Source organism: Halomonas sp. DP8Y7-3, from assembly GCF_019801675.1.
GTDB lineage: Bacteria > Pseudomonadota > Gammaproteobacteria > Pseudomonadales > Halomonadaceae > Halomonas > Halomonas litopenaei_A.
Genome location: NZ_JAHVIO010000014.1, coordinates 398,345 through 455,870, shown reverse-complemented (window position 1 = coordinate 455,870; position 57,526 = coordinate 398,345). Strand labels below are relative to the sequence as shown.

Annotated in this window: 47 protein-coding genes and 1 other RNA gene; 24 read left to right on the top strand and 24 right to left on the bottom strand. The window is 62.9% G+C overall.

The features are described from left to right. Positions 1-104: 104 nt before the first annotated feature. Entirely contained in the window at positions 105-1,043 is a 939-nt protein-coding gene (locus tag KUV86_RS16555) for an alpha/beta fold hydrolase (RefSeq protein WP_222485663.1), read from the bottom strand. A 441-nt stretch (positions 1,044-1,484) separates the two neighbouring features. Between KUV86_RS16555 and KUV86_RS16550 the strand changes: the two genes are divergently transcribed. Then, positions 1,485-2,354: an oxidoreductase gene (locus KUV86_RS16550; RefSeq protein ID WP_222485661.1), complete on the top strand. Its 870-nt coding sequence runs from the start codon at positions 1,485-1,487 to the stop codon at positions 2,352-2,354. A gap of 136 nt (positions 2,355-2,490) precedes the next feature. Here KUV86_RS16550 and KUV86_RS16545 read toward each other — a convergent pair whose 3' ends face one another. The 8 genes from KUV86_RS16545 to KUV86_RS16510 form a co-directional block, all read right to left on the bottom strand. Continuing rightward, positions 2,491-3,297, bottom strand: coding sequence for a transporter substrate-binding domain-containing protein (locus KUV86_RS16545; protein WP_222485659.1), 807 nt, complete (start codon positions 3,295-3,297; stop codon positions 2,491-2,493). A gap of 123 nt (positions 3,298-3,420) precedes the next feature. After that, positions 3,421-4,920, bottom strand: coding sequence for a tripartite tricarboxylate transporter permease (locus KUV86_RS16540; protein WP_222561535.1), 1,500 nt, complete (start codon positions 4,918-4,920; stop codon positions 3,421-3,423). 30 nt (positions 4,921-4,950) lie between these two features. After that, positions 4,951-5,514: a tripartite tricarboxylate transporter TctB family protein gene (locus tag KUV86_RS16535; RefSeq protein WP_222485657.1), complete on the bottom strand. Its 564-nt coding sequence runs from the start codon at positions 5,512-5,514 to the stop codon at positions 4,951-4,953. Beyond that, complete coding sequence (locus KUV86_RS16530) at positions 5,511-6,482, bottom strand: Bug family tripartite tricarboxylate transporter substrate binding protein (protein ID WP_206936886.1); 972 nt, start codon at positions 6,480-6,482, stop codon at positions 5,511-5,513. Before KUV86_RS16530 ends, KUV86_RS16535 begins: the two co-directional genes overlap by 4 nt. Before the next feature lie 103 nt (positions 6,483-6,585). After that, positions 6,586-7,116: a chromate transporter gene (locus KUV86_RS16525; protein WP_222485655.1), complete on the bottom strand. Its 531-nt coding sequence runs from the start codon at positions 7,114-7,116 to the stop codon at positions 6,586-6,588. Continuing rightward, a complete protein-coding gene (locus KUV86_RS16520) occupies positions 7,113-7,682 on the bottom strand; it encodes a chromate transporter (RefSeq protein ID WP_222485652.1) in 570 nt (189 codons plus the stop codon). Before KUV86_RS16520 ends, KUV86_RS16525 begins: the two co-directional genes overlap by 4 nt. A 3-nt stretch (positions 7,683-7,685) precedes the next feature. Further along, positions 7,686-9,248, bottom strand: coding sequence for a gamma-glutamyltransferase family protein (locus tag KUV86_RS16515; protein ID WP_261397692.1), 1,563 nt, complete (start codon positions 9,246-9,248; stop codon positions 7,686-7,688). 357 nt (positions 9,249-9,605) lie between these two features. Continuing rightward, positions 9,606-11,108 (bottom strand): Na+/H+ antiporter NhaC family protein, encoded by a 1,503-nt coding sequence (locus KUV86_RS16510; RefSeq protein WP_222485648.1) that lies wholly within the window; start codon positions 11,106-11,108, stop codon positions 9,606-9,608. A 377-nt stretch (positions 11,109-11,485) separates the two neighbouring features. On the opposite strand from KUV86_RS16510, the gene KUV86_RS16505 reads away from it, so the two are divergent. After that, entirely contained in the window at positions 11,486-12,163 is a 678-nt protein-coding gene (locus KUV86_RS16505; protein ID WP_206936895.1) for a GntR family transcriptional regulator, read from the top strand. 52 nt (positions 12,164-12,215) lie between these two features. Here the strand turns inward: KUV86_RS16505 and KUV86_RS16500 are convergent, their stop codons facing one another. After that, a complete protein-coding gene (locus KUV86_RS16500; RefSeq protein ID WP_206936897.1) occupies positions 12,216-12,908 on the bottom strand; it encodes a GntR family transcriptional regulator in 693 nt (230 codons plus the stop codon). A 104-nt stretch (positions 12,909-13,012) separates the two neighbouring features. Next, on the bottom strand, positions 13,013-14,788 hold the full coding sequence (locus KUV86_RS16495; RefSeq protein WP_222485646.1) for an IlvD/Edd family dehydratase: 1,776 nt from the start codon (positions 14,786-14,788) through the stop codon (positions 13,013-13,015). Positions 14,789-15,127: 339 nt separating this feature from the next. Between KUV86_RS16495 and KUV86_RS16490 the strand changes: the two genes are divergently transcribed. From KUV86_RS16490 to KUV86_RS16460, 7 genes are all read left to right on the top strand, one after another. After that, entirely contained in the window at positions 15,128-16,099 is a 972-nt protein-coding gene (locus KUV86_RS16490; protein WP_222485644.1) for a tripartite tricarboxylate transporter substrate binding protein, read from the top strand. Positions 16,100-16,160: 61 nt separating this feature from the next. Further along, complete coding sequence (locus tag KUV86_RS16485; protein WP_222485642.1) at positions 16,161-16,721, top strand: tripartite tricarboxylate transporter TctB family protein; 561 nt, start codon at positions 16,161-16,163, stop codon at positions 16,719-16,721. A gap of 77 nt (positions 16,722-16,798) precedes the next feature. Continuing rightward, a complete protein-coding gene (locus tag KUV86_RS16480) occupies positions 16,799-18,316 on the top strand; it encodes a tripartite tricarboxylate transporter permease (RefSeq protein WP_224852046.1) in 1,518 nt (505 codons plus the stop codon). A gap of 190 nt (positions 18,317-18,506) precedes the next feature. Then, entirely contained in the window at positions 18,507-19,628 is a 1,122-nt protein-coding gene (locus tag KUV86_RS16475) for a mandelate racemase/muconate lactonizing enzyme family protein (protein ID WP_206936904.1), read from the top strand. A gap of 115 nt (positions 19,629-19,743) precedes the next feature. Continuing rightward, a complete protein-coding gene (locus KUV86_RS16470; protein ID WP_222238081.1) occupies positions 19,744-20,682 on the top strand; it encodes a dihydrodipicolinate synthase family protein in 939 nt (312 codons plus the stop codon). Between the two features lie 26 nt (positions 20,683-20,708). Beyond that, the gene (locus KUV86_RS16465) at positions 20,709-21,740 is read left to right on the top strand and encodes a 2-hydroxyacid dehydrogenase (protein ID WP_261397676.1); all 1,032 of its coding nucleotides are present in this window, start codon (positions 20,709-20,711) and stop codon (positions 21,738-21,740) included. A gap of 23 nt (positions 21,741-21,763) precedes the next feature. After that, positions 21,764-22,924: an alpha-hydroxy acid oxidase gene (locus KUV86_RS16460; RefSeq protein WP_222485640.1), complete on the top strand. Its 1,161-nt coding sequence runs from the start codon at positions 21,764-21,766 to the stop codon at positions 22,922-22,924. A 291-nt stretch (positions 22,925-23,215) separates the two neighbouring features. On the opposite strand, the gene KUV86_RS16455 is transcribed toward KUV86_RS16460, so the two are convergent. Continuing rightward, complete coding sequence (locus KUV86_RS16455; protein WP_206936909.1) at positions 23,216-23,647, bottom strand: STAS/SEC14 domain-containing protein; 432 nt, start codon at positions 23,645-23,647, stop codon at positions 23,216-23,218. A gap of 232 nt (positions 23,648-23,879) precedes the next feature. Between KUV86_RS16455 and KUV86_RS16450 the strand changes: the two genes are divergently transcribed. From KUV86_RS16450 to KUV86_RS16430, 5 genes are all read left to right on the top strand, one after another. Further along, a complete protein-coding gene (locus tag KUV86_RS16450; protein ID WP_222485638.1) occupies positions 23,880-24,398 on the top strand; it encodes a hypothetical protein in 519 nt (172 codons plus the stop codon). Between the two features lie 201 nt (positions 24,399-24,599). Next, complete coding sequence (locus tag KUV86_RS16445) at positions 24,600-25,049, top strand: VOC family protein (protein WP_261397675.1); 450 nt, start codon at positions 24,600-24,602, stop codon at positions 25,047-25,049. 156 nt (positions 25,050-25,205) lie between these two features. Beyond that, positions 25,206-26,879: a carbon starvation protein A gene (locus KUV86_RS16440; protein ID WP_222485636.1), complete on the top strand. Its 1,674-nt coding sequence runs from the start codon at positions 25,206-25,208 to the stop codon at positions 26,877-26,879. Positions 26,880-26,914: 35 nt separating this feature from the next. Then, positions 26,915-27,163, top strand: coding sequence for a cory-CC-star protein (locus tag KUV86_RS16435; RefSeq protein WP_222485717.1), 249 nt, complete (start codon positions 26,915-26,917; stop codon positions 27,161-27,163). A gap of 42 nt (positions 27,164-27,205) precedes the next feature. Next, a complete protein-coding gene (locus KUV86_RS16430; RefSeq protein WP_222485634.1) occupies positions 27,206-28,207 on the top strand; it encodes an ArsA family ATPase in 1,002 nt (333 codons plus the stop codon). A gap of 9 nt (positions 28,208-28,216) precedes the next feature. On the opposite strand, the gene KUV86_RS16425 is transcribed toward KUV86_RS16430, so the two are convergent. Next, complete coding sequence (locus KUV86_RS16425; RefSeq protein WP_222485632.1) at positions 28,217-31,330, bottom strand: efflux RND transporter permease subunit; 3,114 nt, start codon at positions 31,328-31,330, stop codon at positions 28,217-28,219. Further along, entirely contained in the window at positions 31,330-32,496 is a 1,167-nt protein-coding gene (locus tag KUV86_RS16420; RefSeq protein ID WP_222162938.1) for an efflux RND transporter periplasmic adaptor subunit, read from the bottom strand. The genes KUV86_RS16425 and KUV86_RS16420 overlap by 1 nt, the downstream gene beginning before the upstream one ends. Positions 32,497-32,826: 330 nt before the next feature. On the opposite strand from KUV86_RS16420, the gene KUV86_RS16415 reads away from it, so the two are divergent. Together KUV86_RS16415 and KUV86_RS16410 are read left to right on the top strand one after the other, a co-directional pair. Then, positions 32,827-34,002: an NAD(P)/FAD-dependent oxidoreductase gene (locus KUV86_RS16415; protein WP_222162939.1), complete on the top strand. Its 1,176-nt coding sequence runs from the start codon at positions 32,827-32,829 to the stop codon at positions 34,000-34,002. A 108-nt stretch (positions 34,003-34,110) separates the two neighbouring features. Beyond that, a complete protein-coding gene (locus KUV86_RS16410; RefSeq protein ID WP_222485631.1) occupies positions 34,111-34,626 on the top strand; it encodes a GNAT family N-acetyltransferase in 516 nt (171 codons plus the stop codon). A gap of 36 nt (positions 34,627-34,662) precedes the next feature. On the opposite strand, the gene KUV86_RS16405 is transcribed toward KUV86_RS16410, so the two are convergent. Both KUV86_RS16405 and KUV86_RS16400 read right to left on the bottom strand, forming a co-directional pair. Then, positions 34,663-35,835 carry a PLP-dependent aminotransferase family protein gene (locus KUV86_RS16405; protein ID WP_222485629.1) on the bottom strand — a complete coding sequence of 391 codons (1,173 nt, stop codon included), beginning with the start codon at positions 35,833-35,835 and terminating at the stop codon, positions 34,663-34,665. Between the two features lie 238 nt (positions 35,836-36,073). After that, the gene (locus KUV86_RS16400) at positions 36,074-36,976 is read right to left on the bottom strand and encodes a LysR family transcriptional regulator (RefSeq protein WP_222238091.1); all 903 of its coding nucleotides are present in this window, start codon (positions 36,974-36,976) and stop codon (positions 36,074-36,076) included. Positions 36,977-37,101: 125 nt separating this feature from the next. Between KUV86_RS16400 and KUV86_RS16395 the strand changes: the two genes are divergently transcribed. The 6 genes from KUV86_RS16395 (at position 37,102) to KUV86_RS16370 (ending at position 45,516) form a co-directional block, all read left to right on the top strand. Beyond that, complete coding sequence (locus tag KUV86_RS16395) at positions 37,102-38,166, top strand: tartrate dehydrogenase (RefSeq protein ID WP_222485627.1); 1,065 nt, start codon at positions 37,102-37,104, stop codon at positions 38,164-38,166. Positions 38,167-38,331: 165 nt separating this feature from the next. Continuing rightward, positions 38,332-39,306 (top strand): TAXI family TRAP transporter solute-binding subunit, encoded by a 975-nt coding sequence (locus KUV86_RS16390; RefSeq protein WP_222485625.1) that lies wholly within the window; start codon positions 38,332-38,334, stop codon positions 39,304-39,306. Between the two features lie 95 nt (positions 39,307-39,401). Then, positions 39,402-41,600 (top strand): TRAP transporter permease, encoded by a 2,199-nt coding sequence (locus tag KUV86_RS16385; protein ID WP_222485623.1) that lies wholly within the window; start codon positions 39,402-39,404, stop codon positions 41,598-41,600. A 296-nt stretch (positions 41,601-41,896) separates the two neighbouring features. Continuing rightward, positions 41,897-42,460 (top strand): RNA polymerase sigma factor, encoded by a 564-nt coding sequence (locus tag KUV86_RS16380; protein WP_222485621.1) that lies wholly within the window; start codon positions 41,897-41,899, stop codon positions 42,458-42,460. A gap of 206 nt (positions 42,461-42,666) precedes the next feature. Next, a complete protein-coding gene (locus KUV86_RS16375) occupies positions 42,667-44,448 on the top strand; it encodes a vWA domain-containing protein (RefSeq protein ID WP_222485619.1) in 1,782 nt (593 codons plus the stop codon). A 51-nt stretch (positions 44,449-44,499) separates the two neighbouring features. Continuing rightward, positions 44,500-45,516 carry a CHAD domain-containing protein gene (locus KUV86_RS16370; RefSeq protein ID WP_222485617.1) on the top strand — a complete coding sequence of 339 codons (1,017 nt, stop codon included), beginning with the start codon at positions 44,500-44,502 and terminating at the stop codon, positions 45,514-45,516. Positions 45,517-45,529: 13 nt separating this feature from the next. Here KUV86_RS16370 and KUV86_RS16365 read toward each other — a convergent pair whose 3' ends face one another. From KUV86_RS16365 to KUV86_RS16345, 5 genes are all read right to left on the bottom strand, one after another. Then, on the bottom strand, positions 45,530-46,264 hold the full coding sequence (locus tag KUV86_RS16365; protein WP_222162945.1) for a ParA family protein: 735 nt from the start codon (positions 46,262-46,264) through the stop codon (positions 45,530-45,532). Positions 46,265-46,595: 331 nt separating this feature from the next. Next, complete coding sequence (locus KUV86_RS16360; protein ID WP_206936931.1) at positions 46,596-46,889, bottom strand: YqjK-like family protein; 294 nt, start codon at positions 46,887-46,889, stop codon at positions 46,596-46,598. Beyond that, positions 46,886-47,317, bottom strand: coding sequence for a phage holin family protein (locus tag KUV86_RS16355; protein WP_222485615.1), 432 nt, complete (start codon positions 47,315-47,317; stop codon positions 46,886-46,888). Before KUV86_RS16355 ends, KUV86_RS16360 begins: the two co-directional genes overlap by 4 nt. Next, positions 47,317-47,691 carry a YqjD family protein gene (locus KUV86_RS16350; protein ID WP_222485613.1) on the bottom strand — a complete coding sequence of 125 codons (375 nt, stop codon included), beginning with the start codon at positions 47,689-47,691 and terminating at the stop codon, positions 47,317-47,319. The genes KUV86_RS16355 and KUV86_RS16350 overlap by 1 nt, the downstream gene beginning before the upstream one ends. A 152-nt stretch (positions 47,692-47,843) precedes the next feature. Continuing rightward, positions 47,844-48,944 carry a phospholipase A gene (locus tag KUV86_RS16345; RefSeq protein ID WP_206936936.1) on the bottom strand — a complete coding sequence of 367 codons (1,101 nt, stop codon included), beginning with the start codon at positions 48,942-48,944 and terminating at the stop codon, positions 47,844-47,846. Positions 48,945-49,095: 151 nt separating this feature from the next. Here KUV86_RS16345 and mscK point away from each other — a divergent pair, with 151 nt between their 5' ends. After that, positions 49,096-52,518, top strand: a complete 3,423-nt coding sequence (mscK, locus tag KUV86_RS16340; protein WP_222485611.1) for a mechanosensitive channel MscK — start codon at positions 49,096-49,098, stop codon at positions 52,516-52,518. A gap of 35 nt (positions 52,519-52,553) precedes the next feature. Here the strand turns inward: mscK and KUV86_RS16335 are convergent, their stop codons facing one another. The 3 genes from KUV86_RS16335 to KUV86_RS16325 form a co-directional block, all read right to left on the bottom strand. After that, complete coding sequence (locus tag KUV86_RS16335; protein ID WP_222485609.1) at positions 52,554-53,312, bottom strand: TlyA family RNA methyltransferase; 759 nt, start codon at positions 53,310-53,312, stop codon at positions 52,554-52,556. Positions 53,313-53,491: 179 nt separating this feature from the next. Then, complete coding sequence (locus KUV86_RS16330) at positions 53,492-55,519, bottom strand: hypothetical protein (RefSeq protein ID WP_222485607.1); 2,028 nt, start codon at positions 55,517-55,519, stop codon at positions 53,492-53,494. Between the two features lie 173 nt (positions 55,520-55,692). Continuing rightward, entirely contained in the window at positions 55,693-56,916 is a 1,224-nt protein-coding gene (locus KUV86_RS16325; protein WP_206936942.1) for an acetyl-CoA carboxylase biotin carboxylase subunit family protein, read from the bottom strand. Positions 56,917-57,289: 373 nt separating this feature from the next. Here KUV86_RS16325 and ffs point away from each other — a divergent pair. Further along, positions 57,290-57,386: signal recognition particle sRNA small type (ffs, locus tag KUV86_RS16320), an RNA gene on the top strand. Positions 57,387-57,526 lie beyond the last annotated feature (140 nt).

Genomic DNA, 57,526 nt, shown 5'->3' with positions numbered 1-57,526 from the left:
CGAGGAAAAGAGCACGCCCGCGCAGGGCGGGCGTGAGGTCGGTGACGGGAGCCAAGTGCGTGCGCTAGGTGCGTGCGCTAAGTGCGTGCGTAAGACGCGTGCGCTCACTCACGGTCCCAGCGAACAAAGGCGTCGACTACCTCCTGGGGGCGTTCCAGCGGATAGAAATGGCTGGCGTCCAGGTACTCCCAGGTCGCGTGAGGCATGATCCGGGCCAGGGCAACGCCTGAGACGTAGGGGGGCTGGAAGGGATCATGGATCCCCCACAGCAGCATCGCAGGCTTGTTCCACATCACCATCTGGGGGGAGGCTTCAAGGGTCAGGCGATGGTCCATGGCCTTCAAATATTCAATGAAGTGACGCCGGGTGGAGGCGTTCTCTGCATAGTTGCCGTAAAGGTCGTTGAGTATCTCGTCTGTCAGGGTCTCGTCGGGATTCAACAGCCCCGCAGACGCGAAATTCCTGACGATGTCCCGCACATTTTCTTCGTTGAAGATATCTTCCGCCTCATCTGACTTGGCCTTGGCGATAGCCGCGTTGGCCTCAGGGACCGGCCACATGTCCAGCACGGCGGAGTTGCCGATGACGATCTTGCGCACCGCGTTGTGATCTTTCAGCTCAGGATCGGTCACCATGATTTGAGCGATACCACCGCCAAGGTCGTGGCCGAACAGAATATAGGGGCCTGGCATCACCTGATTGGCAAAGGCCGTCATGATCTCTGCCTGGCCCTTGAGGGAATGGTCGGCGTCCATGGGTCCGTCGGTGTAGCTGAGGCCGAGCTGGCCCGGCGCGAACACATGGTAGCCCTGATCTGCCAGCAGCGGACCGACCTTGGAAAACAGCACGCTGTTGAGGGGGATGCCATGGATGAGCATGACAGCAGGATCACCTTCCTGCCCCCACTCCCGATAGGCGACACGGTAGTCGCCCACATCTGCATATTGGCGGCCGGGAATTTCATCGGCCGCGGCGATCTGGGAACCTGCTGCCAGGGGCAGGCAGAGGGCAACAGCAAGAGCGATAGCAGGGATCGTGCGCATCAATTGGCGACTCCTTCAGGGGCTTGGTCTCTTGTGACGCGGGACGAGGTGACGTTGGTCTGCCAGTCCTGAGGGCGTGGGCGGCAGCGTTGGGGCCGCCACTGCCAGCAGTACAGGCGCCGTTCGATGGCACCCGGCTTAAGCAGTCTGGAGCCCTAGCAGAGAGCACCCAGCGAAGGGGTTGTCGGGCACAGTCCAGGTCAAGATCTATCCAAGACAGGTCCGATCCAAGACAGGTCCGATCCAAGACAGCCCCCATCCACGTCAAGAAAAGGCAGTTCATACTCTAGATCAGCGTATGTCGTTTGAGAGTGGGCCTTGCCTATCAGAAGCATGTTTGAGCATAACGTGATGGAAGCAGGCTGATTTCTGCCAAGTGTCCGTGACCACAACCGTGACAGGCATGGCGCACAGGCCATCACGAATCAAGGAATCTTGCATATGACCGAGCAATATCAAGCGTCGCCCGCAAAAGGCAGCGTACTGGTGACAGGGGCCTCATCCGGCATCGGCGATGCCATCAGTCGGGCGCTGCTCGAGGAGGGCTTCACCGTCTACGCCGTTGCCAGGCGTACCGAGCGCATGCAGGCATTGGCGCAGCAAGGCGCCCACGTCATGGCGCTCGATATCGCCGATGGAGACAGTATCGCCAGGCTGGTGAAGACGCTGAGTGATGACGGAGTGGTGCTCGAGGGGCTTGTCAATAATGCCGGCTATGGCAGCTATGGGGTGCTGGAAGAAGTCCCCATCGAGGAAGCTCGGCGTCAGTTCGAGGTCAATGTCTTCGGGCTGATGGCCTTGACCCAGGCGTTGCTGCCCAGCATGCGCCAGCGTGGCCGTGGTCGCATCGTCAATATCGGTTCCATGGCGGGACGACTATGGATGCCCGTGGGCGGCTGGTATCACGCCACCAAGTTTGCGCTCGAGGCCCTGAGCGATGCGTTGAGGGTCGAGCTGCGACCCTTCGGGATCAAGGTGAGCCTGGTCCAGCCCGGAATGATACGTAGCGAGTGGGCAGACATCGCACGTGCATCCCTGGAGGAGGATGCCGCTGGAACACCCTATGCTCGCATCAAGCGTGGCATGTCCAGGGTGCTGGCTGATCAGCGCCAGGCTGGCGAGCCTGAGCAGATAGCAAGGGTAGTGCTGCATGCGTTGACCGCGGCGCGACCGCGTCGGCGTTACCTGTTGCCGCTGCACGCCAAGATCCTGGTGGGACTGCACTGGTTGCTGCCCACCTGGCTTTACGAACGCTGTGTTCGCGCACTGTTGGCACGGCAGGGGGCTTCCACGCGAGATGGTCGATCTTAGGGACTCGATTGCCTAACGTCGCCGCGTACCGGCACGTGAGGGTGGCATACCCCTGAATGCGACACGCCCCCAGCCGCAAGGTGAGGGCGCGTTTCGTTACGGGCCGACGGTCATGTCAGGCGCCACTCTAAGCGGTTTACAGTCGGCTGGCGGGACGCAGATCGTAGTCGAAGTACTGCTCCATCAGGCGCTCAAAGGTGCCGTCGGCATAGACCTCGTCGAGGGCCTCATTGAAGGTTGCGGCCAGGGCCTCGTCCCGGGGGCGTACGGCGATGGCGTTGCCCCTGCCAAAGATCGACTCCGGTGAATTGATGCGCTCGCCGACTTGGGTGAAGTCGCCGTCTTCCTGCTGGATGGAGAGCGCCTCTATGGCCACCGGGTAGTTGATGAAGGCGAGATCCAGGCGCCCGCTTTCCATATCCAGGGCCACCTCATCGGCGGTGGCGTAGCGCCGGATGTCCAGCACCTCACGATAGCGACCGGTGATGTAGGTGTCCTGGGTGGTGCCGCGCTGCACGCCGACGGTCATGCCCTCGAGGCTTGCCAGGTCTTCGGGATCGACCACGGCGTCTCGGCGAGCCACCCAGACCTTGGGTGACATGGCGTAGGGCTCGCTGAAGCGTACCTGGCGCTCGCGGGCCTCGGTGATGCGCATGGATGACAGGATGGCGTCGTACTTGCGTGCCAGCAGCCCAGGAATGATGCCGTCCCAGCCTTGCACGATCCATTCGCAGTCGAGTTCAGCGCGGCGGCAAAGCTCGTTGCCCAGATCAATTTCGAAGCCGGCGAGTTCACCGTTGGCATCGCGATATTCAAACGGAGGGTAGGGCACATCCACGGCAATGCGCACCTGGCGGGACTCATCGGCGAAGGAGGGGGCTGCCGCCACCATCGCGCAGGTAAGGGCAAGGGGAGACAGTAAATACTTGGAGAATGAACGCATGGAAGACCTTGTGTTGTCGTCGGGGGAGTCTTGGTGACGTTGTCGTTATGTGGATCACGGGGGGCTGCTTGCGCCCCCCGTGGTCTGTTGGGTGTCGTCTGTCGGGTGTCGTCCGCGCCGGGGTCAGGCCGGCTGCAGGCGTCGGGAGCGACGGTGGTGGCGTATGGCCAGCACAATGGACAGTGCCGCCAGCAGCAGCAGTCCTAGTGAGATGGGGCGCGTGAAGAACAGCGTCCAGTTCTCATCGGACATCAGCGCCCGGCGCAGGTTGGTCTCGGCGATGGGGCCCAGAATCACACCCAGCACCAGCGGAGCCAGAGGATAGTCGAGCTTGCTCAGCAGGTAGCCGAAGATGCCGACGCCCAACAGCAGGTAGACGTCAGTGACGCGGTTGTTGAGGGCAAAGGCACCGATCACACAGCACACCAGCACAACCGGAACAATGATCGACTTGGGCACCTCGGTGACGCGCAGGAACCAGCGCATGCTGAACAGGCACACCACGAGCACCATCACGGCGGCCACCAGCATCGCCATGAACATGCCGTAGACCAGGTCGCCATGGTCCATGATCAGCCGGGGGCCAACGCCGATACCATGCACCATCAACGAGGCCATCAGTACGGCGTCCACGGCACTGCCGGGGATGCCGAGTGCAATCATCGGAATCAGGCCGCCGCCGGAGGTGGCGGAGTTGCCGGATTCCGAGGCGATGACCCCCTCGGGGGTGCCTGTCCCAAAGGCTTCCGGTGTCTTGGAGGCGCGCTTGGCCTGGTCGTAGGCGAGCAGGTTGGCGATGCTGCCTCCGGCACCGGGAACAGCACCAATGAAAACGCCGACCAGCGAAGAGCGCAGCAGGTTGATCGGATAGCTGATGGTTTCCTTCAACGCCTTGAGCGGGCTGAAGCTGACGCTCTCCGGCATCAACGCCTTACCGTGCTTGATGCCGTCTGCGTCCTCTACCTCGGACAGCAGCTGGCTGACCGCAAAGATGCCAATCAGCACCACCAGGAAGGGAAAGCCGTTGGCGAGCAGGTCAGAGTCAAAGGTGAAGCGAGCCACGCCCATCATCGGATCGGAGCCGACAGTCGCGATCAACAGCCCCAGTAGACCAGTCATCAGGCCCTTCAGCATGGACTTGCCGACCAGGCTGGCGACCACCGTCATGGCGAAGATGATCAGGGAGAAGTATTCCCAGGCACCGAGCTTGACGGCGATGATCGCCAGCGGCGGGGCGGCGATGATCAACACCACCACGCTGACCAGGGCTCCGAAGAAGGAGGCCCAGATACCCAGTGCCAAGGCACGACCCGGCTCGCCCTTGCGCGCCATGGGGAAGGCGTCGAAGGTGGTCGCAACCGATGACGGCGTGCCGGGAATGCCGAGCAATGCGGCCGAGATCAGACCGCCGCTGTAGCCGCCGACATACACCGCCAGCATGGTGGCCACGCCTTGCAGCGGCTCCATGGTGAAGGTGAGAGGCAGGGTCAGGACGATGGCCATGGTAATGGTGAAGCCGGGAATGGCCGACGCAATCACACCGGCGATGACACCCAGCAGCATGGCGATCATGGTTGAAACGGTAAAAAGCTGATCCATACCGGACAGCAGCGTATCCATCATGAGAAGTTTCCTCGAGACGTCGTTGCCGGTTTAGCCGAACAGGCCGCGGGGCAGGCTGATGACGAAGACGTCACGGAACAGAGTGTCCACGCCTAGCGAAAAGATCACCGCGATCACCACGGCGATGGCCACCGGCTTTGCGGTGCGGGCACCCAGCATCCATTGACCTGCCAGCAGGAAGCCGAAGGACGCGAGACTAAAGCCCAGCCAGGGCAGCGTGATGATGTAGACCGCAAAGAGTCCTAACACGGCAAAGGCCAGTCGATGCCGCCATATCCAGGTGCCGGCCTGGCCGCGAGCCGCAGCGGGCTGGGCCATGAAGCGGCGGCCTTCCTTGACGGTAATGGCCAGGTTGAGAACGACTAGCGCCGCCAGCACCAGACGCGGGAAACTGCCGGACCCCAGTGGCTCCCACATCGAGGAGGGCAGGTCACGGGCCTGCACATAGAGACCGGTGAACAGCGCCGCCAACCCCAGGTTCAGAAGCACGTGGGCCAGGTGGTCGCCACGTCCCTGGGCGTCCGCCCCCCCCTGTGGGGAGCCGGCTGATGGAGCGGTTGCAGGGGACAGGGTGTCGTCGTGGGAAGCACTCATCGCGCCAGCTTCCCTGATAGACGCTCGATGGTGGCATCGCTGGTCTCGAGGTATTCGGCGAAGGCGTCGGGGCCTTCAAAAACCACGCTGGCGCCAGCGTTGTGCACGGCCTGGGCGAAGGCTTCATCCTGGCTCATGGATTCGAAGGCGGCGGCCAGCACGTCGATACGTTCCTCGGGTGTGCCCTTGGGCGCCAGGATGCCGCGGATGATGTTGAGCTTCAGCTCCGGGTGTCCCAGTTCGGCGAAGGTGGGCACGTCCGGAGCTTCTGGCTGGCGCTCCTCGCTGCCGACGGCCAGGAAGCGCAAGTCACCGTTCTTGACGAATTCGCCGCTGGAAGAGATATCCCCGATGGCGGCATCAATATGACCGCCTACCAGCGCGCGAATGCGAGGGCCGGTGCCTTCGAAGCCGACATAGCGAAACTGCAGGTCCTCGGCTTCCTCCATCATCGCGGCGTGGATATGTGGCACGCCACCCAAGGTCACGCCGAAGCGCACCTCGCCGGGATGCTGCTTGGCGTAGTCGACGAACTCGTCAAAGGTGCTGTAGGGAGCATCGCCGGGCACGGTCAGGTACTGAGGGGACTGAGTGACGGCGGCTACCGCCTCGAAGTCATCGTAGTTCAGAGGAGTGAGGCCGGTGTGGCTGGCGACCATCAGGCCCTCGTGCACCTGCCCGATGGTGTAGCCGTCCGCATCGCGCCGTGAGAGTTCCTTGAGACCGGTAGTCCCGCTGACGCCGGGCATATTGATGACCGGCAGGGGTTGGCCAAGGTAGGTTTCCGCGTGGTTCGCCACCAGCCGCATCAGGGTGTCGCTGCCGCCGCCGGGGGACCAAGGCACGATGAACTCGACGGGGTCTTCTGGAAACGCCTCCTGGGCCATGGCCTGGGGAACGATGGCCATGGAAGCAGCTGCCACGGCAAGAGCGAGGGAGGTAGCGCAACGGCGATGTACAGTGGTCATGTTGATGTCCTGAGCAAGTGATCGTTGTTGATGATTGTTGTGAATGAAGCGTCGGTTGTTATGTGTCGTGGTGTTCACGTCTGTCGTCGGCGGTGTGAGCGGATCAGCCCAGCAGCAAGGCCCCGTAGGCTAGGCCGAAACACACCACAAGGGCCGGATGTACCTTGGTCCGAAGTAGCAGGAAGGCGGCCACTGCGGCGATGATGGCCGTGTGCAGCAGGCCTGATGTCGCCATTCCCTCGCGCAGGAAACTCACGGTCAGATAGGCCATGAGCACCATGACAACAGGTCGGACCCATTGGCTCATGGACTTGATCTTGATCGAATCTCGGTAGCGATACAGGGTGCCCAGGGCGGCCAGCATTAGCAGCAGCGAGGGGCCAACGGTGGCCAGCACCGCGACAATGGCACCGCCAGCGCCGGCCACGTCGTAGCCGATGTAGCCTGCCATCTTGGTCGCGATGGGGCTGGGCAGGGCATTGCCCAGAGCGAGAGTCTCGGCAAAGGCCTGATGGGTCATCCAGCCGTAGTGGCCGACGACCTCGTTCTCGATCAGCGGGATGATGGCCGGTCCGCCGCCATAGCCGACGATGTTGGGAATGAAGAAGGCCAGAAAGAGCTGCCAGTAGATCATGCAGAGGGCCCTCCCTGAGATGCCTTGCGGCCGGCCTCGGGCCGCAGCAGGGCGGCGACGAGAAGGGCGCCGATGACCAGACCTGGATGTACGCCGAGGCCGTAGATCAGCCCGCCGGCGACCCCGCCAAGCACCAGGGTGGCGATAACGCCGAGACCTGCACGAGACTTGTTGAAGAAGTCAAAGGTCAGCTGGGCCATCATCACCATGACCACCGGTACCACCCCGAGGCCCATGCCCTGGACCCAGCGTTGATCGCCGTAGCGACTGTAGAGCCCAAGCAGGGCGATCATCGCGAAGATCACCGGCACGATGACGGCAACCACCGCGTTGATGGCGCCCAGCACGCCACCGACACGGAAGCCGATATAGCCGGCCATCTTGGTGGCAATCGGGCCCGGTAGGGTATTGCCGATCGCCAGCACATCGGCGAAGGCGTCGTCGTCCATCCAGGCGTGGCGCTTGACCACCTCCTGGTGGACCAGTGGGATCATCGACGGTCCACCGCCGAAGCCGAAGATACCGATGCGAAAGAACGCGGCGAACAGTGAGGCGTGTTGTCCCATGGCTTAGAGCACCGCAATGCTGGAGTCGGTACGCGGCTCGGTACCGCCGCAATAGATGCCGGTGTTCGGGTCTCGCAGGATCATCTGTCCGCGGCCATAGCTGCGGCTGTCGGTGTCGACCTGCATCCGGTGGCCGCGCGCTGCCATGGCGCGAACCAGCGGCGCAGCATAGCTGTGTTCGATACCGATGGTGCGTTCGCCCAGCCACTGCCAGCGTGGGGCATCCAGTGCTGCCTGGGGATTGAGCCCGAAGTCGACCAGATTCATCACGACCTGCACGTGGCCCTGGGGCTGCATGAAGCCGCCCATGACGCCGAACGGCCCCAGCGCCTTGCCATGACGGGTGAGGAAGCCGGGAATAATGGTATGGAACGTCTTCTTGCCAGGCTTGAGGACGTTGTCATGATGCTCGTCCAGGCTGAAATCATGGCCGCGGTTCTGCAAGGAGATACCGGTACCCGGGACCACGACCCCCGAGCCGAAGCCGTGATAGTTGCTCTGAATGAACGACACCATGTTGCCATCGGCGTCGGCCGTGGCCAGGTAGACAGTGCCGCCGGCCTTGGGGTCACCAGGCTCGGGGTCGATGGCCGAGTCGCCAATCAGCGCGCGGCGTGCGTCGGTGTAGTGGTCGGACAGCAGCTCCTCGACCGAGTAGGTCATCGCCTCGGGCTCACTGATGTGCGTCTTGCCGTCGGTGTAGGCCAGTTTCATGGCCTCGAGCTGGCGATGTAGCAGTTCAGGATCGTCGCGATGGGACGGTGCAAAACCGTCGAGCAGGCGCAGCGCCATCAAGGCCACAAGACCCTGCCCATTGGGCGGTATCTCCCACACATCCACGTCACGATAGCGGGCAGAAATGGGGGTGACCCACTCGGGCTGATAGCTCGCCAGATCTTCCTTGCGCAGATAGCCACCGGTACGGCGTGAAAATGCGTCGATGGCCTCAGCCAGCTCACCGCGATAGAAGCTCTCCCCATGGGACGCAGCGATCGCCTCCAAGGTGTCGGCCTGACCGGGGTTGGTAAACCATTCACCCGCCTGCGGGGCACGCCCGTCGAAGGTGAAGGTATCGAACCAGCCCTGGGTGGCCTCACCTTCCAGGTGGCGCTTGAAGGTGGCCGTGTCGCGCTGCCACAGGCTGGCGATAACGGGCGAGACCGGAAACCCTTCCCGGGCCAGGCGAATGGCGGGTGCCAGCAGGCTTGCGAAGTCCAGCTTGCCGAAGCGGCGCGACAGTTCCGCCCAGGCGGACGGCGTTCCGGGGACCGTGACAGGGGTCCAGCCGTATAGCGGCACCTTGTCATGACCCGCCTCGACCAGCATCTCCCGCGTTAGCGCCTGGGGGGCAACACCGCTGGCGTTGAGTCCGTGCAGCTCGCCGTTGCCGTTGTCATCGCTGGCGATCCAGACCAGGGCAAAGGCGTCGCCGCCGATGCCGCAACCGGTCGGCTCGACGACCGTCAGTGCCGCTGCCGTGGCGATAGCGGCATCGACTGCATTGCCGCCGCGGGCCAGTACGTCGCGCCCCACCTGGGCTGCCTGGGGCTGCGAAGTGGCCACCATGCCGTGGCGAGAATACGTGGGGCTGCGTCGAGACGGGAAGGGCGTGGCATCGGGATAGGGCGTGGACAGGTGACCGCAAGCGGTTGCGGAAGCAGTGCCAGGGATATCGCGCTGGGAAGACATGGCGTCTCTCGTCGAAAGAAAAGGTGGTAATCGGTATTGTGTTTAAAAATCGATTTTGTGCTTTGACTATGCCGTGCGCTGCAGCGAGCGTCAATCCCTGGGCAGGCGACTGACGTCAGTGCCGTGCGGGCTCTCTCCAACCACCGCCCCTGGGCAAGACAGCAGGGGCGGTGGCAACCGGGCTGTGGCGTCAGGGCTATGGCAACAGGGCTATGGCGTCAGGGCTATCGCTTGTCAGCGCAGGGTAGCGGGTTGCTGTTGCGGGAGCTCTTCACTGTCGTGGCCCAGGGTCCAGCCGGTCAGGACATACAGCAGGGAAAAGGCGATAGCGCCGTAGCAGAGGATGGCGTAGACAAAGAAGTCCGCCGTGGCGACGCCCAGGGTGGCGGCGGTAAAGGCCCCGGTGACACCCCAGGGCACCAGCGGCGACAGCGTTGTACCGGTATCCTCGAGGATGCGTGACAGGTTCTTGGTAGGGCTGCCGCTGCTGGCGACCAAGGGTCGTAGCAGCGGGCCGAGCAGAGAGAATGTCACGTAGTAGCTTCCGGTCAGCAGAAAGGCCAGGCTGTGCAGTGCCATCGATCCTCCCAATACCTGGCGGCGCGCGGCGTGGCGGCGGGCCAACCAGGCAATGGCGGCGTCCAGGGTGCCGGCGCTCTTGAACGGTGCTCCCAGCACCGCCGCCGCAATCAGCACCGCCACGGTGGACATCATGCCCTGCAGTCCCCCACGGGAGAGCATCTTGTCCACCATCGCCACGCCAGTATCGGCAACAAAGCCTGCGTTCATGGCGCTACCGATCTCGGCGAGGCTGGCGCCTTGCAACACCACGGCGATCAGCGCAGCGCTGACGATACCCAGCATGAAGGCGGGCAGCACCGGCTTCTTGGCCAGGATGCAGCCGAACACGACCAGCGGCGGAAGCAGTGTGAGTAGATTGTCGCTGAAGGTAGCGGCCAGGGTGTCGATGATGGCTTGGGTCTGGTCCGACATGCCGTCCGTCGTCATCGCCGCACCGGCTTCGGCGACACCATTGCCGAGCCATGCATAGACGACCAGGGCGATCAGGTACGCCGGTAGGGTCGAATAGAGCATGTGGCGAATGTGACTGATGATGTGGACCTCGCACACCGCCGAGGCCATGACGGTGGTGTCCGACAGGGGCGACAGCTTGTCGCCGAAGAAGGTGCCGGTGACGATGGCTCCTGCGGCGTAGGCGGGCGGAATACCCAGTCCCAGCGCGACGCCCATCAAGGCCACACCGATGGTGCTGAGGGTGCCCCAGGAAGTACCGGCCATGACCGACATCAAGGAGCACGAGAGACACGCCACCACCAGGAACAAACCCGGCGTCAGTGACTCCAGGCCTAATGTCACCATGGCCGGGATGGTGCCGGATAGCATCCAGACCCCCACCATCATGCCGACACTCATCAGGATCAGGATAGGCACCAGCATCGCCTGGATCCCCTTGAGCAGGTCGGCTTCGAGGCGTGACCAGGCGATACCCCACACCAGACACAGGGTCATGGCGATGGCGCCGGCGACGATCAATGCCACCGCCGTGGGAATACCGAGGCCCATGATGCCGACCAGCAGGCTGCCGATGGCGGCTACCAGCAGCAGCGCGTGGCGACGGCCAGAAAGGGAGACCGCTGGTTCCTGGGCGTCTTCGGGGTGAGAGGGACCTCCCGTGGAGGGGGCACGTTCAGCCGCTGAAGAGGAGTGTTGGGACATAGGGCGCTCCAAGGCAAGTTGTTATGGTTGTGTTGTCGAGATCGACGTTTAGAGAGCTGTTCAGATAGCCCTTCAGATAGCCCTTAGGGCCGCTCTTTACGACAGCTCTCTTCACGCAGACCGCCTGGTGACCGTCCCTGCTGAAGGTTCGCGAAGGCTCCAGGTCTGGTTCGGCCTGGACGATGGCGACTGAAGCGTGGCCGAAGGCTGGCTGACGTGCGGTCGATCTCTGATGTTTCTTGGTTGATGTCGCAATTGATGTAAGAAATATCGTCATATGGTGGTAAAATCGATATTTCGGCAAAAACTATGCCCCGGCGCTTGGCGAACGTCAATTGCCGACGTACCCTGCATCTCTGTCCTTCACGAGTCCTGTCATGACCACGTCCCAACCGGCCGAGGCGGCCACCAGCGGCGAGACCGCCGCCAGCCAGGTATTCCATGCCCTCAAGGTGGATTTGATTCGCGGTCGCTTTGCCGCCGGGGAGAAACTCGCCATCAGCGCCCTGAAGGACCGCTATGAGGTGGGCTTGAGCCCCCTGCGGGAGGCGTTGAACCGGCTTGCCGCCTACGGTTTGTTGGAACAGCACAATCAGCGGGGTTTTCGCGTGCCGCCGCTGTCAGCGGATGAGCTTGAAGACATCGCCAGGCTGCGGGTGCAGCTGGAATGCATGGCACTGACCCAGGCGTTTCAAGAAGGGGATGCGGAGTGGGAGTCACAGCTGCTCGCCGCCAGTCACCGGCTGACGCGTGCCAACAAGGTTCAGGGCGAGGTGGAACAGTGGGAGCAGGCCCACCAGCGATTTCATCGCACCTTGCTGGCGCCCTGTGGCTCTCATTGGCTGCTCCGCTTCATCGAACAACTGCACGATCAGTTCGACCGCTATCGCCGTCTGGCCCCGGGCAATCCTGAGATTCGCGAGCGCCTGGACGCCCAGCACGGTGAATTGGTGACGCTGGCGCTGGAGCGCCGCATTCATGATGCCCGGCATCTGCTGGAGGACCACATCCGTCAGTCCTGGGAAGTGGCCAAGGGCGCCTGCGCTGCCCGCTGATATTGCCCAGGCAGCGCCCTAGTAGCGCCTAAATACGGCCAGTGGTCCAGTGTCAGCGGCGGGTTGGATGCAGCTGAAGGTAGCGATTTTTCGACGGGAGCAGGTGCTGGCGACACAGCTCGCGAAGGGCGTCGCGATCTTGATGTCGGATGGCGTCGATCATCGCTTGGTGCTCATGCCGCGCCCTGGAGAGACTGTCACTATCGGCGATCGCGATAAAGCGAATGCCGTGTGCTTTCTGGGCGAATTCATTGATCGTGTCAGCCAGGTAGGGATTGCCGGTCGCCGCAAACAGAGCCCGATGAAAGGCGATGTTGAGGTGAAAGACACGGCGCAGGTCCTGCGCGTCCACCGCAGCGCTGTAGCGCTGGTGCAGTTCGCTGAGCTCGTCAAGCCAAGAGCTCGGAGCCGGCAAGGGCAGGGCGTCGACGCCGGCCAGCTCAAGAATCTCGCGCATGGCGTAGAGGTGTTCCACTTCCTCCGGCGTATAGGCCTTGACGAAGGCGCCGCGATTGCGGATGCGCTCGACCAGTCCAATATCCTCGAGCTGGAACAGTGCCTGACGCACGACATGCCGCTTGCAGTCGAAGCGTTCGATCAGATCCTCTTCCACCAGACGTTCTTTCGGGTGCAGGCGCCCCAGCACAATGTCTTCTTCTACACTGCCGACTATCTCCTCAGCCACACTGGCGGCACTTGGCCGAGTCTCGAGGTCGTCAGCATCCTGCACACTAGATCGGCTCATCTCGCGTCCCCTGCGATGGTGGTGGCGGTCGAGCATCGGCGCGAGGACGATGCTCGTCTAGTCTACCAATAGCGGCGAGCGCCTTCACCGCTGGTCTGGCATTGTCACCGCTGGTCAGGCGTCTGGGCACTGCGGCGCGGCACGCGACAGTGGAGTTCAGGGCGACATACGGCAAAATCACAGCCCTGGTCAGCCTGCAGGATCTGCTCCATGAACAGCCGACGATAGCCGAGCAAAGCGCCCGTGTCCGCAGCGGCTGGACTGTGCTGCCGACGACGGCTTTCCAGGGTCTGCTCATCGACCTCGAGCGACAGCCGGTTGGCGGCCACGTCGAGGGTGATGATATCGCCATCGCGCACCAGCCCAAGGGGGCCTCCCTCGGCAGCCTCCGGCGACACATGCAGGACAATGGTGCCGGCGGCGGTGCCGCTCATGCGCCCGTCGGAGATCCGTACCATGTCCTTGACCCCTTGGGCGGCAAGCTTTTTCGGAATCGGTATATAGCCCGCCTCCGGCATTCCCGGCGCTCCCTTGGGGCCAATGTTGGCCAGCACCAGCACGTCGTCCGGATTGACGTCGAGCTCAGGGTCATCAATGCGTTGGGCCAGGTCTTCCAGCGAGTGAAACACTACCGCTCGTCCGCGATGCTGCATCAGGCTGGCAGACGCCGCAGACTGCTTGATGATGGCGCCGCTGGGCGCGAGGTTGCCGCGCAAGACGGCGATGCCGCCCTGGGCATAGATGGGGCGCGAGCGAGGGCGGACCACCGGCTGATCGATCAGGTGCACGGCCGCCTCGATGTTTTCGCCTAGCGTACGACCGTTGATGGTCGGTGCGTCCAGGTGCAGCAGCGGCCCCAGCTCACGCAGCAAGGTGGGCAAGCCACCCGCCCGGTGAAGGTCTTCCATGTAGCCCTCGCCAGAGGGCTTCAGGTCTACCAGCACAGGGGTCTGCGCGCTCATCTGATCGAAGGCCTCTAGATCGATGTCGATGCCCAGTCGTCCGGCAATGGCCGTCAGGTGAATCAGGGCATTGGTCGAACCACCCAGTGACAGCAGCACCCGCAGGGCATTCTCGAAGGCCTCGGGGGTGAGAATCTGCGATGGCGTGATGCCTTCCTTGGCGAGCCGCACGGCCTCGGCCCCCGACTGTTCCGCGATTCGCTGACGGTCAGCGTAGACCGCCGGAGCGGTCGCACTATTGGGCAGCATCATGCCCATGGTCTCGGCCAGACACGCCATGGTGCTGGCGGTCCCCATCACCGAGCAGGTCCCCACCGTCGGCACCAGCTTGTCGTTCACCTCGCTGATTTCCGCATCATCGATGTCCTGTCCACGGTAGGCCGCCCAGTAACGCCGGCAATCGGTGCAGGCGCCGACACGAGTGCCACGATGGGAGCCGGACAGCATCGGGCCTGTCACCAGCTGGACGGTGGGAATGTCGGCGCTGGCGGCGGCCATCAGCTGGGCCGGCACGGTCTTGTCACAACCACCGATCAGTACGACAGCGTCCATCGGTTGGGCGCGGATCATTTCCTCGGTATCCAGTGCCATCAGGTTGCGCAAGTACATGCTGGTGGGATGGGCAAAGGACTCGTGCAGGGTAATGGTGGGGAACTCCACGGGCAGTCCTCCGGCCAGCATGACCCCGCGCTTGACGCTCTCGACCAGCCCAGGGACGTTGCCGTGGCAGGCGTTGTAGCCGCTGTAGGTATTGGCGATGCCGATAACCGGCCGGGACAGCGCGTCGTCGGTGTAGCCCATGCCCTTGATGAAGGCCTTGCGCAGGAAGAGCGAGAAGTCGGCATCGCCATAATTGGTCAAGCGGTTGGACATGCCCAGGGTGGCACTCTTGTGGTTGTTGTCGGAGTCCTGGCTCATGGTGGGGTCCTCACAGTTCTGGGTGCTGACGGGTGAGCGATAGCGTGCGTTTACCTTGGCGTTGTTATCGCTCCCGAAGGGAGGTGACAGGGAAGGGTGTCACTGGTCCTTCCCGCCTCTCGTTGCAGCAAGATTAGGACGAGAAAAGATGGTTAACAAGATTATTGACAATTTTATTGGCAACCTACTACGTTGATGTTGGCAATCACGATGTGCTCGGTGCCGGACCCGATAACACCCAGCGCCCCAGGGCGTGACCAAAGCTCGACATCGAACCGCACGCAACAACAAGCGCAACAACAAGCGCAACACAATGACAACAGCACGTGAGGTGCAGCCATGAACAAGCGTGGAGCATACGCCGCCATTCTCCTCTCGACCCTGCTCTTGCCTGGCGCCGCCATGGCGGACTATTTCGCCGGCGACGAGATCAAGGTACTTCAGGGCTTCAAGGCGGGCGGGGGGAGCGATGCCCTGGCCCAGTTGACGCAGCCTTTCCTGCGCGAGCAGCTCGGGGTCGATTTCGTCAACGAGTATCTGCCTGGGGCGACCGGGGCCATCGCCTGGACGCGTCTGGCCAAGCAGACCGAGGCCGACGGCACGACCATCAGTATCACCAATACGCCGATGCTGATGACCAACTACATCATGAACGACAGCATCACCTATTCGATTGATGAGCTGACGCCCATCGCCAACGTCGTGACCGACCCCGGCATCATCGTGGTGCCGGCCGACAGCCCCTACCAGAGCGTCGAGGACTTTCTCGCCGCCGCTGAGCAGAGTCCCGGCGCCATCACGGTCGGCAATTCCGGCGTTGGTGGAGACGACTTTTTCTCGACCATCCTGATCGAGCAGGCCACCGGGCTGAGCTTCCAGAAGGTGCCCTTCCAGGGCGATGGCCCATCGGCCACGGCGGCCATGGGCGGGCAGATCGACGCCAGTTTCAACAATCTTGGCAACGTCTACGGGCATATCCAGTCTGGCAGCCTGCGCCCGCTGGCCGTGTTCTCTCGTGAACGTCTGTCGATGCTGCCGGATGTGCCCACCCTGAGCGAGAAGGGCATCGAGGTGGTGGCCGGGTCGTCGCGAGGCTACAGCGCGCCCGCCGGTATTCCTGACGAGGCACGCCAGCAGCTGATCGATGCCTTCGAGGCGCTCAAGACCAACGACGAGTTCAAGCAGGTCGCCGAGGAGCGCGCCATGAACCTGGATATCCAGACCGGTGACGACTACCAGCGGATGATCGAGGAGATGGAAGGTCAGTTCGAGCAGATCTGGGCCAGCGTCAAGGATGACGTCAACGGTTGATGGCAGGGGTGGGAGAGGTCGAGCGCCTCTCCCCCCCTCGACATCATCGGGAGAAGACAAGATGAAACTTAGCCGTCTGCTGTTTGGCCTGCTGGCGCTCGGTGTTGCCGCGCTGTTTGGCATCACCTCGCTGGGATATCCCAGCGCTGCGGCAAGAATGCCGCTGATCTATGCAGTGGTGGTGGCAGCCTTCGCTTTGGCGATGATCGCTCAGGAAGTGCTCGGAGCCAGGAGGGCAAGGACCGCCGAGGCCAGTCATCGACCGACGCGAGAAGGCAGTCAGTTGCGAGATGTGAAGGCCCATGACCCCGCCGCCGTACCAGGTGAAGCTGATACCGCCGACGCTATCGATTCCGCGGGCCTTGCTCAGACCCAGACACCGCCCGCCAAGCCGGTCAAGGCGCTGATGGTGTTCGCGCTGGCTGTCGTTTACGTCCAGGCCATCAACTATCTGGGCTACGTGATCGCGACGGCGGCCTTCATGGGCCTGGCGCTGGTCCTGGTCCGCCACGTATCGCTGCGCTTCAGTCTGATCGGTATCGCGGCGCTGATCACGGTGGTGTGCCTGGTGTTCATCGGCTTTCTGGGCCTGCCCGTGCCGCTGCTGCCGTCGCTGTCATGAGCCGGATAGTGTCCTGCCAATGTGATCCGCTTCGCCGGAGCCTTGAGCGCATCTGAGCGAACCTGGAGCCTGACCCTATGAACGAAAATCTCGTCATGGTGGGGTTGAGCAATGTGCTCACCCTGACCAATGTGTCACTGATCCTCGGCGGTACCTTGCTGGGGCTGTTTGTCGGCGCCATGCCTGGGCTGTCCGCCACCATGGCATTGGCCTTGCTGCTGCCACTGACCTTTACCATGGACCCGGCGACCGGGCTTAGCATGCTGGCCTCTTTGTACGTCGGCGCTTCCTACGGTGGCTCCATCGCCGCCATCTTGCTGCGTACCCCTGGTACCCCTTCGGCTGCTGCGACCGTGCTGGACGGATTTCCGCTGTCCCAGCAGGGGCAAGCGGGCAAGGCGCTGGGGATTTCGCTGTTTGCCTCCTTCTTCGGGGGATTGATGAGCGGCGTCGCGCTGTTGACGGCGGCACCGCTGCTCGGCGTGCTGGTACTCAAGTTCGGCCCGGTCGAGCTGTTTGCCATTGCCGTGCTTGGCATCACCATCATTGGTTCCTTGTCCCAGGGCTCCATCGTCAGCGGCCTGCTGTCGGGGGTGATGGGGCTTCTGCTCAGTACCGTGGGCATGGACCTGATCACCGGCACTCCACGCATGACCTTCGGCAACATCAACCTGTTTTCAGGCATCGAGTTCACGGTGGCGCTGATTGGGCTGTTCTCGATTCCCCAGGCATTGATCCTGCTGGAGAACGCCCACGACAACGATAAGGTGGCAAGCAAGATCACCGACCGCCTGGTACCGCGGTTCAGGGAGCTGCGCCAATTGATGCCGAACATTCTGCGCTCAGGCGGTATCGGGATCGTGACTGGCTTGATCCCCGGCACGGGGGGCGATACCGCCAGCTGGTTTGCCTACAACGAGGCCAAGCGCTTCGCCAAGGACAAGAGCCGTTTCGGCAAGGGTGACATCGCGGGGGTCGCGGCCCCGGAGTCCGCCAACAACGCCGTTGTCGGCGGTGCTCTGATTCCCACCATCGCCCTGGGCATTCCAGGCAGTTCTTCCACCGCGATTCTGCTCGGCGCGCTGATGGTTCAGGGCATTCTGCCTGGCCCCAACCTGCTGACCGACTACGGCGACGTGACCTACACCCTGATCTGGGCGGTGATTCTGGCCAATGTGGGCCTGCTGGCGGTCGGCCTGGCCTTCACCCGTGTCTGCGTGGGCGTGACCAAGGTGCCGGACAGCTTCGTCGCCTGCGCCATCATCACGCTCTGCGTGATCGGCGCCTTCGCGATCAACAACAGTCTGTTCGAGGTAGGGCTGATGCTGGGGTTCGGGCTGTTCGGCTACTGGATGAACAAGGCCGGTATCTCGCCAGCTCCGATGGTCATTGGCCTGATCCTGGGGCCGGTAATGGAAACCAGCTTTCAGCAGTCGATGCTGATTGGTCAAAACAGTCCCGTGATTTTCCTCAACAGTCCCATCGCCATGGTGCTGCTGGGTATCGCGGTGCTGTCGATCCTCCAGGCAACGCCCTTCTTCCGCTGGCTGCGGGGACGACTGACCGGCGCCTCACGCCGGGGCCGCACGGGCTAGCGCCAGAACGTGGCTAGAGCGCGGCTAGAGCGCCGGGGCACAGTGCCCACCCCCGGCGTTCGTCCTCCAGGGTGGATCGCCGGGTATCGACCCTAGCCACGTTTGAAATAGACACGTTTGAAATAGACACGCCTGAAATAGACACGCCCGAAACAGACAGATCCAACAACAATGTCTCAAGGAGTTCGCCATGACCCGTATTACCGATGTTCGTGCTCGTACCGTCAGCGTTCCATTGGATCATCCCACCAGTTTCTCCAACCGCCAGGTGTTCAAGCGTGACTATGCACTGGTCGAGGTCGAAGGCGATGACGGAGTGGTGGGTATCGGCTTCTGCTACGGCGGCAATAACGCCGGCGCACTGGTGTCTCAGGCGGTGCGTGAGTTGCTAAGGCCGGTGCTGTTGGGGGCCGACGCCCACGCCACGGAAGGCGTGTGGCAGGCCATGTATCAGGAGTCGTTGCTGCATGGTCGAAGTGGCTCGGTGATGCGAGCCATCAGCATCCTGGATACGGCACTGTGGGACCGCAATGCCCGTGCCGCCGGGCTGCCCTTGTTCAAGTATCTGGGGGCCAGCGACAGCGAGTCGGTCCCGGCCTATGCCAGCGGTGGCTATTACCTGGAGGGCAAGACGCCCGCCTTGCTGGCCGAGGAGATGGCCGGCTATGTGGCGCAGGGCTTCAAGGCGGTGAAGATGAAGGTGGGGCGCGACGATCTCGCAGGCGAGGAGGCCCGACTGGCAGCGGTGCGCGAAGCGGTGGGGCCGAACGTGGCGGTCATGCTCGATGCCAATAATGCCTGGCGAGACCTGCCGTCGGCGCTGGCCTTTATGCGCATGGCTGAGCCCTATGCCCCTTACTGGATCGAGGAACCGTTCAGCCCTGATGACATCGACAACCATCGCCGTCTGGCAGAGCGGACGCCGGTGCCGGTCGCCACCGGTGAGATCGAGGCCGGGCGGTGGCGCTTCAAGGAGCTGCTGGAGCAGGACGCGGCGATGATCCTGCAGACCGACGCCGCCGTCTGTGGCGGCATCACCGAGTTTCGTCGAATCACTGCGACGGCGGCGAGCTTCGGCGTCGAGGTCTATCCCCATTGGTTCCATGACTTGCATGTCCACCTGGTGGCGTCGGCCCCGAACGCGCGCATGGTGGAATTCTTTGCCGACGATCAGGTGCTCAACTTCCGCCGCCTGGTCGATACCCAGCTGGAGTTTGCCGACGGCAACCTGCTGCTGCCCAAGACCCCTGGGCTCGGCTTCAACTTCTGCAGCGATGCGCTGGAGCGTTACGCCAGCGAGCCATGGTCGTGAGACCGGTTCTTGAGACCCGCTCTTGAGGCCCGCTTTTGAGGCACGGTCTAGCCATGGAATAGCGGCATGTGACGTCGTCAATCTGCCGCCCTGTACAGCGTGAGGAATCCACATCATGAACGCGAACCATCCTGAACGCCGGGGCAGCGCCTGGGCGCCGGTCATTACTCCCTTTACATCGTCGCTGAGCGTGGATACGCCGAGGCTGATCGACCACTGTCGTTGGCTCCAGTCCCACGGTGTGGGGCTGGCGGTGTTTGGCACCAACTCCGAGGCCAACTCCCTGAGTGTCACCGAGAAGCGCGACCTTTTAAGCCGTCTGGAGCGAGCCGGGCTGAATCCGGCGCGGATGATGCCTGGTACAGGCCACTGCGCCATCGATGACAGTGTGGCGCTGACCCGTGATGCGGTGCAGATGGGGGCCGCTGGGGTGCTGATGTTGCCTCCGTTCTACTACAAGGGCGTCAGTGATGAAGGGCTGTTTCGTTACTACGCCGAGGTCATCGAGCGGGTCGGCGATTCCCGCTTGAAGGTGTTCCTCTACCATATTCCGCCGGTGGCGCAGGTCCCGCTGTCGCTGGGGTTGATCGAACGTCTGCGTGATGCCTTCCCACAGACCGTGGTTGGCATCAAGGACAGCGGTGGGGACTGGGCTCATACCCTGAACCTGATCGAGCGCTTTGCCGCTGACGGCTTCGAGGTGTATGCGGGCAGCGAACGTTTCCTGCTCGATACCTTGCGGGCAGGGGGAGCCGGCTGCATCAGTGCCACGGCCAACGTCAACCCCGCGGCCATCGCAGCGCTTGCCGGTGCGTGGCAAGACGCCGACGCCGACCAGCGTCAGGCTGGCCTCAACCAGGTGCGTGATCTGTTCGAAAGCTACCCGGTGATTCCCGCCATGAAGGCCGCCAAGGCGAGCTTCTCGGGTGTCGACGACTGGCACCGGCTGCGGCCGCCGCTGGTCGAGCTGGATAGCCAGCGCCGGCAGTCCTTGCTGGCAGCGCTCGAGGCTCAGGGGTTCAGCATGCCGGACAGCGAACGTGTGTCTCACTAACAGGATGCGTGAAGGAGGGCATCAACATGGCAAGCACGATGGCACGTACTATGTCACGTACTATGGCACAACACGACCTCAGGATTGTGGCCCTGCGCAGATTGAGCGAGGCGCACCTGGCCGCGCTGCAGGCGGTGGCCCAGGTCGACTACTTTGATGAGCTGCATGACGGCAATCGTGCCGAGTATGACGCCGCGCTGGCCAGGGCCCATGGCCTGATTGGCGGCAAGCTGGAGCTGGATGACGCTGCACTCGAGCGCGCACCGCATCTGAAGGTGGTGTCGACCATTTCGGTGGGTTACGACAACCTGCCGCTGGCGGCGATGAATCGTCGCGGTATCCTGCTGTGCAACACGCCGGATGTGCTGACGGAAACCACCGCGGATACAGCGTTCGCCCTGATCATGGCCACCCAACGGCGGCTGGTGGAGCTGTCCTGCATGGTGCGCGAGGGGCGCTGGCAGAACCATGTTGGCCCCCATCATTTCGGCCATGACGTGCACGGTAAGGTGCTGGGCATTGTTGGCGCCGGCCGTATCGGGGCGGCCATCGCCAGGCGCGCCGCGCTGGGGTTCAACATGCCGGTCCTGTATGCCGCCTCCACCCCCAAGCCGTCTCTGGAGCAGCAGCTGGGGGCCGAGCGTTGCTCGCTGGACGAGCTGCTGGCGCGTGCCGAGATCGTCTGCTTGAGCGTCCCGTATCGGGAGGACACCCACCACCTGATCGACGCCGACGCGCTGGCGCGCATGCAGCCATCGGCCGCCTTGATCAATGTGGCCAGGGGCAAGGTGGTGGACGAGCAGGCGTTGATCGATGCGCTGCAGCGTGGCGTGATTCGCGCGGCTGGGCTGGATGTGTTTGAACAGGAGCCGCTGAACCCCGACTCACCCCTATGCCGAATGGACAATGTGGTGGTGTTGCCGCACATTGGCTCGGCGACCCATGAGACGCGTGCCGCCATGGCTGGGCGCGCGGTCGCCAATCTGATCAATGCTCTGACGGGACGCGGAGAGGTGGACGCGGTCAATGGCGGTGTCCTGGCCGACGACCCTCGGTGAACAACAAGGAAGGGAGAGAGCGAATGAAGCGGTGTCTCGATGACATCTACAGCCTTGATGACTTCGAGCGGGTGGCCCGTCGTCACTTGCCGCGTCCGCTGTTTGGCTATGTGGCCAGCGTCGCGGAAGAGGGCGCCACGGCGCGTGCCAGTCGCGAGGCCTTCGATCGTTATCAGTGGCTGCCGCGAGCGCTGGTGAATGTCTCGACGACCTCCACCGAAGTGGAGTTGCTGGGACAGCGCTATGCCCAGCCCTTCGGGATTGCCCCGATGGGCATCAGTGCCCTGACTGCCTATCAGGGTGACCGGGTGCTGGCCGATGAAGCCCGCCGAGCAGGGATTCCGATGATTGTCAGCGGCTCGTCCCTGATTCCCATGGAAGCGCTCGCCGAGTCACACGGTGCCGAGTGGTTCCAGGCCTATCTGCCAGGCACCCTGGAAGGCATCGACGCCTTGCTAGAGCGGGTCATACAGGCGGGCTATACCCGTCTGGTGGTCACGGTGGACTATGCGGTGCCGCCCAATCCTGAAAACCACCGCAGAGCGGGCTTCTCCAGCCCCTTGAAGCCCAGTGTCAGGCTCGCCTGGGATGGGGTGACGCGGCCTCGCTGGCTGTTCGGCACCTTCCTGCGAACGCTGTATCGCCATGGCGTGCCTCACTTTGAAAACAACTTTGCCACCCGTGGCGTACCGGTACTGGCCAAGCATGCGGCCCGTGATTTTGCCGGGCGTCGTCATCTCGACTGGTCGACCCTGGAGCACGTGCGCTCGCGCTTCCCGGGCAAGCTGGTGGTCAAGGGGATTCTGCATCCCGATGATGCGCGTCGGGCGCGGGACATCGGTGCCGACGGGCTGATCGTTTCCAATCACGGAGGACGCCAGCTGGATGCCACGGTGGCGCCTCTGACCATGCTTCCTGAAGTGCTCGAGGCGACCGAGGGCGCTATCCCGGTCATGATCGATGGCAGCTTTCGGCGCGGTGGCCAGGTGCTGAAAGCACTGGCGCTGGGGGCTGACTTTGTCTTTATCGGCCGCCCCTACAACTACGCCGCCAGCGTCGCAGGACATGCTGGTGTGGCCCACGCCACACGCCTGTTGAGCGAGGAAATCGAGCGCAACATGGCGCTGCTCGGCATCACCCGGCTCGACCAGCTGGGGCTCCACTCATTGAGAAAGAGCGGCTGAGGGGAGAGAGGTCATGTGCTCCTCGGCAAGACCGGACGATTGGGAGCGGTGACGAGGTAGCGGGATAGCCACAGCGAGTTAGCGATAGCAAACGATAGACACAGGGCGCTCGAGCGAGCGCCCTGTGTCGTTCTGCACGCCGCTCTCACCACGGAAGCGCTGAATACATGTGTCGAGCGCATTTATGCGGTGTTTCCCTACGTCTCTAGAAAGCGAGGTTCTGGAGAACAGGGTTCTGGAAAGCAGGGCTCTGGAAAGCAGGGCGCTGGGGCCGCGTAGGGATCCTTGCCGTCAGGCGCCGTGATAGCCATCTCGTTCCGGCTCATCCTCGCTTGCTGCGTCAGCGCCTGGCGGCAGCGCAGCGACCCAGGCCATGGCGGCGTCCCGCTCCTTGTGTGAAAAGGTGCGGATCTCGATCTTCTTCACCAGCCGATCTTCCAGATGGGCGACGTGCTTGATCCACTCCTTGTCGGTGATCACGGCGGCGCGATGATAGTGGTCGAGCTCCCCAATCTGCGTCAGCCCGTAGCCAAGGTCTCGCAGCAGCGCGGTCAGCGTCATCCAACGCAGGTCATCAAGCTCGGCCACCATGCTGACCTTGGGGCAGCGCTTCTTGGCGGCTTCGATGAGGTCGATGGCCTGCTGCAGTTCCTGAGCGGTCACGGTGCCACCAGCACGGATGGCCACCACATGATCAGCGGGATGTGGAATCTGCTCGAGCATCGGAAATCTCCTTGTCGGGGGACGGTGGGGGCGCGTCGCCAGATCGCGGGAGCAAACCTGGAGCACCATGTTCAGCATAGTCGCTGCTGGCCGCGACGGGCGCTGCGCGGGCTTACGTTGGAAAGGCCTGACGTTGTACCTGTAAGGCCCCTTGGTCGGTTGGCGACGACGATGGAGCAGGGCGAAGGCCTCTTGCCTCGCCTTCATCATCATGCAAACGAGGGTGGCCTTTATGCAAGCTCGGGCAACGAGTGTTCACGGCGGCAACAGGGGGTGGTGGGCGAGTTGGGCGTTGGCGCTCGGGTTGGCCGGGACGATCGGCTGGACGGCTCCCGCCCAGGCCGCTGAGTCCCACGCCGCGTCTCCCAGGGTGATCGAGCTGACCCAGGTGGGCTGTCAATTCCTGGAAAGCGAAAACGGCACCCACCATGGTGTCCAACCGCGCAGCAAGGCTGACTGCGAGGCCTTTAATGATGAGACGGGCGAGGCACGTCTGGCCGCGTCCAAGGTGATCCACCTGACCCCCGGCGACTACGTCTTTCGGGTCAAGAACGAAGGTGTCCCCTACGAACTGGGCTTCTGGCTGCGCGGGGATGGGCTGGTCAACCGTGCGCGTCTGCCCAGCGTATCAGGGGGCGGGTTGGCCGCCGGACAGACCAAGGATTTTGCCATCAGCCTGGAGCCCGGTGAGTACGTCTATTCCTGCCCGCTTAACCCGACCCTGGACTACACCCTGGTCGTTGAAGGCTGAGCCTGTTTTCAGCACCCAGCCAGGCCGCCGACGGGACCACAGAGAATGGCCTAGCCAGACGGCGAAAAACTGAACCACACCGATACCCGACAGATACCCGCTGTGTCATTTCGGCACGGCGGGTGTTGACGCATCCAGCATGCAAGGTTTCCCGTCTAGGCTCTCAGCATGGCGTGTAACGCGTCAGGAATGGAGAGTCGAATGATGCCAAAGGTCGAACCCCGCCCACCGGAGCCGCGTATCGGGCTGATTACCCTCGGGGTGCAATCGCTTGATCGTGCCATCGAGTTTTATCAGCACGGACTATGTTGGCCACGTCTAGAGGAGGATGACGCCAAGATCGCTTTCTTCACCCTGCAAGGCACGTGGCTGGCCCTCTATGGCTGGAACGCGCTTGCCGAGGATGTGATGGTCAATGCCGGTGGCGAGGGCTTTCGTGGCGTGACCCTGGCCTATATGGCTCGCGATGTTGATGAAGTGAATGCGGTGCTGGCCCAGGCCAAAGCCGCGGGAGGCACGCTGCTCAAACCGGGTCAACAGGTGTTCTGGGGAGGCTACTCGGGCTACTTTGCCGACCCCGATGGACACCTCTGGGAAGTGGCCCACCATCCCTCCTTCTGGCCAGGCCCATCCGGCAGACCTGGTCCGTGAATTGATCTCGGTCGCCATCCTGGCAGATATCTAAAATGCTGTTTTTGGCACAGTTTTGAAGGTGGTATCTAGGGGGAGGGGCGCTGCCGGAACTGCTCAGCTGCGATCGGCCGCACCCCTCCTTGTCGCCATTTCTAACTATCGAGGGAGTCGATCATGAGCGCTGTGCTGGTGCTGATTCTGGGGCTCGTGGCGATGGCACTCGGGTACTTTGTGTACTCGAAGTTCATCGCCGAGAAGGTCTTCAAACTATCCAAGGAATTCGTGACACCCGCTCATGAGTTTGAGGATGGCGTCGATTTTGTGCCCACCAATCGCTATGTGCTGTGGGGCCATCACTTCACTTCGGTGGCAGGTGCGGCGCCGATCGTCGGGCCGGCCATTGCCGTTATCTGGGGGTGGGTGCCCGCCTTTCTGTGGGTCATCTTCGGCACCATTTTCTTTGCCGGCGTGCACGATGCCGGCGCTATCTGGGCCAGCGTGCGCAACAAGGCCAAGTCGGTGGGGGCTCTCACCGGTGAGGTGGTGGGCACTCGGGCCCGCAGTATCTTCATGATCGTCATCTTTCTGCTGCTGTTGATGGTCAACGCGGTGTTCGGCGTGGTCATCGCCGGCCTGCTGATGAAGTTCTCCTCCGCTGTGATTCCTGTGTGGGGGGCCATCGTCGTGGCGTTGATCATCGGTCAGTTGATCTATCGCCGGATCATCGGTCTGGGGCTGGTGTCACTGATTGGGGTGATCGCGCTCTACGCGCTGATCGGTATTGGGCCTGCGGTGCCGATCCAGATGCCCGCCGAAGTGGGAGTGATGTCCGGCCAGGCGGTATGGATTCTGCTGCTGTTCGCCTACGCGGCTATCGCTTCATTGCTGCCGGTGTGGATGCTGCTGCAGCCCCGGGACTACATCAATGGACTGCAGCTGTTTATCGGCCTGATTATCCTCTACGGCGCCATCGCGTTGCTCAACCCTGCCATCGTGGTGCCTGGCTTCAACGCCGATGTGCCTGCCGGGACGCCGTCCCTGTTCCCGCTGTTGTTCGTCACCATCGCCTGCGGCGCGATCTCCGGCTTCCATGGTCTGGTGTCCTCCGGCACGACCTCCAAGCAAATCAATCGCGAAACCGATGCGCGTTTCGTCGGCTACTTCGGTGCCGTCGGCGAGGGCATGCTGGCGCTGGGCTCGATTCTTGCCGCCACTGCGGGTTTTGCCACCTTGGGAGACTGGCAGGCCATGTACGACGCCTTCGGCAAGGGTGGGGTCAACGCCTTCGTCGAAGGGGGCGCGTTCATCATCCACAACGGCATTGGCCTGCCTGAGGCTACCGCCGCGACCCTGCTGACTGTGATGGCGGCGCTATTTGCCGGCACCACCATGGATACCGGTCTGCGTCTGCAACGCTACATCTTCCAGGAGTGGGGCGAGATCTATCATATCGAGTGGATGAAGAAGCCGGCCATTGCCACCTTGCTGGCGGTGCTGTCCTGCCTGGTACTGGCCTTCGGCGCCGGTGCCGATGGCTCTGGCGGCTTGATCATCTGGCCGCTGTTTGGCACCACCAACCAGTTGCTGGCGGGCCTGACCCTGCTGGTGATCACGGTGATGCTGATGCGCAGAAAGCGTCCGGTGTGGTACACCCTGCTGCCGCTGGTGTTCCTGCTGGTGGTGACCGTGCTGGCGCTGCTGGCGCAGCTGAAGAGCTTCTATGAAGTGGGCAACTACTTCTTGCTGGGACTCGATATCGTGGTGCTGATCGCCTCGGTGCTAGTCGCCATGGAGTGCGCTTCGGCACTGATTCGTCTGCGTCGCGAAGTCAGCGAGGAGGCGCCGTGAGCGATCATGATGATCGCTCGGTGCAGTGGCGCCGCATGCTCGCATCGGCGCGCCACTTCACCGAAGAGTGGTACTCGGCGCCGTATCGCGGCGCCATCGCCCGGGCTCGTCGTGACGAGGACGACCTGTTCATGTTGCTGGTGTTCTCGGAACTGATGGGTATGCCCAATCCAGTGGGCTATTACACCCTGGAGTTGCAGCCTTTGCTGATGGAGCGATTCCACGACTGGCACCGTCGCATGGGCATGGAACACTCTCCGCTGGATGATTTTCGCTGCTGCTGAGCGCCTCCACGAGCTGTGGAATGATGAGAAAAAGGAAGGACCATGAAGGATCTGCTCAACCGCCGCCGACTGTGGGTCGGCGGCAAGGGCGGCGTCGGCAAGACCTCGATAGCAGCGGCCCTGGCGGTGCTGGCAGCACGGCGGGGCAAGCGGGTGCTGGTGGCATCCACCGACCCGGCCCATAGCCTTGGCGATGTATTTGCCAGCGAACTGGATGATACGCCAAGGCGTCTGTTGCCCGGTCTTGATGCCATGGAGATCGACCCGGAGCGCGAGGTGGAGGCACATCTGTCTCGGGTCACCGCCCAGATGCGCCGCTACGCCGCGCCGGCCATGATGGATGAACTTGAGCGCCAGATGCGCCTCTCGCGGCAGTCCCCTGGCACACAGGAGGCTGCTCTGCTGGAGCGGCTGTCACGGTTGATGGTTGACGATGACTTGCCCTACGACCTGGTGCTGTTCGACACCGCGCCCACTGGCCATACGTTGCGGCTATTGAGCCTGCCCGAAGCCATGGCCGCCTGGACCGACGGCCTGCTGGCCCATAGCCGCAAGTCCGAGCGGCTGGGCAAGGTGCTGGCCCATCTGACGCCTGGCTCCCGGCGCGACCTGGCTTCGCCCTTCGAGGAAGAGGGGGGCGACGCGAATCATGACCCGCGCACCCGGGATATCGCCGAGACCTTGCTCGCCCGGCGCCGTTTGTTCCACCAGGCCAGGCGGCGGATTCAGGACCCCGAGCACAATGGCTTCCTGTTCGTGCTGACCCCGGAGCGCCTGCCGATCCTGGAGACCGCACGGGCGGTGTCGTCATTGGAAGACGCCGCGATTCCGGTAGCCGCGACCCTGGTCAACCGGGTGCTGCCGGAAGAGGCCGATGGCGCTTTCCTGGCATCCCGGCGCGCTCAGGAGCAGAGCTACCTGAGCCGCATCGATGAGACCTTTGCCCACTTGCCGCGTCCCCGGGTGCCTTGGTTGCCCACTGATATCCAGGGTGTCGATGCCCTGGAGCGTCTGGCCAGCTGTCTTGAGCAAGCGGGCCTGTGACGTTCTGCTTCAGTGGGCTTCCGGCGACTGTTCCATTTCGCGCTCCAGCTTGCGCGCCACATCCCCGGGAGACCCGGTGCGCCGTGCCATCAGGTCGTAGGCCACCGGTACCACGAACAGCGTAAAGAAAGTGGCGGCGGCGACGCCGGTGAAGATCACCGTGCCGATGACCATTCGGGTCTCGGCACCGGCGCCGCTGGACAGGATCAGGGGTACGCTGCCGGCGATGGTGGTCACCGAGGTCATCACGATGGGCCGCAGGCGAGTCATGGCGGCTCGCATCAGCGCTTCACGGAAGGCGATGCCTTCATCTCTCAACTGATTGGCGAATTCGACGATCAGGATACCGTTCTTGGCCGCCAGCCCCACCAGCATGACCAGCCCTACCTGACTGTAGATATTGAGGGACTGTCCCGTCAGCCACAGCCCGAGCAGGGCGCCGCCGATGGCCAGCGGTACCGTCAGCATGATCACCAGGGGGTGGATAAAGCTCTCGAACTGGGCCGCCAGGACCAGGAACACCACCAGCGTTCCGAGCACCAGCAGGAAAGTGGTCGCGCCCGTGGACTCCCGATAGTCACGGGCCGCCCCTTTGACGTCGGTCTGTACGCCCGCTGGCAGCACCTCGTTGACGGCATTTTCGAGATAGTCGAGGGCCTCGCCCATGGAGTAACCGTCGGCCAGGTCGGCCTGAAGCGTCACCGCACGCAGCCGGTTGTAGCGATTGAGCTGGCTGGGGCCGGCGAAGGCTTCCACGGTAACCAGACTTGAGAGCGGAATCAGCTCGCCGCTGCGATCGGAGCGCACCCGCACGTTGTCCAGTGAACTGGGCGTTGGATTGGAGCCGCGTTCACCCTCGAGGATAACGTCGTACTCCTCGCCCTGATCGGTGAAACGGGTCACTGTGCGCCCGCCGAGCAGGGTCTCCAGGGTGCGGCCAATCTCGCTGACGGTGACGCCAAGGTCCGCCGCCCGGGTGTAGTCGATATTGACGTTGAGCTGGGGCTGATTCTCCTCGTAGTCACTTTCCAGGTTGAGCAGGTTGGGGTTGGTCTGGCGGATATGGTCCATCAATGCATCGCGCCAGGTGGCCAGCTGCTCATAGCTGCCGCCGCCTAGCACGAACTGCAGGCCCTGTTCGGTACCCCCACCGAAGCCTTGGCGCATGACCGGGAAGGCACGAATGCCCGGCAGTTCTGCCAGGGATTGGCGAACTTCATTCATGATCGGCCAGGCGGGGCGTCGTTCGGCCCAGTCCGACAGGCCAACGATGCTGAAGCCGGAATTGAAATTCTCGGTATTGCCGCGGCCCTGGGGGGCGATGATCAACACGCGCTCGACCTCGCCGGATTCGCGCAGCGGGAGCAGTCGGGCCTCCACCTCGTCCATGTAGTCCTCCATATAGGAGAAGGTGGCGCCAGGGGGACCGCTGATGATGACGAAGAAAGTGCCGCGGTCCTCTCTGGGCGTGTACTCGGCGGGTAGCTGGGGGTAGAGCCAGGCGATGCCGGCGAGCATGGCGACGAAACAGGCCACCACCAGCCAGCGTGCTTTCAGGACCGCCTCGAGGCAGCGCCGATAGACCCCCTGGGCACGCTGCAAGCCTTGATCGACAAGGTGAGCCAGGCGCCCTTCGTGGAGACTCGATGACAGGATCTTGGAGGCCATCATCGGTGTCAGGGTCAGCGCCAGCAGGGTGGAAATGGCCACCGCCGCCGACAGAGTCAGGGCAAATTCGGTGAACAGCTTGCCGACGTCTCCCTGGATGAAGCTCAGCGGCACAAATACGGTGATCAGCACCAGGCTGGTGGCAATCACCGCAAAGGCCAGCTGGCGGGCGCCGCGGAAGGCAGCCACCAAGGGCGTTTCGCCATATAGGTGCATGCGCCTGTGGATGTTCTCGAGCACTACGATGGCGTCGTCCACCACCAGGCCGATGGCCAGCACCAGGGCGAGCAACGTCAGCAGGTTGATGGTAAAGCCCATGGCGGCCAGGGCCGCAAAGGTGCCGATCAGGGTGACCGGCACGGTGACCGCAGGGACCAGGGTGGTGCGCAGGTTGCCAAGAAACACGAAGATCGCCACCACCACCAGGCCAATGGCGATCAACAGGGTACTGACCACCTCGCGGATGGCACCGGAAACGAAGGTCGAGGCGTCATAGTTGAGCGACAGACTCATGCCATCGGGCAGGCGAGGGGAGAGGCGCTCCATCTCGGCGCGCACGGCACTGGACAGGGCCATGACGTTGGCGGTGGACTGCTTGACCATGCCGAGCCCCACCACCGTGTTGCCGTTGCCGCGAAACAGCGAGCGCTCCTCGACGGTGCCAAGCTCTACCCGGGCGACATCGGACAGCCTGACCAGGTAGCCGCCTTCGCCGCGGTCCAGTACCAGCGCACGGAAGTCTTCCGGGGTCGAGAAGCTGCGCGGCAGGCGTACCATGAACTGGCGGTCCTGGGATTCCACCGCGCCCCCGGGCAGCTCCACGTTCTCTGCCCGCAGGGCCGACTCCACGTCGCTGACGGTCAGCCCGCGGGCGGCCAGGGCATCGTTGTCGAGCCACACCCGCATGGCGTATTCCTTGGCGCCGCCGACGAACACCCCCGAAACGCCTTCCTGGACCGAAAAGCTGTCCACCAGATAGCGTTCGGCGTAGTCGGTCAGCTCTGCCGTGGTGTAGCCCTCGCCGGACAGCATCAGCCACATCACCACCTCGGAGCTGGTGTCTTCCTTGCGCACCTCCGGTGGGTCGGCTTCATCGGGCAAGTTGTCGGCGGCGCCAGAGATCCGGTCGCGCATGTCGTTGGCGGCGGCGTCGATATCGGTGGACAGGCTGAACTCGACGTTGATGTTCGAATTGCCGTCAGTAGACGTAGAGGAAATGACCTCGATCCCGGCGATGCCGGCGATACGCTCCTCCAGTACTTGGGTGATGCGGGTCTCGACCACATCGGCTGAGGCGCCAGGGTAAGCGGTGCGAATGCTGACGATGGGCGGGTCGATGGTGGGATATTCCTGCAGCGGCAGGCGGGTCAGGGCAAGCAGGCCAAAGGCGACAATCAGCGCGGCCATGACGGTGGCCAGCACCGGTCGCTGGACGGACACATCGGACAGGCGCATCAGCGGTCGCCCTCCTGGCGCTGCTCAAGCAGGATGTCGCTGACGCTGGTGGTCTCGTCCTCGATGCCGATCAGCTCGACCCGGGAAGCCTCGTGCAGTCGATCGTTGCCGTGGGTCACGACCAGCTCTCCAGCCTCGAGTCCGTCGATGACCTCGACGTCGCCCTCGCGGCGAGAGCCGACTTCGATATCTCGCTGCACCACGTCGCTGTCCTCCCTTGAGGGCAACACCCAGACCCGCTGGCGCTGGCCTTCGGGGACCAGGGCCGACTCGGGAATGACCAGCGCCTGGCGGGGGCTTCGGGCAATGGTCACACGCATCAGCATTCCTGGTCGCAGCAGTCGTTCGTCGTTGTCGAGCAGAGCCCGCACGGTGATGCTGCGACTCACCGGGTCCACTCGAGAATCGATGGTGGCGATCTCGCCCTCGAATACACGCTCTGGATAGGCGGCGGTCGTCGCGGACAGACTAAGACCACGCGATAGCGAACCCAGCTGCACCTCAGGAACGTCGAAGTCGAGCTTCATGCGCGAGATGTCGTCGAGGGTGGTCAGCTCGGTGCCCGGCGTGACCAGGGTACCCACGCTGATATCGCGTACCCCGACCACGCCGTCGAAGGGCGCGCGGACGCGGTAGTTGTCGAGCATGGCTTCGAACCCGGCGATGGTGGCATCCACCTGCTGCAGCTGGGCACGACTGTCTTCTACATCGGCTCGCGGCGCCAGGTTGCGGCTTTGCAGTTGGGCGAACCGGTTGACTGCGTTCTGGCGCTCGGTACGCAAGGCCTGGGCCTCGCGCAGGGCCGCACGCTCTTCGGTATCGGATAGCTCCACCAGAATATCGCCCTGGCTGACTTCTTCACCGCCCTCGAAATTGATCGCCGACACCGTGTCCGTCACCGTGGCCGATAGGGTGACACTCTCATTGGCGGACAGCGTGCCCAGAGATTCCAGCGGGTCTGACCAGTCGTCTAGCACCACCTCTGCAGCGATGATCGGGGTCGGCGGTGGTCCTTGGGGTGTGGTTCCGGGGGCCTGCTGAGCGTGGGAGGGGGTAGCAAACAGAGCGAGCGCCGGGAGCAGGGCGTTGGCCCATGCCAGGCAGCCTTTCCGGTGCCGTGATGCAGTTTTCGGCAAGAAAGGTGACCGTGGTAAGCGTAGTGGCATGGTAATCGTCCTGATAAACATGGGCGAAGCAGCGGCGTCGACACCCGGCAGCCCTTCGGCGGAGCGTGACAACGAAACGGGTGGGTCACCTTGAGTGACAGAATGTCCGAGTATAGCGACAGCATGCCGGAGACATGGCGTTGATAGCCCGAGCCTGGTGCACTTGCACATTGTTTTCGCAAGTCGTTCGCCGGATAACAACAGAGCGTTGCACACGCCCGTTTCACCCGCGAGACGGCAGAGCGTGACGTCAGGGCGTCGAAGCTGGGCGATTCATGGCGCACTGTTTGCTAGTATTGGCGGCTTTGTCAGGGTGTGGGGAGCAGTCGTATGAAGGTGGATGTGGTCATCATTGGCGCGGGTGCCGCGGGGTTAATGTGTGCGCTCACGGCCGGCTACGCCGGTCGCTCGGTCATGGTGATCGATCACGCCAACAAGCCGGGCAAGAAGATCCTGATGTCAGGCGGCGGCCGCTGCAACTTCACCAATATGGCGACCTCCGCTGCCAACTTCTTTTCCGCGAACCCGCACTTTTGCATTTCGGCCCTCAAGCGCTATCGCCCCGACCATTTTGTCGAGCTGGTAGAGCGGCATGGTCTGGAGTACGTAGAAAAGGCCCCCGGTCAGCTGTTCTGCGCCGACTCCGCCAAGGATCTGCTCAACGTGCTGTTGACCGAGTGTGACTGGGCCGGTGTCGAGCTGTGCTTGAAGACCCGCGTCGAGCGCATCGAACGCCAGGGGGAAGGCATGCGCCTGACGACCTCGGCCGGTCGCATCGAGGCGGGAGCCGTGGTCATCGCCACAGGAGGCCTGTCGATTCCGACCATGGGTGCCAGTGGCTTTGGCTACGATATTGCCCGCCAGTTTGGGCTTGAGGTCACCGAGACTCGGGCGGCCCTGGTGCCGTTCACCCTGACATCGCAATGGAAGGAGCGGGCTTCGGCGCTGTCGGGTCTGTCGACGGATGTCGTCGCCCGCTGTCGCGGTGGCGAGTACCGCGAGCCGCTGCTGTTCACCCATCGCGGGCTGTCGGGCCCTGCCATGCTGCAGATATCAAGCTATTGGCAGCCCGGCGATGACCTAGAGATTGACCTGCTCCCCGGTGAAGACGCCTTTGAGGCGCTGTGTATCGCCCGCCGAGAGACGCCGAAGCGGCGCTTGTCGACCTGGCTGTCCGAGCGCTACCCGAAGCGCCTGGCTCAGGCGCTGGTGGAGTGGCACGGGGATGATGGCGTGCTGGCCGAGCGTTCCAACGCAAGCCTCGCGTCCTGGGCCGAATCCCTCAACCGCTGGCGCATCAAGCCCGCCGGCACTGAAGGCTGGCGCACAGCGGAAGTGACCATGGGGGGCGTGGCGGTCGACGCCATCTCCTCGAAGACCTTCGAGGTCCAGGGCCTGCCGCAGCTGCGCTTTATCGGTGAGGTCCTGGATGTGACCGGCGAGCTTGGCGGCTACAACTTCCAGTGGGCATGGGCCAGTGCCGTCGCCTGCGGGCAGTCGCTGTAACTCGCCGTGCTGCGGCGGCTGCGAGTCGTTGGTGCATAGCCAGCATTGGTCGATGATGGCGCCCCTCGCATAGTGTAGGAGCACCTCCACTACACGACTGGTCGCGCCATGGGTCACAGTGACAATTCTTCTGATGCCATTGTCATCTCGCTGGAGAAAGCTCGGCTAGATGTTGCCTTTGTCCATGCGTTTCTCACCACATCCTCCTGGGCTGCGGGTATTTCATTGGCGCGTGTCAGCACCAGTATCGACCATAGCCTGTGTGCAGGCGCCTATCTCGGGACTCAGCAGGTAGGCTTTGCGCGGCTTGTCACCGACTTTGCGACCTTTGGTTATCTCTGCGACGTTTTTGTCGATAGCCACCATCGTGGGCAGGGCCTGGGAAAGCGGCTGACACTGGCTTTACTGAATAGCCCTGAGGTAAATGGCTCTGAAGTGAACTGCCCTGAAGTGAACTGCCCTGGAGAGCACAGCACAGAAGTAGCGCCGCTTCGGCGCATCCTGCTGGCGACCAGCTCCGCATCATGGCTCTATGAAGGGCTGGGCTTCACCCCCGTCAACCAGCCAAATTACCTGTGGCAGCGATATCGGCCGGATGCCTACTCCGAACCTGGACGCAGGTGAAGTCTGTCCAGGAAGAACATGGCTCGGCGCTCGGCATCACCTGGCGAGCTCTGCCTGGATCAGTTCACCCAGCAGGCGAATACCTGCCTCGATGCGTTCTGCCGATACGGTGACGAAGGATAGCCGTAGCGTGTTGGTCGGTGCGTTCTCGGTAAAGAAGGGCGCGCCCGGGACAAAAGCCACCCCACGATCTATCGCCGAAGCCAGCAGCGCCTGGGTATCGATGGCCTCGGGTAACGTCACCCAGATGAACATTCCCCCCTGAGGTCGGGTCCAGCTCGCGGTGGCAGGAAAATGGCGCTCTAACGCCGATAGCATCAGCTGGCACTGGTCGCGATAGAGCTGGCGAATCCTTGGGATATGGACTTCGAGAAAACCGTCCCTGACGAGTTCGTAGGCAAGGTATTGGTTGAGGCTCGGGCTATGCAGATCGGCCGCCTGTTTGGTCTGTACCAGCTTCTGGTACAGCCAGGGCGGCGCCACGATGTAGCCCAGTCGCAGACCGGGTGCCAGTACCTTCGAGAACGATCCCAGGTAGATGCCGTTATCCGGATCGTAGGACAGCAGGCTGGGTAACGTCTCCCCGCGATAGGACAGCTCGCCGTAGGGATCATCTTCAACCACCGCCACGCCAGCATCCTTGGCCTTGGCGACCAGTGCCTGACGGCGTGGCAGTGGCAGGCAGCGTCCGGTGGGATTCTGGAAGTTAGGCAGGCAGTACAGCAGCCGTGCGTCGTTCAGTAGCTCTGGCGTAAGCGCGTCGACATCGATGCCCACATGGTCGGAAGGCATCGCGCAGAAACGCGGGTGATAGAGCGAGAACGCCTGGAGTGCCCCCAGGTAGCTGGGCGTTTCCACCAGCACTTTGCTGTTGCTGTCGATAAGGCATTTACCGATGAGGTCCAGTCCTTGCTGAGATCCGCTGGTGATCAGCACTCGGTCCGGATCGAGCGCGACCCCGCGAGAGGCAAAACGATTCGAGACCCACTGTCGTAGAGGCGCAATACCTTCCGTCGGACCGTATTGCAGGGCTGCCTCGGGAGCGTCGGCAAGCACCCTCATCACCGTGTCCTTGAGCGGGCCGACCGGAAAGCTGGCAGGAGAGGGGAGCCCACCGGCAAAGGAGATGATGTCAGGTCGCTCGGTGATCTTGAGGATTTCACGAATGGAAGAGCCAGTAAGGCGCTGTGCGCGCTTTGAAAACGTCATGCAGTGAGTCCTCTGAAGTATTCCATGCGAGATGCGGGGCGAGATCCCGTGTAAGAAGACTGGCGACGAGCGTGCCACTGGTCGAACGAAGCGCGTTGCGCGTTATCCCCCTTTGCTGATTAAAGGCGCAGGGACGCGCGGAGGGAAGCCGTCAGTAGCGAACAGGTACAGTCGCGGAAAGGGCGGGCCGTTTTTCTATCGCGTCTCGTGGAGCGGGGGGCGGGAGCAGCGGCTGGGGCTATCGGGCACAGGGCAGAGCTTCCATCTCGCTGACCAGGTGGTCGATAAAGCGACGAATGCGGGTGGGCAGGTGGTCGGCGTAGGGATAGACGGCGTAGATGTCGGCGTTGGGGAGCTGATAGTCGGGCAGTACCTGTACCAGTCGTCCCTGTGCCAGATGCTCGTGCACGTCCCACTCTGCCCTTACGGCGATGCCGTGTCCGCGCATCGCCCAGGTCAGGACACTCTCACCGTCGTTGGCGGACAGGTTGCCGCGGACCTTGATCTGATGGTGGCGCTCGCCGCGGGTAAAGCGCCAGTTGCCGTAGGTGTCGTCGTTCTGCCTGAGCACGATGCAGTTGTGATCGCTGAGTTCCTCCGGTGTTCGGGGATGGCCGTGTCGGTCCAGATAGGCTGGCGAGGCGCACAGCAGGCGGCGATGTGAGGCGATCTTGCGGGCATGCAGTCCTGAGTCAGGCAGGCTGCCGAAGCGAATGCCGATATCAAAGGCATTGGCCACCAGGTTGAGCGGGTGGTCCGATAGCTGAAGCTGGCAGTCGATACCGGGATATTGTTCGACAAACGTCGCAACAAAAGGGGCGATATGTCGGCGGCCAAAACCGAAAGGCGCGTTGATCCGAATCTGTCCCGAGGTGTCGTCGGAATTGACCTTCAGGGCGCGTTGTAGTGATGCCATATCGGCCAGCATTCGCTTGGCATAGCGCAGCATCACCACCCCATCCGGCGTCACACTCATCGCACGCGGGGTGCGATAAAACAGCTGAGTCTCCAGCGCTTTCTCCATGTTTGCCAATCGCTTGCTGGCCGCAGCGGGAGTGATATCCAGGTCCTTGGCGGCGCGGGACAGGCTGCCGGCTTCGCACAGGTAGACAAAGAATTCGAGATCGGCAATGGATTTCATGGTTAACCCTAGGGTCAAGGTAGCTTCAACCGCCAGTCTATTGCCGCTATTTCCTGCTGTCACTTAGCCTTCGTTGACACCATCAATGACCAGGTTTTCTGGTACGTCAACGAGGTCCAAGACAGATGAGAACACACAAGGTAGCGATCATGCCCGGCGATGGGATCGGGCTGGAAGTCATCGAAGCGGGCAAGCAAGTACTGCAGGCTCTGGCCAATAAAAGTGGCGACTTCGGCTTCGAATTTGAAGACTTTGACTGGAGCTCCAAGCGCTATCTGGAGCAGGGGCAGTACATTCCCGACGGTGGACTGGAGCGTCTGAAGGGCTTCGATGCCATCTATTTCGGCGCTGTGGGCAGCGAAGACGTGCCCGACCACGTGTCACTGTGGGAGCTGCGCCTGGCGATCTGCCAAGGGTTCGATCAGTACGCCAATGTGCGCCCGGCCAGAGTGCTGCCGGGGGTCAAGAGTCGCCTGCAAGGCGCCGACAAGATCGACTGGGTGATCGTCCGTGAAAACAGTGAGGGTGAGTATTCCGGCAACGGCGGCCGGGTGCATCAGGGGTTGCCTGACGAGATTGGCACTGAGCTCTCCATCTTTTCGCGCAAGGGCATCGAGCGTATCCATCGCTTTGCCTTCGAGCTGGCCCAGAGCCGCCCGCGCAAGAAGCTGACGCTGGTGACCAAGTCCAATGCCCAGCGTCACGGCATGGTGCTTTGGGACCAACTGTTTTTCGAAGTGGCCAAGGACTTTCCCGAGGTCGAGATCGACCGGGAGCTGGTGGATGCGGTGACCACCCGCATGGTGCTCAAGCCTGAGACCCTTGACGTGGTGGTGGCCACCAACCTGCACGCTGACATTCTGTCTGATCTGGCGGCGGCGCTGTCCGGCAGCCTGGGCATTGCCCCGACCGCCAACCTGAACCCGGAACGCAACTTTCCATCGATGTTCGAGCCGATCCACGGCTCCGCCTTTGATATCGCAGGCCAAGGCATTGCCAACCCGGTGGGGTCGTTCTGGACGGCCGCGATGATGCTTGAGCACCTCGGCGAAACCACTGCCGCAGAACGCCTGATGGCAGCCATCGAACGACTGACAGCCTCCGGCATGCAGACCAGGGATCTGGGCGGTGACGCCACTACCCGAGACGTGACCGCCGCCATCTGTGCAGATATTGAAGCCCAGGGATAAGCCTGATTCCCCCTGGTGCCGTGGCGTCGGGGGGCGATGACGTGACTCGCGCAGCGTCATGTCCACCTGCGTGAGTCTCTGGGGAGCCGGAGACCATCGGCTCTCCGCTCCACAAGCCCAGCAAGAGGCTTGCCAGCAACAATCACAATATCGAGGAGCAACGCCATGAACACCACACCGCTTATTGTCAGCGCACTGATCGCTGCCGCCGCTAGCCCGGTCTTCGCCTCCGACGACTCGGCAGACTGGCCGCAGAGCGTCACCATCGGTACCGGCAGCCAGGGTGCCACCTATTACATCTACGGCAGCGGCTGGGGCAACCTGGTCGGCGAGCGCACGGGCATTTCGTTTGGTGCCGAGGTCACCGGTGGCCCGGTGCAGAACGTCACCATGGTGCAGATGGGCGAGCATGAGTTCGGCATGGTCACCATGGGACCCGCCTATCAGGCCTGGCAAGGCAACAGCCAGCTGGCGCCAGGAGTTGAGCACACCGACGTGCGGGCGGTCTTCCCGATGTACCAGACCGCACTGCAGGTCATTGCGCTCAAGAATTCGGGTATCGACTCCGTTGCCGATCTGGACGGCAAGACCATCGGCATCGGGCCTGCCGGTGGAACCGGTGATCTCTACTTCCCGCAGATCTTCGACAAGCTGGGTATCGAGGTCGACACCCGCAATGGCGGCGCCGCTGATCAGGCGGGGCAGGTCCAGGATGGCCTGCTCGATGCCTTTGCCTTCGCTTCCGGTATACCGGTTTCCGCGTTCAGTCAGCTCGAGGCGCAAGCCGACGTCAATATCTTCTCGTTCTCCCCGGAGGAAAGCGCGCAGTTCCTGGAGGACTTCCCTGCGTTAAGCGCTTCGTCGATTCCGGCGAGTGCCTATCAGTCGCTGGAACAACCGACCCCAGCCGTGTCGATCTGGAACTTTGCCATCACCCACAAGGATATGCCCGAGGGGCTGGTGTATGAGGTGACTAAGACGGTGATGGAAGAGCACGAGCGCATGCTCAAGGTGCACGGCTCGGCCAAGGAAACCCTGCCGGAGAACGCTTCCCAGAACAGCTTCATGCCCTGGCATCCGGGAGCGGTCCGTTGGTTCGAGGAAAACGGCTACGACATCCCGGACAACCTGGAAGGCTGATGCGCATGGGCCGGCCGATGTAGCGGCTGGCCTTGATGCCCTTGCGCCGAGGCCCTGGGTGGGTCTCGGCGTTGGTGATCTGAGGGACGACTAACATGACCACGACAAGACAAGCGGAGCCCGCTGGCGAGGTGGCTCCTCTGCACACGGTGGTGGCTGAGGGCGCCGATGACCTGCCCCGTGCCCATAATGAGCGCGTGCTCGACGGCCTGGTCGGCCGTACGGTGATGCTGGGGTGCGTGCTGTTTACGGCGATGCATCTCTATGCGCTGAACATTGCACCGATCGAAACCTGGACCTTTCGCATTCTTCACGTGGCAGGCGGTCTGCTGGTGGGGTTCGCGATCACCGCGGCGATGTCGGTAGACCCTGATGCGGTGACAAGTGGAGCGCGCCGGCCGTCTGGCGCCGAGCGGGCGATGGCCACGCTGACCCTGGCAGCGAGCCTGTATGCGGCGGGTTGTGCCCTGGTGCTGTGGGGACTCAGCGATGCCCGTGGCGCCGCCTTTCATCCTGCTTTACCGATGCATCTGGCCGTCTCGCTGACGCTTGCCAGTACGCTCGGCGTGCTCGCAAGCTGGGCCTTCTGCCGCGCGCCGAGCAGTCGAGGGGACCGGATTCACTGGCCGGATCTGGCGTTGATGGTGTCGGCACTGGTGGTGGCCGCTTACCTGATCTTTGTCCTGGGCCGTTGGCGCATGGCGGCGGGCACACCGCTGGTCGGCACCGCTGAGTGGCTGGTCGCGGCCAGCGGTATCCTGCTGATCATGGAGCTTACGCGGCGTATCGCGGGACTGGCGCTGATCGTCATCACCAGCGTCTTTCTGGTCTATGCCTTCGCCGGCCCCTACCTGCCCGGCATCCTGGCCCACGACGGCTACACCGCCAAGCGCTTCTTCACTTACCTGTACACCGACAGTGGGGTGCTTGGGCCGACCACGGCGGTATCGTCGACCTACATCATTCTGTTCATTACCTTTGCCGCCTTCTTGCAGGCGTCCAAGGTGGGCGACTACTTCGTCAACTTTGCCTTTGCCATGGCCGGGCGCTCCAGGGGTGGGCCCGCCAAGGTAGCCGTCTTTGCCTCGGGACTGATGGGCATGATCAACGGCACCTCTGCCGGTAATGTGGTGGCGACCGGGTCGCTGACCATTCCGCTGATGAAGCGGGTCGGCTATCACCCGCTGAGTGCCGGGGGAATCGAGGCGGCGGCCTCCACCGGTGGCCAGATCGTGCCGCCGATCATGGGTGCCGGGGCCTTTATCATGGCGGAGATTACCGGTATCCCGTATACCGAGATTGCCTTTGCCGCGCTGATTCCGGCGGCGTTGTACTTCCTCGCCATCTACCTGATGGTGGATCTGGAAGCGCGCCGGGATGGCATGCAGGGCCTGCCCAGGGAGCAGCTGCCCCAGGTGGGTGAGATGGTCAAGCGGGTCTACCTGTTCCTGCCGATCATCATCCTGATCGCCACGCTGTTCATGGGGTATTCGGTCATCCGTGCGGGCACGCTGGCCATGGTCAGCGCCGCCGTGGTGTCCTGGCTGACGCCGCACTGGATGGGGCCGAAGGCCTTGCTCAGGGCGCTGGAGCTGGGCGCGCGGATGTCGGTGCCGTTGATCGCGGTGTGTGCCTGCGCCGGGATTATCGTCGGCGTCATCTCGCTGACCGGAGTGGGCGCGCGCTTTGCGTCCATGCTGCTGGGAATTGCCGATACCAGCCATTTCCTGGCGCTGTTCTTCGCCATGTGCATCTCGATCCTGCTGGGCATGGGCATGCCCACCACGGCAGCGTACGCGGTGGCCGCCTCGGTGGTGGCGCCAGGACTTCAGCAGATTGGCATCTCACCGCTGGTCTCCCATTTCTTCGTGTTCTACTACGCGGTGTTGTCGGCGATCACGCCGCCAGTGGCGTTGGCGGGCTACGCGGCGGCAGCAATCTCCAACACCAATGCGCTGAAGACCGCGGCCACCTCATTCAAGTTCGGCCTGGCCGCCTTTATCGTGCCTTTCATGTTCTTCTACAGTCCTGCGCTGCTGATGCAGGGAGCCTGGTGGGAGATCGTCAGGGTGGCGGTCACCGCCAGTATCGGTATCTATCTGCTGGCGGCGGCGCTTCAGGGCTACTTCCTGGCCGCACCTGTGGGCCTGGTGGCAAGGCTGGTGCTGGGAGTGGCTGCCCTGGCGATGATTGCTGGCGGGCTGGTGACCGATCTGGTGGGGCTGGGGCTCGGTGCGACGATCTGGGGCGCCCAACGCTGGCGCCACAAGAGCGCCGGCACGCTGCCCTCCTGAGTCGCTACGCTGCCCTGTCAAGAACGGCAAGGCAGCGAAGACAGGGCGCAGCGATACCTGGCGTCTTGAAGCAGAGCGCAAGCCCGGGTGTTAAAGCGCGGGGAGGTGGCCTACGGGCCGCCTCTTTTTTGTGCTACTACCTTGCACAGACGTGGAGGCTTCCTGTTCAAGGGATGCTGCCTGCGATTTTTTTCTCGGCCGCCCAAGGATCTGGGCATCAATGACGTCTTTACATGAAGACGCCTCCCTGAGGGGCGATGTGGTTTTCCGAGAGTCCGACCGCGAGGAGCGGCCACTTGTCGATTCAACAGCCCGAAGCACGGGTACCAACGGATATAGAACTGGTGAAGGGCGCTGCCGGAGGCGAGCGTGAGGCCTTCGCGCGCCTGCTGTCTCGCCACTACGATCGGCTGTTTGCGCTGGCCTGGCGGCTGACCGGAAGCCGCGCCGAGGCCGAGGATCTGGCCCAGGATATCTGTCTGGCACTACCCGATAAATTGCCGAGTTTTGACGGGCGTGCTGCCTTTTCCACCTGGCTGTATCGGGTCGCGGTCAACGCCGCCCACGATCGCCGCCGGCAGCAGGCTACTCGGCGCAAGGCTGCCGAGGGCTGGGAGGCTTGGGAGCAAGACCGACATCGGCGCAATCGACAGCGCGACGATGAGCAGCGCTGGCTCGCCAGGGCAATGGCGACGCTGTCGATGGAGCTGCGTGACACCGTGGCGCTGTCGCTGGGTGAAGGCATGACCCAGGCCCAGGTGGCCGAGGTGCTGGAGGTATCCGAGGGCACCGTGGCCTGGCGCATGAGTGAGGTGAAACGACAACTGAGCGCGCTGGCCCGGGGGGAGGAGGAAAGATGAGTGATGAGCTGAAGCGCCTCGAACGGGCTCTGTCATCGGCACCCGCGCCAGAGGCGGAGGTGAAGTCCGGGCATCTCAAGGCGGCGCTTGACCGGTTCGATCAATGTCAGGCCACCGACCAAGAGTCCAGGGCCGAGCCACGTCTCTTGGGGGAAGGTCGCGACGATACCAGGCCGCGGCCACGTTTCCCCCGGAGGGGTACCCCCATGAATCGATCAAGCACACATCGACCCTTGCACCGTCGACCATCGGTGGCTGCAGCCGCCTCGCTGGCGGCGCTGTCACTGGGGCTTTACCTGCTGTGGCCCCAGGGCCAGGACGTCGACGTCGTGACGGGGTCCGAGCCGAGCCAGGATGCCGAGATGGTCGTCGCGCCACCTCGAACGGCCAGCAAGTCCGAGGCCGCCCTTGAATCGACCGAGCGTGGGCGTCTGGCTTCTTCACCATCGGCGTCGCTCTCTCCTGCGACATCGACATCGACATCGACGGCGATGCGCGGCCTGATGCCGAGTCAGGAGGTCGCTCGGATAGCGCCCGTGCCGAGCCCGGGGCCTTCGGCCCAGGTGTCTACCGCCACCACGGAAGCCTATCCCGAGTTCGATGCCTCAAGCCTTAGGGTGACCGCCGAGGCGCCGGTGTCGACCTTTTCGGTGGACGTGGACACGGCCAGCTACGCGGTGGTGCGCTCGTCGCTGATGCAGGGACAGTTGCCGCCGCCCCAGGCGGTGCGCATCGAGGAGATGATCAATTACTTCAGCTACGACTACCCGCAGCCTGACGCAGAGGCCTTTCTCCCGATCGTTGACGTCTTTGCCTCGCCATGGAACTCCGGGCGCCAACTGGTACGAGTAGCGCTTCAGGGCAGGGCGGCCACGCCAGGCCCCCGCCCGCCGGTCAATCTGGTGTTGCTGATCGATACGTCTGGCTCGATGCACTCGCCGGATAAGCTGCCCTTGCTCAAACGATCCATGGCGCTGTTGTTGGGTGAACTGGAAGACGACGATGAGATCGCCATCGTCACCTACGCTGGCAGCGCCGGTATAGCGCTGAAGCCGACCAGGGTCGCCCAGCGTGATGACATCATCAGCGCACTGGAGCGCCTGACGTCGGGCGGTGGCACCGCAGGTGAGGCGGGTTTGCGTCAGGCCTACCGAGTGGCGAGGCGGATGAGCGGCGAAGGCGAGACGACCCGAGTGGTGCTGGCCACCGATGGCGATTTCAACCTGGGCATCAGCGATCCCGAAGCGCTGGAGCGCTTTATCGCCGACCAGCGCGACGATGGCGCCTACCTGTCGGTGTTGGGCTTCGGGCGCGGCAATCTTGACGATGCCGTGATGCAGTCCCTTGCCCAGCATGGCAACGGTCAGGCGGCCTACATCGACAGCATGGCCGAGGCGCAGAAGGTGCTGGTGGATCAACTGTCGGCATCGCTTGAGCCCATCGCCAATGACGTCAAGGTGCGTGTCGAGTTCAATCCGGCGCGAGTGCAGGAGTACCGCTTGATCGGCTATGAAACCCGGGCGCTGAGGCCTGAGGACTTCCGCAATGACCGGGTAGATGCCGGTGATATAGGCGCAGGGCACCAGGTCACCGCACTTTACGAGATCACCCCGGTGGGGTCCTACGCTGCCATGAGCGAACCGCGGCGTTACGCCAAGGAGGATCACAGCCCGGCGGGCCGCTACAGCGATGAGCTCGGCCATTTGGCGCTTCGCTACAAGGTGCCGGGGGACGATCGCAGCCGTCTGATTGAGATGCCGATCAAGGCGCCGACGGGAGCAGCCTGGCAGCTGCCCGATAGCGAAGCGTCCTTCGCCGCCGCCATCGCAGGCGTTGGTCAGTTGCTCGGTGATGACCGCTATCTCGGTGACTGGGGCTGGGACGATGCCATCGCCCTGGCGGAGGGCAACAGGGGCGAAGATCGCGTTGGCTATCGTGCCGAGGCTGTACGCCTGATGCGACTGGCCCGAGACCTGTCGGAGCGCTGAGGTTTTACGCTACGCTTGGATGTATCACAACTTTCTTGTTCAGGAGGGGGCATGGCCAAGGCGTTGGGGCGACGGCGTGTAAATGCGGCCATGGCGTCCATCATCAGCGCTCTTCTCGATGAGGCGCGCCAGGCCTATCCGCGTATTCGCCAATCCCATGAGCCGGAAGGGCTTCACGATTTCCGGGTGGCCCTTCGTCGCCTACGCTCCTTGCTCAAGGATTTCCGCTCACAGCCCGGCGTGGCTGTCGATAAAGAGCTCTATCGTCAGCTGACAGCGCTGTCACGTGCGACCAACGACGCGCGTGACAGGGAGGTCATGCTGGCTTGGCTGGACGAACAGGTGGCGACCAGTGGAGCCGCTGAGCGGGGCGCACTCGGTTGGTGGCGTGAGCGCCTGGCGCCTCAGGTCGACAGGGAATACGCCAGGCTGGATGCGCCGATCGCGAGCTTCCCTATGCTCGATGCCAAGCTACGCGAGGCGGCCAACCGAGCGCGGGGTAAACGGGCGGCACTGGGCAGCAGCGCCAAGCGGAAGTCGACGCGCAAGCAGGATGTGCGTGAAGCCCCCCGTTTTGGGGTTGCCAGTGCCGAGGTCCTGGAGCGGCTGCGAGACCAGTGGCTGTCGGAGCTTGCCCAGGTGCGCGTTGGCGCTGAAGAGGAAGCGCTGCATCGTCCGCGTATCACCGGCAAGCGATTGCGCTATCTGCTGAAACCCTGGCGAGAACAGGGCAGTGCCTTTGTTGAGCTGGAAGACGAGATGAAGCGCTTTCAGGATGCCTTCGGAGATCTCCATGATGACCTGGTGCGAGCCGATGCCCTGACGGCCGCAGCATTGCAGCACGCCGAAGATGAAATGCTGGAGCGACTGGCAAGCGCTGCGACGGATGCGCCAGCGCGGGCTAGCGCTCCCCGCCATTTGCGCGGATTCATGCTGTTGCATGGACGCCAGCAAGAGCAGACTGAGGTGCATTTGACCCGTGTCATGACCCTGTGTCGCAGGCCGCAGCTTGAACGTCTGGCGGCCAGGTTCGAAGAAGCCGCTCAGCAGATGAGGGCAGCGTCTTGACGTCGGCAGTGACTCACTTCAAGCGCTGGGACACTTCCTTCCACAGGCCGGCATAGGCGTGTGCGGCCGGGCTTGCTGGGGCAAAGTGACGGACCGGGGCACGCTCAAGCCCCATGCGCTCGACCGCACTTGCCGCCGGAATCACCGTCGACAGTCGCAGTGGCCAGCGCTTGTCGAAGCTATCGATGACCTCCCGATGCAGACTTCTGCGTCGATCTGCCAGAGTCAGGAAGGGCCATAGCGGGCAGGTAAGATGGCGATCGTCGAGGAAGGTCTCGAGCTGCTCAAGGGTGCGCAGCGACAGGGTCGACGGCACGACCGGCACCAGCAAGGCATCCACACTGGTGAACATGTTTTCCGACATGTGCGAAAGGGTAGGCGGGCAGTCGAGGATGACCAGGTCGTATTCGTCTCTTACCCGCGCCAGTATCTGGCGTAGGTGGCTGGTCCCTTGATGCTCCAGCAGGTGGTCCATTTCCCTTGAGTCCAGCGATGCCGGGAGCACATCGAGACCGTCCACATTGGTCGCACGAATGACCTTGTTGAAAGCGGCCTTGCCTTTGACCAGCTTCTCGACGCCACCGCGAATCTTTGGCTTCACCTTGAGATAGAAGGTGGTGGCCGCCTGAGGATCCAGGTCCCACAGCAGCACGCGCAGGCCTGATCCAGCGGCTTCACTGGCGAGATTGACGGCGGACGCGGTCTTGCCGACGCCGCCTTTGATGCTGTAGAGCGACAGCATTCGCATCGCCGATTATCCCTGATAATTGATGACGTTATCGAAGGACTCTAACACAGCTTTAGCAGCTTCGCTGTGTCATGGAACGGAGGTTGAGTCTTCCGTCAGCAACGCGCAGATTGCACGGCCGAGTCGTTGTAGGATAAGCCCCTGTCGCGGCAGAGCCCATGCCGGGCTGGCCAAAGGCTGGCGCTCGATAGAGGTAGACGTTGGGACCAGGTTGAAGGCGGAGCAGAGGAAGCGGGGCAGAGGAAGCGAGGCAGAGGAAGCGAGGCAGAGGGAGGCAGAAAGAGTCGGTCAGGAACAGCGTGGCAAGAGAATGCCAGGCAGGACCACCAGGCTAGCGCTGGATCAGGCGCCTGACCCGCTGCACGGCCAGCGCGGTCACGACCAGCTTGCGTCCCCAGCGTGTCAGTCGACCTGGGTGGCGCAGAACCGGAATGAGCGCGGCACCGGCTCCAAGCAACACCGGGGTGCGGTAGCGGCTCACGGCCTGCCAGCCAGCGTCAATGCGTTGGCCGGCCTGCTGGTAGCGGTGGGCGGCCAGCAGAATGTCCAGTCGCTGCTGCTCGATAGTGGCTTCGAGCGCTGCCTTGCGCTGCGCTCGAGTGGCAGAGGGTTGATCACGATTCATGCCGAGGGTCCTCGCATATCCCGATGCGCGCCAGGATCGTCGTTGAGCGATGACTCTGCCAGTTCGCGATCCAGCGCCAGGTGTTTCAGCGTGCTGACCAGCAGGGTGCGCTGGCGTGCCATGCGCATGGCCACCAGCGCCATGCCCACTCCCGACAGCAGCAGGACGGCCGCACTGACGGCGATGGCGGTCAGCCGATACGAATCCCAGAAGACAATGATCACGAACGCCGTCAGGGTCGCGATGCCCAGCATCACCAGTACCATGCTGAGGCCCAGCAGCAGTGCCATGGTGACCAGTCTGGCGCGTTCTTCTTCCAGCTCAAGCACGGCGAGACGCAGACGCGTCTCGCCGGTGGCGATCAGGCTGGAAAGGACACGCTTCCCTGCGCCGAACAGTCGCTGTGCCGGTCCTTGGCTGTCAGACATCAGCGACGCCCGAGCAGCATGCCGATCACGACGCCAGCGGCGGCGCCGATACCGATGCTCTTCCACGGGTTGTCGTGGACATAGCGGTCGCAGGCATCCACTTGCTCGGTCACGCTGTCACGGGTCTGGCGATAGACTCGCTCACCGGTGGCCTCGAGACGAGCGCGGGTATCCTTGAGGCGCGCTTCGGCCTTGCTGCGCCATTCCTTCACCGCTTCACTGGAGTCATCGGCGGTGGCGCTGAGCAGATCCTCCAGTGTGGTGGACAGCTGCTTCAGGTCTGCGCGCAGCTGCTCCGTGGAGGCGCTTGAAGAAGCGGCTTCGGCGGCATCGGCTTTGGTCTTGCTGGTGGTGCTGGAGCTTCGTGTAGCCATCATGTCTTCCTTTGACGTGGGTGGACAGACGCTGAAGAGGCATCAGCCATCTTCTTTATGCTCGCATTAGAGTAGCAGGTGCCGCAATGGCCTTGGCGCCTGGCAAGGCGGCTCGCCAGGGCGCCGGACCTGCGACTCACGCTAGCACCTTATCAGGGACTGAAGCTTCCCGCCGAAAACAGCGGGTTCAAGCTGAAGCCAATCCCCAAGCGGTTGGTACGCTCATCATAGTCGATCAGGCTTTCGCCGTAGCCGTAGTAGTACTGCAGGTGGCCACGCACCTTGCCGAACAGCGGCCAGGAGTAATCCAGCTGGCTGCCGTAGTTACCTTCGTCAGGGTTGCCCCTCATCATCAGGCTAGCTTCATGGGTTCCGAACATTTGCCGCGCCACGGTGATATCGGCGTAGCCCATGTAGTCCTCGATGTCCGGGTTGTCATCGTCGTTATCGTCTTCCGGCACGCGCCAGTAGGGTGCGACGGCCACTGCCCACTCGTCGTTGACCCAGGCGGTGGTGCCGATGACGCGGTTCCAGCTGCGCGACAGCGGATCGGAGCGGCCGTTGGACTGGTGGTTGAGGGAAATACGGTTGCTGACGTTGGTCCAGCCCCAGAGCTTGTAGTCGTTCTGGAATTCGAGGAAGAACTCCGGCTCGTAGTTGGTCTCACGGAAGGGCGATGACTCATCACCGTTGTAGGCCTGCCACCAGCTCTTCTGGGTGTAGGCGAAATACAGATCGCCATTGTCGAACACGAGATCTTCCGCCAGGTTGAACTTGGCACTGAACTGGAACTTCAGTTCGGTGTTGTCCATGTTCGGGTCGTCGTCGTCCGCGCGGAATGCATCCTCGTTGGGGCTGCTGTTGTAGGTCACCGGCAAGATGTAGTTGCGGCGGTGGGTGGTGATCGCGAAGGGGTTGCTCGCGGACTCACGTTCCAGCAGGCGACGCTGTTCAACCGTCTCTTCAATAGGTTTGCCGGACGCCTGGGCGACGATTTCTTCAGACGCTGGCAAGCCAGTGGTATCCGGAGCCTCACCGGCCGTGCCCGTCAGGGCCTGGGCGGTCTCCTGCTGGGCTTCATCGTCGTTGAGCTCGCTTTCCAGCCTGGCAAGTTCGGCCTTGAGCGCTTCAACGCGGGCTTCCTTGGCCGAGCGTTCTGCCTCAGTCAGGCTTGCCGCCTGGGCCGACTGCCCAGCGATGGCAAGCACCAGCAGGGTGGGTAGCAAGGATAAATGGAGGGCGGGGCGGCTCATAGGATGATCCAATGGACAGGTTGAGGCGTTGTTCTACCATGGCGGCAGCACGAGTCAACTTCATGAAAGAATCTTGCACTGGATTGCCATACTGACACACTGGGTTGAAAATCGCGCCTTTCACCCCGTTGCGACAGGAAATTTCCTTAAGATGCCAAGCCCTCGTTCCGCGCTGTTAGTGCTGCTGTCCTGCTTGCTCTGCCTGGCGCTTGCGGCCTTTCCGGTGGCCGCTCAGGAAGCTCCCGACAGGGGGCTTCCCGATAAGCAGGAGCTGCAGTCCCGCCTGGACGAGCGTATCGCCAATGCCAGTGATCCCCCCAGTGCTGCGGCGCAACAGGATATCGATGCGTTGACCTCGGCGATTGACTCCCTGGAGAAGCTTGAGGACATCAAGCGGGATATGGCGAGTCTTGAGCGGCGCCTGGAGGAGGCACCCGAACGTCTGGCGGCGCTGGAGCAGGCGTTGCGCCAGCGAGAGGAAGATGAGTCCCATGACCTGTCGGAGCTAGAAGGGCTGCAGATACCTGCCGTGGAGCAGCGTCTGAGTGACGCTGCTCGTGTGCTTCAGTCGACCCAGGACACGCTCACCAGTGTGCAGAGCCAGCTGTTGGGCGCACAGACGCTGCCGGAGCGCGCGCAACAGGCCATCACGGAGGCCAATCAGGCCATGGACGATGCGCGTCTGTCGCTGGAGGAGCTGAACCGTCGTGATCTACCGGACGACGCTCCACAGCGCCTGGCGGCGAGAGCCCAGCAGGCACTGGCCGACGCACAGCTGGATTTTCACCAGCGTCAGTTGACGACCAACACGCGGATGCGCGAAGTGCTGCAGCAGCGCCTGGAGCTGCTCGAACTGGAAGCCGCCAGCGAGGAAGCCTGGGTGTCCGCGCTACAGGGACGACTTGATCAGCTGCGACGTGAGCAGACCGAGCGTGCGATTGCCGATGCGGTGCGTGACGAGCCTGAGGCGGTGTCGCAGCATCCGATCATTCAGGCGGCCCAGGTCACCAACCGGGAGCTGTCGAGGGACTTGCTCAATGCGACGTCCCGGGCAAATGATCTGGTGCGGGATGGGCTCGAAGTCAGGCGTCAGCTTGAGAGAGTGCGTCGCCTGCAGCAGGGACTCAGTCAGAACATCGAAGCCGTACGCGGCAGTATTCTGCTGTCTCGCATTCTCCGCGAGCAACGTCAGTCGCTGCCCGAGGTGCAGCCGCGCCCCGGGCTTCGTGATGAGATTGCCGATGTGCGCCTGGCCCAGTTCGAGCTGGATAGCGAGCGAGAGGCACTGCGATCCCCCGAGAGCATGGCACGCAAGGCGCTTGACGAGGCCGCGGTAGACAACCCGGAGCCCCTGGTTCAGCCCCTTGTGCAGCTGCTTGACTCCCGTCGGGAGTTGATCAACCAGCTGGAACCCACCTACGGTCAAATCCTGAGTGCGGCCATTGATCTGCAGCTCAACCAGCAACAGCTGCTGGATATCAGTGCTGAGCTGCGCTCGAGCATCGACGAACAGCTGTTCTGGGTCGCCAACGCCCGCCCCATCGACCTGGGGTGGATGATGAAGATTCCCCAGAACCTGCTGATGGAGTGGCGCGAGGGAGAATGGCGGCAGGTGCTGCCGACACACTGGCAGTGGCCCGGACCTGGGGGATGGATAGCGGCGCCGGTGCTGCTGGTCGTGGCCCTGCTGTTGTTGCTGCGCCGGGCCATTCTGCGCAGGCTAGGCGAAATCCATGAACAGATCGGCCGCCTGCGCTTCGATAGCCAGCTGCACACGCCGAGGGCGATTGCCCTCAACGCCTTGATTGCCGCGCCGGGGCCACTGTGCCTGGTGGCGTTTGGGCTGCTGCTGACGCTGGGCGGGTCTGAGGTGGCGGTGGATATCGGTCACTCCGTACTGCAGCTGTCGCTGGCCTGGGGCGTGGTGGCCTGGTCGCGCCGGCTGCTGGTGAATGACGGGGTCGCGACCCGGCATTTCCATTGGCCGGTCAAGTACGCCGCCAAGCTGCGCTGGTGGATGCTGTGGCTGGGGGTGAGCTTGGCCCCGGTGCTGCTGATTGCTCCCCACGCCCGGGATGCCGCGCTGACCTTCAATCAGCGTCCGCTGGGGCTCGGGTTGCTGCTGGTGGGGCTGCTCGGCATGAGCGTGGCCCTGTCCAAGCTGATCCTGGCGCATACGCCATTCTTCGGGGTCAAGCTGTTCCGGTTGGTGCTCGGGCTTGCCCTGGCGCTGGTGCCGATTGCGCTGGCTGGGGCGGTGCTCTACGGCTACGTCTACTCTTCGCTCAGCTTGATCAGCCGTTTCGTGATTTCCTTGTATCTGCTCGGTGTATGGATACTGGTCGAGGCGACCGTGGTCCGCGGCTTGGCCGTGGCGGCCAGGCGGCTGGCGTACCGCCGCGCCTTGGCGCGGCGGCGGGCCTTGAGCCAGGATGACAGCGGCCTGGACATCGTCGAGGAACCACCGCTCGACATGGAACAGGTCAACCAGCAATCGCTGCGGCTGTCCAAGCTGCTGTTGACCATCGGCTTCGCCGCCATGCTGTATGTGGTGTGGGCTGACTTTCTAGCGGTCATCGGGTATCTCGACAATGTCACCCTGGTCGAGGGTGCCATGGGCGAAGGCGGCGAGGCGCTGGAGGACAACCTCAGCGTGGGCGACGTGCTGGTCGCGCTGTTTATCGCCGGTATTACCATGATGCTGGCACGCAACCTGCCGGGTCTGCTCGAGGTGATGGTGCTGTCGCGGCTTGAACTGAAGCAGGGCAGTGCCTATGCCATCAGTTCGCTGCTGTCCTACGTGATCGTCGGTACCGGCTCGGTGATGACGCTGGGTGCCCTCGGCGTGTCCTGGGCCAAGCTGCAGTGGCTGGTGGCTGCGCTTGGTGTGGGTCTTGGTTTTGGTCTGCAGGAGATCTTTGCCAACTTTATCTCGGGCCTGATCATCCTGTTCGAACGACCGGTGCGTATCGGCGACACCATTACGTTGGGGAACCTGACAGGTACCGTCAGTCGTATTCGCATCCGTGCGACCACGGTGACGGACTTTGATCGCAAGGAAATCATCATCCCCAACAAGACCTTTGTTACCGATCAGCTGATCAACTGGTCGTTGTCAGATAGCGTGACGCGGGTCACCCTGAAATACGGGGTCAGTCATGACGCGGACCGCAGTCTGGTGCACCGCCTGCTGGAGCAGGCGGCCCAGGAGAACGAGCGGGTGCTGACCGATCCGCCTCCAGAGATCTACTTTATGGCGTACACCGCCAGCACCATGGAATACGAGCTGCGTATCTACGTGAATGCGCTGGGGGACCGTCTGCTCGCCACGGATGAGTTGAACGGTCGCATCGGGGACCTGTTTGCCGAAAACGGTATTCGTATCGCCTTCGATCAACTCGATGTGCATATACGGCGGTCGGGCCAGCGAGACGTGTGGAAAGGTATTCAGCGCCAGTGCGCCGATCCTAGCGATGGTCATCCCCCTCCCGGCGCCAAGGGGGACCCAGGGGATGTCGGTATCGGCGGCGGAGAGGGTGGCGCAGATGGCGGTGGCGATGCCGGGGGGCGCTGATCGCGAGCGCGCAGTGTGGATTCAGGCCCTTGCCGTCAACGGCGTCGGGCCTGAAGCAGGAATTCACGGTTACCGTCGCCGCCAAGGATCGGGCTCTCCTGCCAGTGCAGGATGTCGAATCCGTGCAGATCGCAGCAGCTGCGAATCCGCTGTTCGACGTCGGCGTAGCGGCGCGGGTCGCTGACCAGTCCACGCTGATCGACCGCGCCTGGCCCCAGCTCGAACTGCGGCTTGACCAGTGACAGTAGCAGGGCGTCGGACGCTAGGAGCTTGGCCAGCTCCGGTAGAATCAGCGTCTGCGAGATGAAGGATACGTCCATCACGGCGACGTCCGGGCGCCCATCCCTTTCCAGAAGCTCGAGCAGCGGCGCGGCGCTTGCCATGTGGCGGGCGTTTAGCCCCTCAAGGCAGGTGACCCGGCTGTCGGCGCGCAGGCTGGTATCCAGCTGATCATGGCCGACTTCGACACCCACCACGTGCCGCGCCCCGGCTGCCAGTGCGCAGTCGGTAAAGCCGCCGGTCGACTGGCCCACATCCAGCACGCGAAGGCCTTCCAGAGATAACCCGAGGGTCTGTAGCACGGCTTCCAGCTTGAGTCCTGCCCGTGAGACGTAGCGATCTTCCGGATCCTGCTCCACCTGGAGTGCCAGGTCCTCAGGGCACTTCTCACCAGGGCGGGTGAGCACCTTGCCATCTGACAGGCGGCTGACGCGGCCGTGGCGTATCAAGCGCTGTGCGCGGGTACGAGAGCGGGCGAACCCCTGGCTCACGAGAAGCTGGTCGAGACGAAGCATGGCGATAGAACGTTCCTGACGTGAGATGCGGCGGCATTATGCCATGGGCGCCGCCACTCTCACGACGGGTGCGCCCACGGTTTGAACGAGAGGTTGCTCGAGAGGTTGCTCAAGAGGTCGCTTGAGGGATTAACCAAAAGGCCGGTCAGGAGATGGGGCAGAATGCACCGTGCTGCGTGTCACCCTGGGTTGCTGCTGTCCACGGCCTGCAGGCCCCCCGCCGGAATCCTGTCTGCCCCCCAGCTTTCTTGAATCATGGCGATGACCCGGTCCAGCTCTTCTTGTCTGACCTGGGCGAGCTCGCCATGCTCCAGTGGATCGTAGTGGTAGATGTAAAGGCGTGAGGCAAACTGTTCGAAGGACAGTGAGGCTTCACCGAAGCGCTCGCCCTGGCCCGCGGTGCTGACCTTGACGCCCAGGCCCCAGTCCTGACCACTGTCGTTATTGGGGTTGAAAAAGTAGACCCGCATGTCGCCGGCGGGATCGAGGGAGGCGCGCAGGATGGTGATGGCGTGCCAGCCAATGAAGCGGCCGGCGCTATCGGTGACGGCGATGCCGGCAGGTTGCGGGTGAATCAGCGGTTGGTTGCCGTTGTAGTAGGGGTGGTAGCTGGCATAGAAGTGGCGCAAAAAGATGTCCACATCGGCCAGTTGCCCGGTGGCGACGTCGACGTTGATGCCAAAGCCACGGCCGGCCCACCAGCCGTGAAATTCCGGATTGACCCAGCGGTGGGGGTCTCCCTCGCGACCGATACAGCGGCGCCCCATTTCCGCATAGATGCGATCGAGGTGGGGAACGACCAGCAATGACACCGGGTCAAGATCCAGCGGCAAGGTCTGGGCAACCCCTGACTCGCTGTCGCGGGACGAGATGGGCTGGCCCTCGAAGTGCATGATGATTTCATCATCCCTGGCTGCCCAGGTCACCATCTGCAGCAGGTAGTCGGGGTCGTTGTAGGCCCACATGGACAGGGCGCGAGCGGACTGGCAGGTGGGGTTGTTGCCCTGGCCGACTCCCAGGGGCAGGCCCAGCATGCACAGCACGCCCTCCATCAGTCGGGCGCGGTGTGACACTGCGTCCCCGAAGGCGGCATGCAGGCGCGCCTCTGACCAGTCCGACAAGGTGAGACCCAATTGCCTCCACAGGGCGGGGGCCACGGGGGGCTGATAGAGAATGCCGCGCTCCAGGGTCAGGGCCAGGCCGTAGACCGCCTGGGCTGTCTGGGGATGAATCGCGGTGCGAATCATGCTGTGCACCAGGTCCCGATAGCACAGCAGACAATCACGTCCGGTCGACGACAGGCCAAGGGCTTCCGACAGTAGGTTGTCGCCCAGGTCCAGCAGGTGCCTGAGCAGGACCGGGTGATAGGGTGACACCAGTCCCGTGTCATGCATGGCCCGGGCAAAACCGCTGGCTTCGTATTGCAGTGCCCTGGCATCCATGGCGGTCAGGCGCTCCCGATAGACTTCCACGCCGGGGTCTTCGCGACAGCCCTGGGTCGGGCCGAACAGCGAGCTGACCAGCCGGTCCGCGCCTTGGCCACTGGCGCCCAGATCAATATTCGGGTTGGCCTGGCAGAGCGCAATCTGGGTCACCATCTGCTTGACCGGCTCGACCTGAATCGGACGCTGCTGGAGTATCCGCCAGATTTCGCTGATCAGCTCGTCGATGACGTGTTCGTAACCGACCCGGTTGGCCAAGTGCTGGAACAGCGCGCGGGGGATCTGGGCCAGTCGCCCCTGGGTTTCCCGCTCCGCTTCGCTGGGGGCCGAGAACAGCAGCGGCAGATTGATGGCCATGACCTGGGTCAGATAGCGGTGAGCCCCTTCACTCGAGATCAAGGGGTGTCGGTACTGCTGCTTGGCCACTGCCAGCATACGCAGCTCGCTCAGCACCTCGATCACCACCAGCTGCGGGTCAGCACTCTTGAGCGAGTGGCTGGTCAGCGACGGGATGAGAATGTGGGGGTAGGCCCAGTCGGAACCGTCAAAGACACCCGCCTGCTCCAGGCTCTGTGCTCGCGTTTCCAGCTGCGCACAACCATCGGGCTGCAGCAGCACCCGGCGGCAGATGTCGAGTACATGGGGGAGCTTGCCTGGTTTGGCGAACGCGGCAGCGGCCTCAAGACCAGCGATGGCATCGTCCAACTTGACCAGCAGTCCCTTCAGCTTGTCGTTGTCGGTGGGGGAGATGTCAGGGGAGGTCACTCCGGCTCCTGGGCGGTTGGTGGGCGAGGGCGTCTAGCCGTTCCGGTATGATGCGTGACGCTGGCGCAAATGTGCAACGCCGCCGCGTGCCACGGTGTCGTTGTGCAGGCATCGGCACCGTGGACGGGGGCAATAACGCGTGGTGACGCCTTTATGAACGGTTGGCCCGGCGCCTAGACGTAGTAGTCCTCGTCTTCCTGGGCTTTCAGCAGGTCTCGAAGGGTGTGCGCATCGTCACCACGGAAGTACACCAGTCCCCAGTGGGTGCCGAAGGCGGTGCGCTTGGTCACCGTCTCTTCCAGGGGCGCAGTCAGTTCGTGGGACTCGAAGTAGGGGTGGTCCTCCACCGACTCCGGGATTTCCAGACGGCTAACCACACGGCGACGGGGATAAACGCCAAAGCAGCCTGCGAATCCGTTGGCGTCGACCACCTCTTTGGGGAAGAAGTCCGCGACTTCCTCGGCCGTTGTCTTGGGGTCGAAGACCAGCATGCTGGCCTGATAGGCGTTGAAGCCGTAAACCCGCTCCAGCAGTTCGAACACCTTGAAGCCAGGGGGACGATAAGCCACTTCACCGAAGTACATCTCGCCGTCGCTGGTGACGAAGTATTCCGGGTGAATCAGGCCGAAGTCGATATCGAAGGCCTTGATCAGCTTTTCGATCTGTACCCGAATCTGCTCCCGGTAGCGCTCCAGCTCCGGTGAGGCCGGGACAAACACGGAGTAGCCCAAGGTCACGTATTCGGAAATGTTGAGGAATGCGATCTTGCCGTTGTGAATCCATGCCTCGACGGCGAACTCCCAGCCATCCAGGTGGGACTCCATCAGGACCGGGAATTCTTCCTCCGGGATGGTGTCCACCTCGTCTGGCGTGCGAATGACCCGATGACCCAGGCAGCCCGCCTTGTCGAAGGCCTTGAGATGGATGGGGTCGTTGGGGTCGCCATCAAGCTTGAGCAAGGTCTGGTTGACGCGCTTGAGAAAGCGAATCACGTCCTGGTGATCGTGGGCCTCTTCGAAGATGCCGACGCGGATGCCCCCAAGCTGGGCACGACGCTTCATTAGTGCCTTGTCGCGCAGCAGCAGCGACTGGCCGTAGAGGCGGGGGTTGTCCAGCAGTACCGAGTTGATGGCGCCAGACCATTCGACCGTTTCCTCGAACAGCGGAATGGCGACGTCCACGCCCATGTCTCGCAAGGTCTCGGCGATTTCCATGGAGCGATCATTGAGTCGCTCAAAGTTCCAGGAGACATAGGGGATGTCGTGCTGCTTGCAGTAGTCCTCGGCCCAGTCCGGCGCCACCACAACGTAGCGGCGATCAAAGTTCTCGGCGGCTTCAATGGCATTCAAGCTCCAGCCGAGCAGGGCGATGTAGCCTTTATTAGGGTCCTTGTTCATGCAGCGCCTCCTGTAACAGGCATGTAGGTGCGTGAGGTCGGAATCGTCGGTCGTCGTTATCCTCAAATGACGGTGCCCGGAAAGGTGTGCTCCCAGGCAATAAGAGGCTTTCACCATACAGCTTTAGGGGGGAAGTCTCACATATCGGCCGTCTTTAGGCCGGAAAGGCAAAGTCTACTGGGTTTACCCTTGTGGCCAAGGCGCGACCTTGGTATAGTGCACGCGCTCTGAGGCAAGAGGCTGATTTCGAAGGTCTTGTCCTTGAGGTGTTCACCAAAAGAGTACCTCTTGAAAGGCAAGACGAGAGAGTTCAGCATGCCAGCGCTTCAGGCACAGGCAGTAGAATCGTTACTCTGCCTCGCTGTGGTGGCCCCGTCGGTCCTCCCGCAACGCTAGACCGCAAACCCCGCCAGGCCCGGAAGGGAGCAACGGTAGTGGTGGACGCGTGTGCCGGGATGTGGCTGTCGGGGCCGCCTCCATTTCAGGCCCCCTCTTTGATGATTCGCAGGTTTTCCCCTCATTGACCCGCAGTGGTACAACGAGGTGGTACAACGATGCCCGAATCAGCGCCTTCCTCTGTTGAAAAGCCAACAGACCAAGATTCTCTGAA

Coding starts and splice junctions, on each gene's coding strand:
- KUV86_RS16425 (WP_222485632.1), bottom strand. CDS start 31,330: ATGCGCCTGTCCGATGTGTCCGTCCAGCGACCGGTGCTGGCCACCGTC.
- KUV86_RS16445 (WP_261397675.1), top strand. CDS start 24,600: ATGATGCCAAAGGTCGAACCCCGCCCACCGGAGCCGCGTATCGGGCTG.
- KUV86_RS16420 (WP_222162938.1), bottom strand. CDS start 32,496: ATGCCACTACGCTTACCACGGTCACCTTTCTTGCCGAAAACTGCATCA.
- KUV86_RS16335 (WP_222485609.1), bottom strand. CDS start 53,312: ATGCTTCGTCTCGACCAGCTTCTCGTGAGCCAGGGGTTCGCCCGCTCT.
- KUV86_RS16555 (WP_222485663.1), bottom strand. CDS start 1,043: ATGCGCACGATCCCTGCTATCGCTCTTGCTGTTGCCCTCTGCCTGCCC.
- KUV86_RS16410 (WP_222485631.1), top strand. CDS start 34,111: ATGGGTCACAGTGACAATTCTTCTGATGCCATTGTCATCTCGCTGGAG.
- KUV86_RS16450 (WP_222485638.1), top strand. CDS start 23,880: ATGCAAGCTCGGGCAACGAGTGTTCACGGCGGCAACAGGGGGTGGTGG.
- KUV86_RS16365 (WP_222162945.1), bottom strand. CDS start 46,264: ATGCGAATGCTGTCGCTCTACAGCATCAAAGGCGGCGTCGGCAAGACC.
- KUV86_RS16550 (WP_222485661.1), top strand. CDS start 1,485: ATGACCGAGCAATATCAAGCGTCGCCCGCAAAAGGCAGCGTACTGGTG.
- KUV86_RS16525 (WP_222485655.1), bottom strand. CDS start 7,116: ATGATCTACTGGCAGCTCTTTCTGGCCTTCTTCATTCCCAACATCGTC.
- KUV86_RS16470 (WP_222238081.1), top strand. CDS start 19,744: ATGAACGCGAACCATCCTGAACGCCGGGGCAGCGCCTGGGCGCCGGTC.
- KUV86_RS16475 (WP_206936904.1), top strand. CDS start 18,507: ATGACCCGTATTACCGATGTTCGTGCTCGTACCGTCAGCGTTCCATTG.
- KUV86_RS16540 (WP_222561535.1), bottom strand. CDS start 4,920: ATGATGGATACGCTGCTGTCCGGTATGGATCAGCTTTTTACCGTTTCA.
- KUV86_RS16530 (WP_206936886.1), bottom strand. CDS start 6,482: ATGACCACTGTACATCGCCGTTGCGCTACCTCCCTCGCTCTTGCCGTG.
- KUV86_RS16455 (WP_206936909.1), bottom strand. CDS start 23,647: ATGCTCGAGCAGATTCCACATCCCGCTGATCATGTGGTGGCCATCCGT.
- KUV86_RS16360 (WP_206936931.1), bottom strand. CDS start 46,889: ATGAATCGTGATCAACCCTCTGCCACTCGAGCGCAGCGCAAGGCAGCG.
- KUV86_RS16505 (WP_206936895.1), top strand. CDS start 11,486: ATGACCACGTCCCAACCGGCCGAGGCGGCCACCAGCGGCGAGACCGCC.
- KUV86_RS16355 (WP_222485615.1), bottom strand. CDS start 47,317: ATGTCTGACAGCCAAGGACCGGCACAGCGACTGTTCGGCGCAGGGAAG.
- KUV86_RS16515 (WP_261397692.1), bottom strand. CDS start 9,248: ATGGTGGCCACTTCGCAGCCCCAGGCAGCCCAGGTGGGGCGCGACGTA.
- KUV86_RS16490 (WP_222485644.1), top strand. CDS start 15,128: ATGAACAAGCGTGGAGCATACGCCGCCATTCTCCTCTCGACCCTGCTC.
- KUV86_RS16465 (WP_261397676.1), top strand. CDS start 20,709: ATGGCAAGCACGATGGCACGTACTATGTCACGTACTATGGCACAACAC.
- KUV86_RS16325 (WP_206936942.1), bottom strand. CDS start 56,916: ATGAACAAGGACCCTAATAAAGGCTACATCGCCCTGCTCGGCTGGAGC.
- KUV86_RS16520 (WP_222485652.1), bottom strand. CDS start 7,682: ATGGGACAACACGCCTCACTGTTCGCCGCGTTCTTTCGCATCGGTATC.
- KUV86_RS16405 (WP_222485629.1), bottom strand. CDS start 35,835: ATGACGTTTTCAAAGCGCGCACAGCGCCTTACTGGCTCTTCCATTCGT.
- KUV86_RS16485 (WP_222485642.1), top strand. CDS start 16,161: ATGAAACTTAGCCGTCTGCTGTTTGGCCTGCTGGCGCTCGGTGTTGCC.
- KUV86_RS16495 (WP_222485646.1), bottom strand. CDS start 14,788: ATGAGCCAGGACTCCGACAACAACCACAAGAGTGCCACCCTGGGCATG.
- KUV86_RS16545 (WP_222485659.1), bottom strand. CDS start 3,297: ATGCGTTCATTCTCCAAGTATTTACTGTCTCCCCTTGCCCTTACCTGC.
- KUV86_RS16460 (WP_222485640.1), top strand. CDS start 21,764: ATGAAGCGGTGTCTCGATGACATCTACAGCCTTGATGACTTCGAGCGG.
- KUV86_RS16400 (WP_222238091.1), bottom strand. CDS start 36,976: ATGAAATCCATTGCCGATCTCGAATTCTTTGTCTACCTGTGCGAAGCC.
- KUV86_RS16480 (WP_224852046.1), top strand. CDS start 16,799: ATGAACGAAAATCTCGTCATGGTGGGGTTGAGCAATGTGCTCACCCTG.
- KUV86_RS16435 (WP_222485717.1), top strand. CDS start 26,915: ATGCTCGCATCGGCGCGCCACTTCACCGAAGAGTGGTACTCGGCGCCG.
- KUV86_RS16500 (WP_206936897.1), bottom strand. CDS start 12,908: ATGAGCCGATCTAGTGTGCAGGATGCTGACGACCTCGAGACTCGGCCA.
- KUV86_RS16430 (WP_222485634.1), top strand. CDS start 27,206: ATGAAGGATCTGCTCAACCGCCGCCGACTGTGGGTCGGCGGCAAGGGC.
- KUV86_RS16390 (WP_222485625.1), top strand. CDS start 38,332: ATGAACACCACACCGCTTATTGTCAGCGCACTGATCGCTGCCGCCGCT.
- KUV86_RS16350 (WP_222485613.1), bottom strand. CDS start 47,691: ATGGCTACACGAAGCTCCAGCACCACCAGCAAGACCAAAGCCGATGCC.
- KUV86_RS16375 (WP_222485619.1), top strand. CDS start 42,667: ATGAATCGATCAAGCACACATCGACCCTTGCACCGTCGACCATCGGTG.
- KUV86_RS16345 (WP_206936936.1), bottom strand. CDS start 48,944: ATGAGCCGCCCCGCCCTCCATTTATCCTTGCTACCCACCCTGCTGGTG.
- KUV86_RS16510 (WP_222485648.1), bottom strand. CDS start 11,108: ATGTCCCAACACTCCTCTTCAGCGGCTGAACGTGCCCCCTCCACGGGA.
- KUV86_RS16535 (WP_222485657.1), bottom strand. CDS start 5,514: ATGAGTGCTTCCCACGACGACACCCTGTCCCCTGCAACCGCTCCATCA.
- KUV86_RS16370 (WP_222485617.1), top strand. CDS start 44,500: ATGGCCAAGGCGTTGGGGCGACGGCGTGTAAATGCGGCCATGGCGTCC.
- KUV86_RS16395 (WP_222485627.1), top strand. CDS start 37,102: ATGAGAACACACAAGGTAGCGATCATGCCCGGCGATGGGATCGGGCTG.
- mscK (WP_222485611.1), top strand. CDS start 49,096: ATGCCAAGCCCTCGTTCCGCGCTGTTAGTGCTGCTGTCCTGCTTGCTC.
- KUV86_RS16385 (WP_222485623.1), top strand. CDS start 39,402: ATGACCACGACAAGACAAGCGGAGCCCGCTGGCGAGGTGGCTCCTCTG.
- KUV86_RS16440 (WP_222485636.1), top strand. CDS start 25,206: ATGAGCGCTGTGCTGGTGCTGATTCTGGGGCTCGTGGCGATGGCACTC.
- KUV86_RS16415 (WP_222162939.1), top strand. CDS start 32,827: ATGAAGGTGGATGTGGTCATCATTGGCGCGGGTGCCGCGGGGTTAATG.